We start from the raw sequence: 57671 nt of genomic DNA, 5'->3' as shown, positions 1-57671 counted from the left end.
TTGCGAAGCAAAAACTGCTTTCGCGATGCAAATAGAAAAAGGCCAAGTGTTTACTTGGCCTTTTTGTTTGTCTTGAACCCGCGTTATCAAACGATAAGTGCGCTATTTCTGCCGCTTAATCATCCACGCCAATCATCACGCTGCTGGCTTTAATGAGTGCGTAAGCCGAATCACCTACCTTCAAGTTTAAACGCTCACAGGATGCTTTAGTGACGACAGAGGTTAACACTACGCCCGGTGCCAGTTCGATAGTGACTTCGTTGTTTACAGAGCCAATTTCGATAGCGGTAATAGTGCCACTCAGGGTATTACGTGCACTGATTTTCATTCTTTGTCCTTAGTTTGTGTTGAATGGTCATGCTAGTTTAGCCTATCGTACGGCATTTGAGGCAAATAAAAACGCCACCCGAGGGTGGCGCTTTATCGTGATTATTCAATCTATTCGATTACAGCTCGATCACATCGAACTCAACGTATGGATTCACATCTGCATCGTAGTCGATACCTTCGATGCCAAAGCCGAACAGTTTGATAAACTCGGCTTTATATTCTTGATAATCGGTCAGCTCTGACAGATTTTCAGTGGTCACTTGTGGCCACAGATCACGGCAATGCTGCTGGATATCTTCGCGCAGTTCCCAATCGTCTAAACGCAGACGGTTGTCGCTGTCGGTTTCTGGTTTTGCACCATCGGCACGGAACAGACGCTCACTGAACATGCGATAGATTTGCTCCATACAGCCTTCGTGCAGACCTTCTTGGCGCATCTTCTTAAATACCATTGCAATATACAGTGGCATCACAGGGATGGCAGAGCTGGCTTGAGTCACAACGCTCTTCAGCACGGCAACGTTAGCGCTACCACCTTTGGCCGCGAGTTTATCATTTAGGGCTTTAGCCGCGCGGTCTAAGTCCATTTTGGCTTGACCTAATGCGCCGTGCCAGTAGATTGGCCAGGTTAACTCAGTACCGATATAGCTGTAGGCTACGGTTTTGCAGTTATCGCTTAATACACCTGCCTCGGCAAGTGCGTTAATCCACAGTTCCCAATCTTGACCACCCATCACAGTGACAGTATCGACAATTTCTTGCTCAGTCGCAGGCTCAACGGTGGCTTCGATAATGCAGTCTTTGTTGGTATCAACGGCAGTCGCTGTATACACTTCACCGATTGGTTTGAGTGCAGAACGCACTAGCTCACCTGAGTCAGGCAGTTTGCGTACGGGTGATGCTAATGAATAGACCACCATGTCCACTTGACCTAAATCTTGCTTGATAAGCTCGATAACTTTTTGCTTAGCTTCATGGCTGAAAGCATCGCAGTTGATGCTCTTAGAGTACAAACCTTCAGCTTTGGCAAACTTGTCGAAAGCGGCAGAGTTGTACCAGCCTGCAGTACCAGGTTTGGCTTCAGTACCCGGCTTTTCGAAGAACACACCAATGGTTGCAGCATCGCTACCGAAGGCGGCGGCAATGCGTGAAGACAGGCCATAGCCACTTGATGAACCAACAACAAGCACTTTCTTTGGACCGTTGGCGATTTTGCCTTTGGCTTTGGTTAAAGCAATTTGCTCTTGAACGTTAGCTTCACAACCAACGGGATGAGTTGTGGTACAAATGAATCCACGAATTTTGGGTTTGATAATCATGTTTAAGCTTCTTCTATCAAAATGACCAATAGGATAAATACTTCGGCGGCTAAATGGCATCTATTTTTAGCCAATTCGCCTGAATATTTAAGTGGTTGGAGCAGTTTAACGCTTATGAACAAACAGGCTCTGCTCCTGAATCAGCCTTTGGGTATATTCGTGCTGAGGCGAATTAAATATCTGTTCTGTTGGGGCTTTCTCAACCATCACGCCTTTGTGTAACACCATAATTTTATCGCTGACATGGCGAATAATATTCAGGTTATGGGACACGAAGATATAGGACAATCCTAAGTCCTTCTGCAGTTTAAGCAGCAGGTTAAGGATCTGTGAGCGTACCGAGAGATCCAAGGCGGTTAAGGCTTCATCGGCAATGATGATTTTTGGATTGAGCATCAGTGCCCGAGCCACCGCAACCCGTTGTTTTTGACCCTCGGAAATCATATGGGGATAAAAATCCGCATGCTCGGGTAATAAACCGACCTTCCTTAAGGTATCAATCACTTGGCCATTACGCTCCTTGGCGGATAGCTCAGTGTTAAAGCGCAGCGGTTCATCCAGTAATTGGCCAATGGTGAGCCTTGGGTTGAGTGAGGTATTGGGATCTTGGAAAATCATCCGAATAAGGCGACAGCGCTGCTTAATATTGCGGCTGTCGAGGGCCTCGCCCTCAAAGTAAATTTCACCGCCACTGCGGGGTTCTGCGCCTACCAAAATACGCGCTAAAGTACTCTTACCTGAACCCGCTTCACCCACGATAGCTAAGGTTTCGCCGCGGTTTAATTCAAATGAAACCGGTGCTAAGGCATCGTTATATTGGCGAGTAAAGCCTTTATAGCCGGTATCGTACCTCTTAAAGAGATCGTTAACTTTAAGCAGTGGGGTCGTCATTTGTCGTTTCACCGTGGTAAGGGAAATGGCAGGCAAAGTAGCGGTCGCGTAAATGACTCAAACTTGGCTGATTAACGCATTTCTTTTGTGCCTCAGGGCATCTTGGCCCTAGGCGACAACCAATGGGCAGATGCTGCAGGGCGGGGGCCGAGCCTGGTAGGGTCGGCATAATGGCCTTGTGCGCCTCTATCCCCGAGTAATCCGGCATATTATCCAAGAGTGCCTTAGTGTAAGGATGATAGGGCTGATTGATCAGTTCTTCCGTTGGGCCTGATTCCATCACTTGACCGCAATAGAGCACGGATAGGTGATCGCACCATTGTGCTAGCGTTTCAAGCTCGTGGCTGATGATTAAAATCGACACGTTTTGTAGCTGGTTAAGCTGTGAGAGTAGGCGGAAAATCTGTGCCTGAGTGCTCAGCTCCATCGAGTTTGTCGGTTCGTCGGCGATCAATAATCGCGGTTGGTTGGCAATTGCCATCGCGATCATCACTTTTTGGCATTCGCCTTCCGAAAGCTCCCAAGCATAGCTGGACATGACTTTTTGTGGATTCTTAATCCCGACCTTATGCAGCCATTTTTGCGCTGTCTGTTTGGCATGTTTGTGCTTTTGCCAAAAGTAAGCCTTAGGATTCTTAGGCATAGCCTGCATCAGTTGACTACCCACGGTTTGCGAAGGGTCAAGGCTGCCAGACGGGTCTTGGAAGATCATCGCCATATCTGAACCCATCAGATTACGGCGCTCCTTCGAGGTCATGGCCATCAGATTATTACCATCCCACATCATGCGGTCGGCGGTAATGGTCCAATTGGGGCCTGGGATCCCAAGAATGGCTCTGGCGAGCAGACTACGGCCCGAGCCTGATTCTCCTACGAGACCGTGGATTTCCCCCGCGTTCAGGGTCAAACTCACTTTCTCAAGGGCGCGGACTCTGCCGTGGGGCGTGTCGAGCTCAATGGTCAGGTTTCTAACGTCGAGTAATGGCATAGGTTAGTTTCTGATGGGCGCAAGCGCCGATCTCAAGCCATCGCCCACCAAGTTAATGGCGAGCACACTAAAAAGAATCGCCAGCCCTGGAATGGTTACAGTCCAAGGTGCGGTCAACAAATTATCCATACCTTGGGCGACCATTGCACCCCATTCAGGACTAGGAGCTTGGGCGCCAAGGCTTAAAAAGCCAAGGGCGGCAATATCTAAAATCGCGGCAGAAATGGCTAACGTGGTTTGAATAATCACTACTTCCCAGACGTTTGGCATGATCACATACCAAAAAATCTGCAGCGAATTAGCACCGTCTAAACGGGCGGCAGTCACATATTCTTTTTGTAGCTCTTCATGTACCGATTGATGAATGGAGCGAACGAACTGTGGCGTTAAGGCAATGCCCACAGCCCAGAAGACGTTTTCAAGCCCTGGCCCCATCACGGCAACCACTAAAATCGCCATTAATAGTGAAGGGATAGACAGCAATGCATCGAGCAAGTGCCCCAAAATACTGGACTTTAAGCCGCGCATCATGCCGGAGAGCGAGCCTATGATGAACCCCATAAACAATGCGGTGCCGACAATCATCAGCGCCATGCCGAAGGTTAAATGTGCTCCATGCAGCAAACGGCTAAAGATATCACGACCCAGATCGTCTGTGCCCAAAAAGTGCGCCACAGTGCCGGAAGGGTCCCAAGAGGGCGGTAACAGTAATGCCCGTGGATCCTGCGCCTCAGGGGAGAAGGGGGCAATCATAGGTCCAAACAGGGTGAGCAGCAGCAGAAAAGCAATGGTCCACAGACCTGCTAAGGCAAAGGGGTTTGCCGAAAAATTCTGCCAGACCCGCATCATCGGCGAGGCGATTTGATCTTCCTGATAAATTTTAATTGGAGGCATAAAGATCTTTTCTGCTCAAGGGATTGAAGACGGTATGCAGCACTTCAATCAAAATACTTAAAAAGATGATCAACAAGGCTACGGCTAAAATCCCGCCCTGGATAACCGTATAATCCCGCTGATAAATACCCGACACCAACCAAGAACCCACACCCGGCCAAGAGAAAATCATTTCAACAACAATCGCATAGCTCGCAAATGCTCCGAGCATTAACCCCAAGTGCTTTAATACTGGGATCAGTGCGTTGGGTAAGGCGTGGCGCAAAATAATGGTATTGGTGTGCATGCCTCTGGCTTCGGCGGCGCGGATAAAGGTTTGGTTCATCACATTCATCATTGCCGAGCGAGTGCTGCGTACGACCACGGTAAAAGGTAGCACTGCGAGTGTGGTGGCGGGCAGGACGATATGCAATAAGGCATCTTTAAAGGCCGATATGCGATATTCCGAATCGGACAGTAAAATGTCGACCAACATAAATCCCGTAACGGGTTTTATCTCATATAAAAGATTGAGTTGCCCTGAAATTGGCAGCCAGCCTAGGTCGACACCAAACCAGAGTGACAAATACAAACCTAACCAGAATACAGGAACAGAATAGCCCGTTAGGGTAATCGCCATAATGGTATTTTGGGTGAGTTTATGCTGACTCTGGGAGGCCAACACGCCAAGCGGCACACCTAAACCAATGGCTATCACGGCCGCCATGACGGCGAGTTCGAAGGAGGCGGGTAGCACAGAGCTTAATTCTTCGGCCACGCTCTGGTGCGAGGTGACGGATACGCCCAAATTGCCGCTCAGTCTTTGCTGTAAATAGGCAATAAACTGCATGGCTTTGTTGCTATCTAACTTATAGTCCTGCTCAATTTGCACCTGTTGGCTCTCTGATGGCGCATGGATCCCTGTGAGGGCGAAGGTGCGTTCAACCGGAAACAACCCAGTTGCATAAAACAGCACGCCGACCATCACTAGCGAAGTGGCAAGAAACAGATTGAGGCGCCGTAACAGGTATCTGAACATCAATGTGTCTCCTGCTCAGCTTGGCTGGTTCGGGCAAATGAGATGCCGCCAAAGGGGGTTAACTGCATATCATGGATATTGTTGCGAGTGAGTGCGACTCGCTTGGCGTGGGCCAGACTCAACATTGGCACTTGCTCGGCTAAGAAGGCTTCGGCCTCTTGGTAAATTTCCTTGCGCTCGGCCTGCGTCGAGACTTCCCTCGCTCTGTCTAGAATGGCATCAAACTCTTTATTGCACCAGCGAGAGCGGTTGTTGTTTGATTGCATCGCCGAGCAACTCAGCAACGGCGTAAAGAAGTTATCGGGGTCACTGTTATCGGCGTTCCAGCCGATGAGGACTGAGTCATATTCATCCCGGCTCAATCTTTGGCTAAAGACGCTCCAGTCGTAACTGATGATATTGACCTTTACACCGATATTGGCCAAGTCAGATTGAATTAACTCGGCGGTTTTCAACGCATTAGGGTTGTACGCGCGGGCGACGGGCATGGCCCAAATATCGATGCTGAGATGTTTTATTCCCGCTTCTTTCAACAAATCGCGCGCTTTTTGCGGATTGTAATCTAACAGTTTTTTATTGCTGTCGTAGGCCCAAGACGCTGGCGGCAACACACCTATGGCTTCTATGGCGGTGTTTTGATATACGGCCCGTAAGATATTTTGCTTATCAACGGCATAGGCGAGGGCGCGGCGCACGCGTACATCATCTAAAGGGGGCTTTTGTGTGTTAAAGGCCCAAAAGGCTACGTTAAGACCGGGTTGAGACTCAATGCTCAGCTGTTCATGTTGCTTGATAACGGGCAACTCACCCGCTTTGGGCAGGGCCGATACGCTGCAATCACCGGCGATAAGTTTGGCCAGTCTGACAGTGCTTTTTGGGGTGATGTCGTACACCAGCATATCGACTTTGGCGGGCTCGCCCCAAAAGTCGGGATTGCGTCGATAGCGAATATATTCGTTTTTGGCGTAATGCACTAAGGTAAAAGGCCCTGTGCCGATGGCGAAATGATCGAGATTTTCTGGGTGCCCCAGTGCCAGTTGCTGATCGGCATATTCGCTCGAGAGGATGACGGCAAAGTCGGTGGCGAGATTTGATAAAAACGACGCATCTTTGCGCGCTAGCCGAAAGATCACCTCGTGGTCATTGATTTTTTCGACACTTTTAACTTGTTCTGAAAAGCCAATACTTTGGAAAAAGGGATAACCGGTACGTGATACGCCATGGTAAGGGTGATGTTTGTCGATAATCCGATTGAAGGAAAACAGCACATCGTCGGCGTTAAAATCGCGACTCGGGGTAAAACGGGAGGAATGTTGAAACTTAACATTTTCCCTGAGGGTAAAACGGTAACTTAAGCCATCGTCACTCTCGGCCCAACTGGTGGCCAGCGCGGGTACGAGCTGACCTGAGAGCGCGTCATAGTCCACTAAGCGGCTATAAATTTGGTGTGAGGTCGCGTCGATAGTGGTGCCTGAGGTCACTAACTGCGGATTAAAAGACTCGGGATTCCCTTCGGAACAATAGACCAAACCAGAAGGGAGTCGTTGGGGGCCACATGCAACCAACAACCCACTCATGCAGAAAACTGCAGTTGATAGGCACAGGCGTCTTATTAGCACACTCATTTATAAATCATTATTTTATCGACTATGAACGGCTATTTTAGCAGTGCATCTTGCCCGTGGGCAATCTGCTTATGCTTTATCGAGCAAATTGTACTTTTTCAGAATGCCGCGCAGCTGGTGATAGCTTAAACCAAGGATTTCAGCCGTCTTCTTTTGATTGTACTGACTGGCCGATAAGGCTTGTTGGATGAGTTCCATCTCATAACGCTCGGTTTGCTCTTTAAAGTCCAAGGGAAAACTAAATGGGTTGCTGATGGACTCTGCAATGACGTCCGTGTCGGTATCGGTTTTGGCCGATGTGACCACTGGCGCGCTCTGCGGCGCTTCAGGTGCCGTGATTTGACGCTCGCGGGTACGCACTCGCGTGGTTGGGCGATAGGGGGATGCAAAAGGGTCGAGAATAATCTGTTCAATAGGGCGGTTTTCGCCGCTGCTGCGATACACACTGCGCTCGACCACGTTTTTAAGTTCACGGATATTCCCCGGCCAGTCATGACTCATCAGCTGATCGACCGCGCTGGCACTGAAGCCACTGAAGAGTTCCAGTTTAAGTTGCCTCGCCATGCCCACGGCAAAGTATTCGGCTAAGGTCATGATATCTTCGGGGCGACAACGCAGCGGCGGCAAAGTGATCACATCGAACGCCAGACGGTCGAGCAAGTCGGCCCTAAATTCGCCGGCGTCGGCCAGTGAGGGTAAATCTTCGTTCGCGGCGCAAATCAGGCGCACATCCGCTTGAATAGTTTTACTGCCGCCGACCCGTTCAAACTCACCATATTCGATGACCCGCAGCAGTTTTTCTTGGATTAATCCCGAGGTGTTGGCTAGCTCATCGAGGAATAGGGTGCCGCCGTCGGCGCGCTCAAAACGGCCTTCGTGTTTACCTTTGGCGCCAGTAAAGGCGCCTGACTCATGGCCGAATAATTCACTCTCGAGCAAATTTTCACTCAAAGATGAACAATTTAGCTTAATAAAACTTTGATCCCAGCGTTTAGACAGATAATGTAAGCGTTCAGCAATCAGCTCTTTCCCCGTACCCCGTTCCCCAATAATGAGCACAGGTTTAGAGAGCGGCGCAATCTGCGACACATGCTCTAATACTTCGAGTAGGGCGTTCGATTGGCCGATGAGGTTGTCTTGCTGAAATTTATTATCCACGATATTTTTTAGTCTTTCGCGCTAAATTTTGGTGAAAATGATAATAAGTGGCTTGAGCCATAAAATAAAGAAAAAGTTAAAAATATGTTTATCTTTATGAATTTAAACATAAAATAAAAGTTGGCACACTTAGTGTATTACCCTAAGCGAGACCAACATCAATTTGAGGATAGCATTATGGGAATTTTCTCTCGTTTCGCCGATATCATTAACTCCAATATCAGCGCATTACTCGATAAAGCAGAAGACCCTGAAAAAATGGTTCGTCTGATTATCCAAGAGATGGAAGATACACTGGTAGAAGTTCGTTCAACATCAGCAAAAGTGTTAGCTGAAAAGAAAGAATTAATCCGTCGTATCAGCCGTGTTGAAGAACAAGTTCAAGATTGGCAAGACAAAGCAGAACTGGCACTGTCGAAGGAACGCGAAGATTTAGCCAAGGCCGCTTTAGTTGAAAAACAAAAAGCCGCGGGTTTAGTGGATACCTTAAACCAAGAGTTGGCAGTGATCGACGAGCACATTGTACGCTTAAAGGATGAAGTTAGCCTGCTGCAAGAAAAGTTGCTGGATGCTAAGGCGCGCCAAAAGACCATTATTTTGCGTAAACAAACCGCCTCATCACGTTTAGAAGTGAAGAAGCAGTTAGACTCAAGCAAAATCGACAACGCTATGCTGAAATTTGAGCAATATGAGCGCCGTGTCGAAGGGTTAGAAGCGCAGGTTGAATCCTACGATCTGGGTAATAAAAAGACATTAGCCGATGAGTTTGCCGCACTGGAAGCTGAAGATTCAGTGAATGCCGAGCTGGAAGCATTAAAGGCCAAAGTAAAAGGCAAAGCTGCGACTAAGTCAAAAGAATAACAATTCAGAGGTGAGTTATGGATATGGACATACTAATGGCACCAATTATCATCTTTATGATAGTGGTGGCGCCAATATGGTTAGTTCTTCATTATCGCAGTAAGCGACAAGTGAGCCAGGGACTCACTGAGGAAGAGTTTTCACAGCTCAATGATTTGATTGCTAAAGCCGATAAGATGGCTGCACGCATCGAAACCTTAGAGGCCATTCTGGATTCAGAATCGCCTGAATGGAGGGGCAAACATGAGAGGAACTAGTGGCCGTACTTTGTATCGCATTCCCCAGTCAGGTAAAGTCGCAGGTGTGTGTGCGGGGATAGCCGAATACTTTGCAATTGAAACATGGTTAGTGCGGGTACTTGCGGTTTCTATCTTCCTATTAGGTGGTTCGGGCGTCGTGTTTATCATCTATGTTGCGTTATGGGTGATACTCGACATCAAACCCCAAAATAGCACTGTTAGGGATGACATCGAGGTGAAGAAGAAACCTTGGCAATCGGGAGAGCCTGCTAAACAAGCGCTGAGCGATGTGAGCAGGCAATTTAGAAGCCTAGAGGTGAGACTGCAAAACCTTGAACGCCATGTAACATCTGATAACTTTGATTTAAAAAGACAAATCAATAGCTTGTAATCCCTCTAAAGGGCGGCCATGTCCGCCCTTGTTGCTTAATCTCCCGTCAATTCCAGTGTATAGTTAACCTCATTCAACATTTAGGGACATCCTTATGGGAATGCTTGACGTTTCGCTCCATAAATTAACTCAGAAGAGCCAATCCCTGCTCCATAGAACGGCTGACAGGCATTTACGACTCGCGGTAACAGGGTTATCGGGGGCGGGCAAAACCGCATTTATTACCGGATTAGTCAACCAACTACTCAATAGTGGCGCGGCTTCTCAGGTATCCCATTCCCGCCATGGGAATGCTTTACCTCTGTGGCAAGTGAGCCGTGAGCAACGTTTGCTCGGGGTGAAGCGAGCAATGCAGCCGGATCTTGAAATTGCCAGCTTCGATTATCAGGGCGCAATGTTAGCGCTTACTTCGACGCCTCCGGCTTGGCCAGCATCGACCCGCACGATTTCGGAGCTGCGCTTCGCCATCAAATACCAGCCGCAGAAGGGGCTGCTAGCCAAGTTTGCCGATACCGCAACGCTGTATTTAGATATTGTCGATTATCCCGGCGAGTGGCTATTAGATTTACCTATGCTGCGTCAAAGCTTTATCGAGTGGTGCAGCGCGCAGCAACAACGTGTCGCTGTGTTAAAAAGCTCGCCTTTGTATGCAGAGTTTCAAACTTCGTTAAGTGCGCTTAATTTAACCGAGGCGGCCGATGAGCTGCAGCTTAAACGCATTGCCGATCAGTATCAGCAACTCTTGCACGATTTAGTGCATGTGCAGGGTTATTATCAGGCACAACCCGGACGCATGTTATTACCAGGGGAATGGGAAGGCGCGCCGCTGCTGGCGTTTTTTCCGCTGTTATCGGTGACAGACAATCAATGGAACGAGCTCAAACAAAGCGATAAACACAGCGCCTTTCATGTCCTAGAAAAACGCTACCAAGAATACGTGGCCAAGGTCGTTAAACCTTTCTATAAGCAGCATTTTGCGGGGTTTGATCGCCAGTTAGTGCTGGTAGATTGCTTCAGTGCCTTAAACCGTGGCAAAACCCAGTTTGAGGATATGGGCGCCGCGTTAAATGCCATTATGGAGAGTTTCCAATACGGCCAGTCCAGTTACTTACGCCGATTGTTTGCGCCGCGGATAGACAGATTATTATTTGCCGCCAGTAAGGTTGACCATGTGACCCGGGACCAACAAAGTCATGTGTTATCCCTGCTCACCGATATGCTCAAACACAGCCAACACTTTGCCAGTTTCGATGGTTGTAAAGTCGAGACTATGGCCATTAGTGCCATTAAGGCGACGCGTCATGGCATGGTGACCACTCCGGAAGGGGATGTGGAAGTTGTGCAGGGGATTGGATTGAACGGCCAAGCCCTGACGCTTTTTCCCGGCGAAGTGCCCACTCGCTTACCCGAGCCCAACTTTTGGCGCGATCAAGGGTTTCATTTTATGGGATTTGCTCCGCCGAATAACAGCAATGTGGACCCATCTTCGGTGCATTTTGACCATATCCGTCTCGATCACCTTCTGCAGTATCTCGTGGGGGATAAATTGGAATGAGTTTAGATTCGTTACCACCTTCAAGTGAGTCAGAGACAAACGGGCTCGATAAACCAATGTCTGAAAATACACTTGGAAGCCAACCGCTCAAAAAACAACAAGTATTTGATTCTGATAAGGTCAAACTTCAGTCTGCCACTGATGAGCTTAAGAGTGCCCAAGCTTTTGCACCACAGACACCCTTAAAAGCGGTGGATGAGGTTGTCGATGATGCCTTGGCTGCCCATCCACAAGTATTGGATGTGTCATCCATTCGGCCAAAACTGCATCAATCTCGCCGTTGGTCTTGGCTGGCGCGCTTTTCCGTCTTTGGGTTATTGCTACTGGTTTTAGTGCAAACGGGATTAGGTTTGCGGGACGCTTGGTTGGCAAGCCCTTGGTTATTTAGCTTTTATGGCGCAGTACTCGGTTTAGTCGGCAGTTGGGCTATGGTCACAGCCTTGGGCGAATACCGTAAATTAAAACGCCTCAAGCAGGTTGCCGATACGCAAGAGTCGGGCGCAAGGCTTGCCCTCAGTATGCAAATGGGGGAGGCCGATGGTTTTATCAATAATATAGTGCGCCATTATCCCGATAGTCAGGGGCTACAGCGGCTGCGTCAGTCGCTCAAAGATGAACACAACGACGCTGAAAAAGTGCTGTTATTTGAGGACTTAGTGCTTACTGAGCGGGATGAACTGGCGAAAAAAATCGTCCGTCGATACGCGGCCGAGTCAGCCGTGTTGCTTGCCGCGAGTCCGCTGGCGGCATTGGATATGGCCATTATTCTTTGGCGTAACCAACGCATGCTGCGGGATGTCGCCGCCTGTTATGGGATAGAGTTAGGCTATTGGAGCAGGATTAAACTCATTCGTAGCATCATTATTAACATCATCTATGCCGGTACCAGCGAGTTAGTGACCGATTTGGGCACCCAACTGCTGTCGGTTGAGATGACGGGGAAATTATCTGCACGGCTTGCTCAAGGCTTAGGTGGTGGGCTGCTCACGGCGCGCTTAGGATATCAAGCCATGGCGTTGTGTCGACCAATTCAGTTTAGGGAGGAGCAGCGCCCCAAATTATCGAAAGTTCATCAAGAGTTGTTGATTGAGCTTAAACAGTTTGCCGGTAAGTTATTGACTAAAGACGGGCGCGATGCGCTTAAGAGCCAATTAGAGGCTGCTGAGCTTAAAACAGGCTCAACACCCAAAGAGAAATAACCTAGCCGAGTGCGCAACACCGCGACTGCACTTTAGGCTAAATGCTAATGCGCTAATGACCCTGTCATTAGCGCATTTTTTATCGCAGATTTTCTGCCCCAAACCTCTGAATGTAACAACTTAGTTACAGCGCCTCTGATGCTATTTTCATCATGGCACTGGTTTCACCCGCTCGGCGGGGTATGTTAGTGCTTATTCGATAGGGCTAATGTTTCATTAACTTAACAATAGGACTTATCAAGACCCTAAGCATGGCCTCATTAAAACGAACAATGAAACAACAAGCGAATGAGGCTCTGCGACAACAAGGAGTGAGCAATGCAAGATGAATCAAGCAAGCAGTGGAAAGCCGCAACCCAAGCCATTCATGCCGGACATGAGCGCGAAGCCTTTGGTACTTTGGTGACGCCACTTTATCAAACGGCGACCTTTGTCTTTGAGTCGGCGCAGCAAGGTGGTGAGCGATTCGCTGGCAACGAACCCGGTTACATTTATACTCGCCTAGGTAACCCGACAGTTGCCGAGCTGGAACGTAAAATGGCAATTTTGGAAGGGGCAGAAGCTGCGGCGGCAACGGCTTCTGGCATGGGGGCCGTATCGGCGGCGTTGCTGGCCAACTTGCAGATGGGCGATCATTTAGTGGCTTCCAATGCGGTATATGGTTGCACCTTTGCACTTATGACCAGCCAATTTGCCCGTTTTGGCATCGATGTCTCCTTAGTCGATTTTACCGAATTAGCGGCAATTGAGCGGGCAATCAAACCAAATACTCGAGTGATTTTTTGCGAAACTCCGGTTAATCCTCATCTACAGGTATTTGATCTAAAAGGAATCGCTGATATTGCGAAACGGCATCAACTTGTCAGCATTGTCGATAATACTTTTATGACGCCGCTACTGCAGCAACCCTTAGCATTTGGCATCGATTTAGTGGTACACAGTGCGACTAAGTATTTGAATGGGCACGGCGATGTAATTGCTGGCGTCGTGTGTGGCAGTGAAGAGCAGCTGCACAGAGTGAAATATGAAATCCTAAAAGATATCGGCGCCGTGATGTCTCCCCACGATGCTTGGCTGATTTTGCGAGGGCTGAAAACCTTAGATGTGCGTTTGCAGCGCCATTGTGACAGTGCCCAGCGTGTCGCCGAGTTTTTGGAGCAACATCCCGCAGTGACTCGGGTCTATTATCCCGGGCTTAAATCCCATTCAGGGCATCGATTTATCGGTGGACAGATGGCACGGGCTGGCGGTGTAATAGCCTTTGAATTAGCAGCAGATCTTGAGCAAGCAATGGCTTTTGTGGGTAACCTTAAGCTGTTTTCAATCGCCGTGAGTCTGGGTGATGCGGAATCCCTTATCCAGCATCCGGCTTCCATGACCCATTCGCCCTACACGCCAGAGGCGCGCCAAGCTGCGGGAATAAGCGATAATTTACTGCGGATCTCAATTGGTTTAGAGGACTGTGACGATATCATCGAGGATTTAAACCAAGCCTTGGCGATGCTGGCTTAATGGTTTTGCGGTACTCGCGAAAGGATGCCTTAACGGCGTCCTTTTGCTTTCTTTGCAAGGATAATCCATTAAGCAAATGGGCTATTTTAGTCATAGATAATATTTCTACTTAAAGAGTTTGGAAATTCATAAAAGCTTCGTCTATGTTTGATTGAGGCCACGGAAGTAGGACGAAAGGCCGAATTTCAAGCAAAGAGGAAGCATTATGAAAGTAACACATCGTTTACCTGCGATGGTGAGTGCCATTGCATTATCAGCCCTGTTAGCTTTACCTGCGGTGGCAGCCGATCCTGTTAAAGAAGCCAGCAAAGTACAAACCCAAACTAAAGCCGATGCTAAAAATATGGCAGCGGATGCCAAGCAACATTTACCTAATTCAGCACAAGTGAACATCAATACCGCTTCATCTGAGCAGTTACAACTGCTTAAGGGGATTGGTGCAGCTAAGGCGCAGGCCATCATAGACTATCGAACGCAAAATGGTAAATTTAAGGCCATTGATGAGTTGGCCAATGTCTCTGGCATTGGCGCTAAGCTGATTGAGCAAAATCGTCACATGATAGAGCTCTAGGGGGAAGGGGCGCTTAGTTTGTTGCTGGTTAAGTCTTTATATGAAAAGCCTGCATTAGCAGGCTTTTATCATTTTATAGGGCTAGTTTGCCTATAGATTGTCCAGTTAAACTGGATATTTACCAAACGGACGGATTAGCACTTGATCCAATAGGAGCCATAGGGGATAATCCGCGTCGTTCAGTGCTCATCCCTTTGGTGATACACTCGAAGTTATGGTGACCCTAGGGTCCCCCCGCAATGATAACTTGTGAACTCGGCCAGGCCCGGAAGGGAGCAACCGCAGCAAGCGACTCGTGTGCCGGGGTGTCGGCTCTAGGGGAACCTCCCAATCTCCCCATCCTATTCCAATATTCTTTATCTTTAACTCAGCAACTAGCCAACTTAGCATTTAGCAACACTACTGAATTTACTCGTAAAAGCTTGTTGCAAATCGATGTAGCTATGCCAATTTCGTATGACTTAGCTGTCGGCTTCTTCCTGCTGCATTCTTTTTTGTAGATTCTGTTTAAGAAAAGCGCGTGATTTCTCTAATGCGGCTTGGATTTCTCGTTTAAGCTCTTGCAACTCGTTGTAATCTTCGAAGAAATAGGTGTCAACTAGGTGACGAATATAGCGCACGGGCAGTTGATTGAGTGTCACACAGCAAAGATCGGCTAAATAATCCTCCGGTAATTCATCCATCAGGCCTTCATCGGATAACATTTCCATTAAGAGAACTTCGTAATAGTTACGGATTTCGAGTTGCATCGCTGTGCTCCATGATGATTTTTATTGAGTTTGCTACCACAAATGGTTGGCTGCAATAAAAAGTTGGCTATGTCTTTGGCTTAATTGTAGTTCGTCTCGGCTGTAGCCGCCGCCAATTACCGCCGCAACAGGAATATTTGATGCTTTTGCCATAGATAACACGGTTAAATCACGTTGATACAATCCCTGCTTGCTGATTTTTAGGTGCCCTAAGTCATCATCTTGATGAATATCGACGCCAGCGTCATACAGGATTAAATCCGGTTGATGGAGTCGAATCAGCAACTCAAGAGTCTGTTCGACGGTTTCCTGATAAGCGCTGTCATCTGAACCTTTCGTCAGTTCAATATCATAGTGTGACTGCTGTTTACGACTGGGAAAATTCTCTTTGCAGTGGATGGAGCAACTGATAATGCCCTGATGCCTGTGGCTGAGGGTGGCTGTGCCATCACCTTGATGCACGTCACAGTCAAAAATTAGCACCTTATGTAACTGCTGCTCGGTCATTAGTTTACGGGCGGCGATAATCAAGTCGTTGAAAATACAGTAGCCGCTGCCAAAGTCATAGTGTGCATGGTGATAACCGCCCGTTAAGTGAAGGGCAATACCCGTTTGCAAGGCTAAATGTGCGGTCAAACTCGTCCCCGATACCGAGTGCAAAGTGCGCTCGACTAAGGCTTCACTCCATGGAAAGCCGATGCGTCTTAAGGCCGTACTGGCTAAGCTGCCTTGGATAAATTGTTCGACATAATCTTGCTGATGCACCTGCATTACATCTTCTGCCGTCATCGGCGAGGGAGTATGGAATTGAGCCGGTACAGCCAGTTGATTATCGAGCAGATATTGATAAAGGCGTGCGTATTTGGTCGTGGGAAAGCGGTGGTGGGAGGGTAACGCCAGCTTGGAGTAGCTGGCGTGATAAACCAATGGGATCATCTTGATTAGAGTTGTGAAATAGCCCAGCTCATAAACTCTTTACGTGTTTTCTCATCGGCTTGTAACCACCAGTATTGCAACATCTGTTGTGGATTCGCGCCAGCCGCTTTAGAAGTATCAACCGGAGCGGTTAATGAGGTGGCGTTCACAGCTGCCTGGGCAGAAGTGGGGGCTGGTGTGGCAACAACCGCCGCTGTGCCTGCTGCGCCCGTTGCAGCGGCGGCAGTACCTGGCACATCTACCGCTTGGTTACCGCTAAAGAGACGGGAGACAAAGCTCTCTTCTTCAATGTCGGTGTTTGTCACTTTGTAATTCACCTGACCTTTGTCAGAGCGGGTTAATACGACCTGAGGATTTTGAGCGAAGGTTTTAGGCTTTTTAATGACCTTGCCCTCAGCGGCTTGCAAATAATATTGATGATCGCCGTCCACTTCTAAGGTCACGATAAAAGGGGAAGACTTAACGAAGGTCTGGCTGTCACTGAAATCGTCTTCAACCATCTCATGGTAACGGATCGCGATTTTGTGAGTGCCGGGCGCCAACTCTAAGCTGCTTTTATGGTTGAATACGCTGGACTCGACTTTTTTGCCATCGAGGGCAAGGTATTCGAAGGACATAGGGATATTCAGATCTGCGGCAAAGGCTGAGGCAGAGCCGAGTAGCACTAGCAGGCTGCTGATTGGCAAAAGTGATTTCATTGTTGCTCCTTAACGATTATGACTCTGATGCGGACGTTCGAATGCTTGAATGCGATCTTCGATATAACTGATGGCTTGCCTGCATTTACCCAAACGACGATGCATCAAAAGGATGTCATTTTGCAAACGGATTTTGTCAGCACTATGACAGTTTTCAAGTTTTGATTCCATTTCTGCAATTTTTTGTTCAAATTTCTTAGCCCAATTCAGATGCTTATTCAATTCGGCATAGATTTCGTGGCTATTTTGTAACACATTGCTGGCAATCCAAGCAAACCCACTGGCTTGGTGCGATTGGGTCTGTTGTTGGGCAAAACGCGCACGTTTACTGGCACGTTGTTGATTTTTAGACTTTATATCGATTGAGGTCGTCAGTAGCGCCCGTTTAACCGCGGTAAAACGGTCTTGAATACGTTCACAGCTTAAGGCGATGGTTTGCGGCGCGAGTTTTAGAGCGATTTGCTTTTCTAACTGACCGATACTATTACGAATTTGTTCAATGCAAGGCATGAGTTGGGCGCCATTTTGAATAAACAGCGACTGATTAAAGCGCTCAATATCCTGCAGAAGTTTACGCTGGCTCGGCGCAAGATGACTGTCGTGTTGCAGTACCTCTTGCTCAAGTGTTGTGAGCTGATTTTTCAACGTGCTGATTAGCTGCGAAGTGTTCAAAACCATGCGCTCCACGCCAGATTAGCGGCAATTGACAGGACAATTAATATAAACAAAGGCCGAATAAAAGGCATACCAAATTTTATCGCGCAGCGGGCGCCGATAAAGGAGCCGAGCATCATAGATAACCCCATCCACAGACCGATTTGCCAATGGACTTGCCCTAGAAAGCCAAAGATTGCCAGCGCCGTTAAGTTACTGGTAAAAGTCATGGCTCTGGCAAGCGCGCAGCTATGCAACAGTGGTAGTTTGTATAAAGCGCCTGAACTCACAGTCCAAAAGGCACCAATGCCAGGGCCGGCAAAACCATCATAACCACCCAGCAATAGCCCTTGCAGACTTTGTTTGAGTTTAGATTGAGCTTTTGTTGGTGCCTGACAATCGGTATCCGAGATGGCATTTGGGCTCAGCAAGCTGTATATCGCGATGCCAATAATGAGCAGTGGTAAGGCTTTTTCAAGCCACAGGGCATTTAACAAGTACACCAACACACTGCCGAGCACCGCGCCAATAAAGGTGGCGATAAACGCCATATACCAAAAACTGGGTTTGAGCAGATGTTGGCGATAATAGGTCCAAGCCGCCATGGAGGAGCCAAAACTGGCGGCAAATTTATTGGTACCTAAGGCAGTGTGGGGCGGGATCCCGAGGGTGAGCAGGGCAGGAATGGAGAGCAGGCCTCCACCACCGACTACGGCATCGATAAAACCTGCAATTAAGCCAATGACAGCCAACAGGGCCCAGTTACTGGGCTCGAGTAACAACTCCAAATCTTAATCCTACTCAATGACTCGTCTAAAGGGGGGTAGTGCGTCTAGCAAGGATTTGCCGTAACGTTTGGTCACTAATCGTCTATCAAGGATAGTGACTCGGCCATAATCCTGCTCTTTACGCAGTAATCTACCACAACTTTGGATAAGCTTTCGCGATGCATCTGGAATGGTGAGTTGCAGAAACGGATTTCCGCCCTTTATTTTCACATACTCGGCATGGGCTTGCTCAACGGGCGATGTCGGCACCGCAAAGGGCAGCTTAGTGACGATGAGGTTGGTGAGGTAATCTCCGGGTAAGTCTAGACCTTCAGAAAAACTGCCCGTGCCGAACAAAATACTCGGCTCACCTTTGTCACACTTGGCTTTGTGGGTCTCAAGCAATTGCTGGCGCGGGGCATTTCCTTGAATAAGGATTTCCTGCGTGAGTTTGCCCTCAAGCAATTCAGCGACTTTCTCCATTTGCCAGTAAGATGCAAACAACACTAAGGTGGCCATTTCGCCGTCAATCAGCTCCAAAATGTGCTCGGCAAGCTCAGCGGTATAGGCATCGTCCGTCGGCTCGGTTTTCATCTTAGGTAAGTAGAGCGTGGCGTTATTCGGATAATCGAAAGGGGATTGCAGGGCGAGATAACGACTGCCGTCCTTTACCGATAATCCCACTTGATGGGCGAAATGGTCGAAGTTATTCAGCGCGCGCAGGGTTGCGCTGCACAGCACGACGCCAGCCGCCTTTTGCCACAGCATAGATTCGAGCATAAAACCGACTTCAATCGGCGAGGCGCTAAACAAGTAATCGACCTGTTTGCCTGTGAGCAATTCAATCCAGCGGGCGAGGGGCGCGCCTTTAGTCGAATCTTCCTTTGCCATCATTTTCCAGAGCTTTTGCAGGTTTTCGAGTCGCTGCAACATAAAGCCCATTTCGGCCTGTAGCGCTTCCGCTTGGTGCTTAGGAATGTCGCCATCTTTGATCGTCTCAGCCAGCAATAATTGCATCTTGTTAAATTGCTTGAGGGCGAGATTGGAGGTGGCCGCGAGATTCTCGGCGGGGATTTTCAGTGCATCGGGCAATTTGCCGTGTTCGAACCGATAGCGGCTCTCAGGATTAGCAAACTGCTTGGTCTGGGTATCACAGAAATGGGCGACTTGATTGAGCTGAGCGATTAAGTCTCCGATATGATCCTGCATCGCCTGCGCAGGGGCGATGATATTGTTGCTCTTTATTTGATTTTGTAACTTGGCGCTGGTCTTACCGACTTTTTCTAGCCAGTCGGCGGCGCCTCTAAGCGTTGCCTGCGCGCTAGAAAAGTCCCGGGCGACGATAGGTAAGTGGTGAGCTTCGTCAATGACATAAAATACGTCTTCGGGATCGGGCAAAATCACCCCGCCCCCCAGCTCCAAGTCGGCGAACAGCAAACTGTGGTTGGCGATCAGTACATCCCAGGTGTCCACATCCTCGCGGGCTTTGTGAAACGGGCAATTACGATGACTGGCGAGTTGCCGATGACAACTGTGTTTATCGCAGGCGATTTGTTGCCAGAGATGGTCCGGTATCGGTGTCGATAACGTATCGATTTCACCGTTCCAACGGCCTTCATTAAAGTCGCTGAGCAGCTCCTGCAACATTGCAACTTGGCTGTTATCAGGCTTTGTTTGCCACATGGCCATTTGGGTACTGTTATCATCGCCGATCAGCATGGCAAGTTTGGACAAACAGACATAACGCTGGCGCCCTTTTACCAGACCAAAGCGAAAGTTTAGCCCTGATTGTTCGAGAAAAAACGGTAAGTCTTTGTGCAGCAACTGCTCCTGAAGCGCCACGGTTGCGGTAGCGATACAGACCTTTTTCTTACTCGCAAGTGCAAGCGGAATCGTGCCCAAAATATAAGACAATGATTTACCAATCCCCGTACCCGCTTCGACCACTATGATGCGTCTATCTTTGTCATAGTCGCCAGCAAGAGTCTTAGAGATTTCTGCCACCATAAAATTTTGCTCGCGGCGTGGCCTAAAATTAGGCAAAGCGGCGGCAATATCTTTATAGATAGCGCGGATCTGGTTTTTTACGTTGTCAGGTAACATGCGGCACTACTTTATCGAATTAATGCTGTACATAATAACAGTGATTGCATAGCCTAAGAAACTTTTCTGCCATTTTATGGCAATTTTATTCTGTGTCCCGAGAATCAATAAGCAGCGAGAGCCTTAGAGTGAAACCGCAGTTGAATCCCCCCGAGAGTCTGCCGCCTGAAACGGCTGCGCCAGTGAGTGTACAGGGACGCGTCCTCACGCGCCATGCTATTACGCGCGGTGCAACGCTTGTGCTGCAGTATTATCTCGCCACCGTTTCAGGCCCTGTGCTGGTGGAGTTACCTGGCTCTGAGTACATTTGTTTTTGTCATCAAAGCGATATGGCGGCATTGCAGTTACAAACGCCGGGGCAGGCACTGCGCTTTGTACCGCTTGCACTTAAAAGCTTTAAAAGACAATCCGTCGCGGCGATTTATGCCCAGTCGAGCAGTGTGTTTCGTCATTTACAGCGGATAGCGACGGATGCTGGTATTCCCTTATTTGAGGCGGATATCCGTCCCGAGCAGCGTTTTTTAATCGAACGTTTTGTAGCGCTCGATGTGGCATTTTTAGGGCATTTTGTCAGTAACGCTGGCATAGATGAACAATTGCCCATTTTTAGCGCTGTACGGGCCAAAGCCGTTGCGCCGCAGCCGGAAATAAAATTGCGTTCAATTTCCCTCGATTTTGAATGCAGTTTTGACGGATTACTCTATTCCGTGGCCCTTTATGGGCGCGATGCGCAATCTCAGCCCTATGAAAAAGTTATCATGGTGGGTGAGCCGCAGCCTGATGCTGCAATCTACATCGAATGGGTGAGCGATGAGGCGGCGCTTATCCATCGTCTCATCGCTTGGTTTACTGAGTTTGATCCCGATGTGATCATTGGTTGGTCTGTGGTGACCTTTGATTTGGCCTTGCTATATCGGCGTGCGTTGTTGCACCGGATCCCGTTGCGTATTGGTCGCGGTGGTGCGCTCCTCGAGTGGAAGGTGGAGAATAAATTTCGGCCAGAAACCTTAAGTTTGCCTGGGCGAGTGGTGCTCGATGGTATCGATTGGCTAAAGGCGGCCTTTTACCAATTCGAGCGCTTCTCATTGGAGTTTGTTGCCCAAGCGCTACTCGGTGAAGGCAAAGCGATTCATGATGTAGAAAATCGAGCACAAGAGATTGATGCACTATATGCCGAAAATAAACAAGGGCTTGCACATTATAATCTGACCGATAGTCGCTTAGTGTGGGATATCTTTGAGCATACTCAATTGTGGGATTTTGCCCTCGCTCGCGCCGAATTAACGGGGTTAGAACTGGGGCGCGTAGGCGCCTCGGTCGCCGCATTCAACCATTTGTACCTACCGCATTTACATAGGGCAGGCTTCGTCGCGCCCGCAGAGCCTGCTAGCCAAGGGATAGAAAGCCCTGGTGGTTATGTAATGGATTCTGTCCCGGGTTTTTATCAACATATTTTAGTGTTTGACTTTAAAAGCCTTTATCCATCGATTATCCGGACTTTTTTAATTGATCCTAAGGGCTTGATTGAAGGCTTGGATGACGAGGAGGGATCGGCATTAGATGAGCCTGAAACCGTTGCCGGTTTTTTGGGCGCGCGGTTTAATCGGCATCAACCGATCCTGCCAAAACTCATCCAAAATCTCTCTGAACAACGCGAAAAAGCCAAGCGTGAGGCGAATGCGCCTTTATCGCAAGCGATTAAAATCATTATGAATTCGCTTTATGGGGTTTTGGGTTCCCAAGGCTGCGTGTTCCATGATGCGAAACTGGCAAGCTCCATCACCATGCGCGGTCATCAAATCATGAAGCAAACCCGTGCTTGGATTGAGGACATGGGCTACCAAGTCATTTATGGAGATACCGACTCCACCTTCGTCTATTTAGGCTCAGAGCCCGATCTCAGTGATATTAATGCCTTAGGTAAGCAGATTGCTGCGCGAATGAATCAGCAATGGCAAAGTAAAATTGCGCAGGAGTTTCAGCTAGAAAGTTTTCTCGAACTACAGTTTGAACGCCACTACGAGCAGTTTTTTATGCCGACCCTGCGGGGCTCGGAGGAGGGGAGTAAGAAGCGTTATGTCGGTGCTTGGCGCAATCGAAATGGAGTGCTGGAAATCACTTTTAAGGGGATGGAGCAGGTTCGCAGTGATTGGAGCCCTTTGGCGCGTAAGGTACAAGCTGAACTCTATGAGCGCATGTTTAACCAAAGGGATATTAGTGGTTATTTAACGGATGTGATTGCTGAGCTGCTGGCTGGTAAACGCGATGATGAGCTGGTATTTAGCAAACGCATGCGCCGTAATTTAGATGAATACACGGCCAAGTCTTCTCCCCATGTGAAAGTCGCGCGCCAACTTTGTGAATTAACAGGAAAGACATCCTTTGGCAAGCGAGGGGCACAGATTGATTATGTGATTACTGTAAACGGTCCTGAACCGGTTTCGCATAGATCGTCTACAATTGATTATCAATACTACATAGATAAGCAAATTGGCCCTATTGCAGAGCCTGTCTTTTCAATAATGAAATTAAATTACACGAACATTGCCTCTAAACAGTTGCTGTTAATTTAGTGTTGCCGTTGTGTGTTTTGTGTTTTATTTGCGGGTCTTTGTAGTGTTTTAACCTGTTTTATAGAGGTTAAACACGTTGTTTTTGTGATGTTTCTCTACATAATCTTTAGGTTTCGCTTGGAGAGTGGAATGAAAATTTGCTACTCTCACCGGGAAATTGTAAGGAAATATAACAACGGAATGACGTTGATAAAACATAAACGAAAAGGTTAAGCACCAAATGAACAAAACGTTAGTAGCAACTGCGCTAGCAGCACTCTTTCTCGCGCCAGCAGTATCAGCAATCGAAATCTACAAAGACGATAAAAATGCGGTAGAAATCGGTGGCTTTATTGATGTGCGCGTAATCAATACCCAAGGTGAAACTGAAGTTGTTAATGGTGCTTCTCGAATTAATTTTGGTTTCAGCCGTGAGTTAACCAATGGTTGGAACGCATTTGCCAAGTTGGAATGGGGCGTGAATCCTGTTGGCAGCAGCGACATTGTCTATAACAACCGTTTCGAATCGGTGCAGGACGAGTTCTTCTACAACCGTCTAGGCTACGCAGGCATCAGCCACGATGAATACGGCACTATCACTATTGGTAAGCAATGGGGTGCTTGGTATGACGTGGTTTACAACACCAACTACGGTTTTGTATGGGATGGTAACGCGGCAGGTGTTTACACTTTTAACAAAGACGACGGTGCAGTAAACGGCGTTGGTCGCGGTGACAAAGTTGTTCAATACCGTAACAGCATTGGTGATGTAAGTTTTGCGGTTCAGGCGCAATTAAAAAATAGCAGTTTCTATACCTGTGATATCGAAAACATCACAGAGAGTGCCTGTGAAGCGGAATGGAACGCTGGTAAGAAAGAAGCGCAACAAGTCACTTATGATTACACCTATGGCGGCTCTGTAACTTACAAAGCGACAGATAAGCTAAGCTTGATGGCGGGTATTAACCGCGGTGAATTTGATATTGCCTATGGCAATGGCGACCAAAAAACCGCTGTTGATCTGATCTACGGCGTGGGCGCAACTTGGGGCGACTTCGATAAAGATGGCTTATATGTTGCGGCCAACGTTCACAAAGAAGAAAACCATGATACCGACAACATTGGTCGCTTGATCAAAGATGCCTATGGTGTTGAAACTTTAGTTTCTTACAAGTTTGATAACGGTTTACGTCCATTTGTGTCTTACAACATTCTGGATGCAGGTAAAGACTATGTTATTCAACCTAACTTTAACGCCGATCCTAACGATGTGTTCAAGCGTCAGTTTGTAGTTGTAGGTTTACACTTTGTTTGGGATCCAAACACGGTTCTGTATGTTGAAGCACGTAAAGACTACAGCGACTTTACCAGCTCAGATCAAGCGCAAGAAGCCAGAATGTCATTGTCAGAAGACGACGGCATCGCCATCGGTATCCGCTATACGCTTTAAGCCTCAGTTGTTTATCTAGAAACTAGATAACTAAAAGTTAACAAAAAACGCCAGTCAGCAATGACTGGCGTTTTTGTTTATGCCGCCGTTATTCAGGCCTCCCGCTGTGGCATGTCTTCATTTTTTTTTATTTGTTTATTTTATGTTGATTAAAGGTTTTATATGTGATTTTATTGTCCCCGCTGAGTTCTTCGTATATTCCGAAGAACTCCTGTTTAAAACTGCTTATTTAATAAGCGGATTATAATAAGACATAATATGTCCAGGGAGATAGACAATGCATAAGAATAACTTACTAGCTAAATCTGTGCGCCTAGCATTGATTGGCGGTGTTACCGCTGCAACTTTTATGAGCGTTTCAGCTGTTGCTGCTGACGACACCGCTGCTAAAAAAGAAGAAGTTGAGCGTATTGAAGTAACTGGTTCACGCATTAAGCGTACAGATATGGAAGGTTCTGTACCCGTTACAGTTATCGATCGTGACGCTATTGATATGTCAGGTCAAACTTCAGTTACTGACTTATTACGTAACACCACATTCAACTCAACAGGTTCATTCCGCCCACAGTCTGGTAGCAGCGCACAGGGTACGGCATCTCTTGACTTACGTGGTCTGGGCTCTAGCCGTACTCTAGTGTTAGTTGATGGTCGTCGTCTGACTATGTCGCCATCAACAGGTTCAAGCCAAGACTTAAACGCTATCCCATTAGGTGCAGTTGAGCGTGTTGAAGTTCTGACTGATGGTGCTTCTGCAATTTATGGTTCAGATGCGATTGGTGGCGTAGTAAACATCATCACTCGTAAAGATTTCAACGGTGTGCAAATGAGCTACACCGAAGGTTCACCAAGCATTCCAAAAGATGGCGGTGATAGAAGTGCGGGTAGTGTACTGTTTGGTTCAACTAGCGATAAAACATCTTTATTAGGAGGTGTATCATGGAACAAACGCGATATCGTATTTGCTCGCGATTATCCATGGACAACTCCGGGTGGCTCTTCATATGGTAACAACTACCGTTTAGCAAGTGGTAGTGGCTACCTTGCTATCCCTGGTGGATGTTCAGAAGAAAACTTCCGCATGAACGGTGCTGCTTGCGTATATAACTTCAACGCAACTAACGCAAACGAAGCCTCGACTGATAACCAATCCATCTTCTTGAAAGGTGAACACCAAATCAATGATGATTGGAAGGTTTTCTCTAATGCCAGCGCGGCACAAACTGAATCGTTTGGTCGTTATGCTCCAGTGCCAGATACCAACGCTTTCCAAGGTTATTACATTGCGGCTGATAGTTATAACAACCCGACTAATCCAGATGCATGGTTCTATGATACTGCCAATAACCCGAACGCTGTAGCCTATGATCCAGCTGTTGGTGCCGCGCAAGGAGTGAACATTTACCATCGTTTCGCAGCGCTAGGTAACCGTGATACGACCGTTAAAAACCTAAACACTGACTTCTTAGTTGGTACTAGCGGTATTATTGCTGATGCTGTTGAAGTTGAAGCGGGTTTCCGCCGTGTTCGTAACTCTACTAATGAAATTGGTAATGGTTTCTTAGCGGCGGGTACTGCTTGGGCTTATGTCAATGACTTCAACCCAGGTTACTGTGATGATGGTTCATTCGATGCCACTAACTGTCGTTATGGTTATGACGTTCAAAACCCAAGTTCTAACCCTGATGATGTTTTAAAAGGTTCTGCTGCTACTACTACACGTAACAGTACATTCAATATCGATGAGTTCTATATGAACGCTTCTTTCGATATCGTTGATTTACCAGCAGGTACTATCCAAGCATTCGTTGGTGCTGAATACCGTAAAGAAACCTATAGCGATGCCTATGACTCTCAGTCTGAAGCTGGCTTAATTGGTGGCTCTTCTGGTAACTCTGCAGGTGGTGACCGTGATGTCAAAGCGGCATATTTTGAAACTTTAGTGCCAATTTTAGATAATTTGGAAATGACTGTAGCTGGTCGTTACGACAAATATTCTGACTACGGTTCAGATTTTTCGCCAAAAGTTTCTGTTAAGTATGAACCAATTGATGCACTTGTACTACGAGCTTCTTATGGTAAAGGTTTCCGTGCACCAACCTTAGATATTTTAACTCAGAAAACGGCTTTCTCTGCTGACTCAGTTGATGATGCAGCAACTTGTGCAGCTTTAGGCTATGCAGAATGTCCAGATTCAGGCGTGCAGATTAACGCTTACCGTTTAGCAAACCCTGCTTTAGCATCTGAAAGCTCAACTCAAATGGCTGCGGGTATTGCTTATCAACCAACTGACTGGTTGAACTTTGCTATCGATTACTACAACATTGAAATTGAAGAACGTATAGCTTTCTTCAGTGCTCAGGACTTGATCGATCGTGAAGAAGCGGGTGACCCAATCCCTGCAGGTTTAGGTGTTGTTCGTTATGCTGGTGGCGATATCGACTATATTAACACTGGTTACGGTAACGAAGGTACGCTGAAAACTTCTGGTTTAGATTTTAACTTAAGAACTAACTTCGATTTCGGTGAAGCAGGTTCATTAGCTCAAAATTTACAAATCAGCCACATGCTAGATTATACAATTGACGATGGTCGTGACTTAGTACAAGATCCTGGTATGCCACAACAACGTGTCACGTTATCAAACGTTTATACATTCAGTGACTTCGACTTTGCTTGGAACATCAACTTAATTGGTGACCAATACTCTGACGTTTATACAGATGATGTCACTGGTAATCTAGTTCGTGATGGGCATATTGGTTCTTGGGTAACTCATGATATTCAAGTTACTTACACTAGCCCGTGGAATACTAAACTGAGTGTTGGCGCAGAAAACGCGTTCGAGAAAGAGCCTCAGTTAATTGGTTACGGTGGTCGTGAGTACAACTACAACCTCTACAATGGTTGGGGACGTGTGATGTACTTCCGCATTAGCCAATCATTCTAAATGACTTAGTGTAAATCTGTATCAAAGGGCAGGGGAAACCCTGCCTTTCTATTTTTATTTTATGCGATAATTTATGAAGCAATGGACTAACTACTGGCAAAACTCCCGATCATTAAATAGTTTTTCTGAAGGACAAAGTGCTCTCGGATATCACGGTGAAATGCTGTATTTTTGGCAAAATCAATTATCTGCGTTATCTAATGGGGCTAAGGTTTTGGATATAGGTACTGGTAATGGTGCTTTAGCCATACTCTGTTATCAATACGCGCAAACATTAGGATTTGTATGGGAACTTCTAGGTATCGATGCCGCAGATATTAATCCAAAGGTAAACATTTATTCTGATGAGAGCATCAATAAGGCATTGCAAAATATTTCATTTAGGGGAAATACCTTTATTGAGCGAAGTGAATTAGAGTCTGGGGACTTCGATTTTATATGTAGCCAATACGCAATTGAATATTCGGATCTGACTCAATCTTTACCTGAGATATGTAGGTTGTTGGCACCCAATGGGAGATTTTGTGCGTTGATGCACGCAACTGAGTCTGAAATCGTGGCCGATTCTAGACTCGGATTGTCCTTTCTAAATATCTTATTAGATAAGAGTCCATTTCTAAAAGAGGTTGGGGCGGTATTGGTTTATGCAGAAAAATTCATCAAAGAAGGTAAGAGCTTAGCTGATGATGTTGAGTTCAAGCGATTAAATGAGGTTTTACTGTTTCAAGTGAAGTGGTTGAAGTCAAAGGCCCTGGATATGGGATGTGACAGTTGGTTTAATTCAATTTTATCTAAAATTGCCCCACTTTTATATCAGCTAAAGACTGAGAATGTTGCAATCTTCGATGAATATTGCAAACAGTTATTTTTCTATCGAATGCGTATTCGTGATCAATTGGATTCAGTCATCGATGAAAAAAGAAAGCAATTACTCTTAGAAAGCTTGGAAAGGCTACACGTTCAATACTGCTTTTCGGAACTATTCGTTGAAGGGAAACACGTTGGCATAACTTTAGTAATCCACAAATGATGGTTAACGCTGCTCGGTATTTCAGTGAAATTCACTTAGATGTTGCTTTTGAATTTTATACTAGGGTTTCTGACGGTTCTAGTATTCTAAATCCCTTATTAAGGGAGCGCCAGATAGTGTTTTGTTTAAAAAAACACCTTTCGTAAAAAAATTCATAACTAAGACTTCTTTACACTAGTTTTTACGTGTCCCGAATGTTGACACAGGTCAACATTTTGTGAAATGATGCCAGCGGGTCTATGCCTGTAAAGGCATAGGAAAGGGAAGAAAAAACTAAGAATCACAAGAGAAAGATGGACTTACAGTAAGCATTTACTAAAGTAAGTCTTGCTTAAAGTGATGTTGCTGTTAAGTTAACTTTTTTATTCACTTCAAATTGGTTGGGAACTATGTCCAAGGTAAGCAATAGAACAAAAATCGCTACTGCACTTGTTGGCGTGCTGGCATTAGCGAGCAGCAACTTAGTAGTTGCAGATCCTCTTACCGACGTGCAAAAAGCGGATAGTATGATCCATGCTGATGCTGCTGCGTCGCAAAAGAATGTTGATAAGTATTTCGATCAAGCACAAGACATGCTTTTTGAGTATGGTTCTGTTGCTGATGAGCGTGAATCACTGAAGTCCTATAACGATTACGTTGCCAGCTTAGTCGCTGACCAACAAAAAACGATGGACGCGATTCAAACTGACATTAACGGCGTAGATAAACTGCGTCAGGGCGTTGTGCCTTTAATGTTTAAAATGGTTGAGTCTTTAGAACAGTTCGTTCAATTAGATCTGCCATTTAACTCTGAAGTTCGCGCTAACCGCGTTAAAGAGTTAAAAACACTGTTAAACACTGCTGAAGTAACTTTAGCTGAAAAATACCGTTTGATTCTGGATGCGTACAGCATCGAGCGTGAATACGGTAGTGCTGTTGCAGTTAACCAAGGTAAATTGACCTTAGATGGTAAAGAAGTATTAGTAGACTTCTTTAACTTAGGTCGCGTAGCTCTTTATGCTCAGAGCTTAGATCAAAAGACTGGCTGGATGTACAACCCAGAATCTAAGGGTTGGGATAAGTTAGATGACAGCTATTTGCGTGAACTGACCAAAGGTATCCGCATTGCCCGTAAACAAGGCGCTCTAGATCTATTCGCGTTACCAATTCCTGCTGCGGAGACTGCACAATAATGAAGAAGTTAATTACTACAGCTGTATTAGCTGCAAGTTTTTCTTTAACTGCTGGTATGGCTAGCGCTGCTGATGCGCCTAAGACCATCGATCAATTATTGCAGCAAGTTAAAGTTGATCGCGCTGCTGAAGGCAAAGTTAACAGCAAACGTGAACAAGAGTTCCAAGCTGAGCGTGGCGATAAAGCAGCTCTGTTAAAGCGTGAAAAAGATGCTTTAGCGGCTGAGAAGCAACGCGGTAAAGACCTAAACCAAGCTTTCTTAGACAACGAGCGTAAAATTGCTCAGTTAGAGGAAGACCTGAAAACTGCTCAAGGTGACTTGGGTGAGATGTTCGGTGTGGTTAAAGGTGAAGCGGGCGATTTCGCTGGTAAATTAGCGAGTTCAAACGTTAGTGCTCAATACCCAAATCGCGATAAGTTCATCGCTGATTTAGGTGCGCGTAAGCAATTACCAAAAATCGAAGAGTTAGAGCAATTCTGGCAAGAACAATTATTCGAAATGGCACAATCTGGTAAGGTTGTTAAATTCGAAGGTTCTGTAACCGGTATCGACGGTAGCGTTAAAAACACCACGATTCACCGTATTGGTACTTACAACTTAACTGCTGATGGCAAGTATGTTGTTTACAACCCAGAATTAGGTTTAATTCAAGAGTTATCACAACAGCCTGAAGGTTACCAAGTTAGTGCAGTAGGTAAGTGGGAACAAACCACTTCTGGTACTGCGCCATTCTACATCGACCCAGCTCGTGGCGTGCTGTTAAACATCTTCACAAACAAAGCAAGCTTTGAAGATCGTTTAGAAGCGGGTGGTACAATCGGTTACATCATTATCGCTCTGTTAGCATTAGGTCTGTTGATCTCTATCGAACGTTTAGTGACTATGACTATCATCGGCGCTCGTGTGAACAGCCAACGTAAGAACATTGATAAGCCAGGTAACAACGCCTTAGGTCGTATCCTGAAAGTGTATCAAGAGAACAAAGACGTTGACGTTGAAACATTAGAGCTGAAACTTGACGAAGCGATTCTGAAAGAAACGCCTGCGTTAGAGTCTCGCATTTCAATCATCAAAGTTCTGGCCGCTATCGCACCTATGATGGGTCTGTTAGGTACAGTAACCGGTATGATTGCAACCTTCCAAAGTATCCAATTGTTCGGTACTGGCGATCCAAAACTGATGGCTGGCGGTATTTCTATGGCGCTTATCACTACAGTTCAAGGTCTGGTTGCGGCTCTGCCTCTGATGTTAATGCACGCAGTTGTTGTTGCTCGTAGCAAGTCAATCGTGCAAGTTCTTGAAGAGCAAAGTGCTGGTATCATCGCAGCGCACGCTGAGAAGAGGGCTGACTAATGATGATTCACCTGATGGACATATGGGATTCCGTCAGGGGCTTCATGGCCTCCGGAGGCGACGTCCTCTGGTTAGTAGCGTTTGTGCTGTTCTTAATGTGGGTATTGATGCTTGAGCGTTACTGGTATCTTAATTGGATATCACCAAAGCAACATAAAGCAATCATAGCTGCATGGGATGCTAGAGAGGAAACTACCTCTTGGTATGCACACCGTATCCGTGAAGCTTGGCTGTCCCAAGCGAAGCAAGATTTGAATGCACGTATGCTGGTCATTAAAACCTTAGTAGCGATTTGTCCTATGATAGGTTTGTTAGGTACTGTTACCGGTATGATTTCAGTGTTCGATGTGATGGCAGTTCAGGGGACGAGTAATGCTCGTTTAATGGCGGCTGGTATTTCAATGGCAACAATGCCCACTATGGCGGGGATGGTTGCAGCATTATCGGGAGTATTCTTCAGTACTCGCCTTGATGCCAAAATGAAAATCAGCTTAGAAAAGCTAAAAGACAGCATGCCGCACCACTAGAGAGAGATTGAACATGGCACGTAAAAAGCATTCCAGTGTAGACGAGGAAGCGCAAATTGATATGACACCGATGCTCGACATCGTGTTCATCATGCTGATCTTCTTCATTGTAACAACGTCATTCGTGAAACCATCTGGTTTGGACTATAACAAACCAAAAGCTTCACAAGCGACTTCTAAGCCTTCGGCTAACATCTTTATCGGCGTCAGCAAAACTGGCGTGATCATGATGGAAAACCGTCAGGTTGATATCGAGCGTGTAACTGCAAACGTTGAGCGTATGCTAGCTGAAGCGCCTGAAGCAGCAGTGCTGATCCAGGCCGACAAAGATACGCAACACGGCTTAGTTGTTAAAGTTCTAGACCAAGTCAAAGCGGCTGGTATAGATAAGATTTCGGTATCTGCGGGGAACGATTAATATGCTAAGAGCACTAGTATCAATCATTATTGGTGCTGCTGTGACTTTTGGTCTGTTCGCTTTTATGGCGTTCTTGGTCGGTGGTGGGGCGCAACGCGCTGAAACATCGGCCGAGACCCCTGTAATTGAAATCACCATGGATAGACAGGATGCAAAAGCACAGAATAAGCCAAGGGTAGTGCCTAAGCCGCCACCACCACCAGAGCAACCACAAAAGCCTGATACTACGCCACCAGACACTTCATCAAATATTGATACGTCTATGTCGTTCAATATGGGTGGTGTTGAAGCGGGTGGTCACAGTGCCGGTGGTTTCAAATTGGGTAACATGATGACACGTGACGGTGATGCAACACCTATCGTCCGTATCGAACCACAATATCCAATTGCAGCGGCGCGTGACGGTAAAGAAGGTTGGGTGCAGTTACGCTTTACGATTAACGAATTAGGTGGTGTAGATGACGTTGAAGTTATCCAAGCCGAACCTAAACGTTTATTCGACAAAGAAGCAATTCGTGCACTGAAGAAGTGGAAGTACAAGCCAAAGATTGTTGACGGCAAGCCACTAAAACAACCAGGCATGACAGTACAACTAGACTTCACTTTAGATAAAGGAGGCAAATAACAATGCGTAATGCTAATAAAATCGCAGTTGCGTTATTACTGTCTCTTTGTGGTGGTGCCTTATCTGTTTCTTCAGCTGTTGCGGCTGAGAAATGTGAAATCGATAAGCGCCAATCTAAAGCGGTAGGTGAAAGTGCTGCGAAGAAGGTTCAGAAATCATTTGAAGCTTACACCAATGGCCAGCTTGATGAAGCGATTGCCGTTTTGTTGGAAGCCAACCCAAAGAACGATTTCGATAAAGCGTATGTTGCGCGTATGCTTGGTAACTTCTATGCCGAAAAAGGCAAGATGGATACTGCGATCAAGTACCTAAAACAAGCCGTTGAGGCGGATATTTTAGGTGGAACAGATCACGCGGCGACACTGCGCCTCTACGCCGACTTATTGCTACAAGAGAAGAAGTTTAAGGAAGCGATTCCTTACTATTACAAGTGGATGGACTTCACTTGTAAGGCTGATTCTCAAATGTATCGTCGTATCGGTATTGCTTACACAGAACTGAAACAGTGGGACAAAGTGATTGAAGTGGCTGATAAAGGCCTTTCACTCGCCGAAGCTCCTGATAAAGGTCTGTATCAGATGAAACTGACGTCTTACTTCAACCAGAAGAAGTATAAAAAAGCCGTTGGTGTGTTAGAAGTCATGGTGCCGTTATTCCCGGATGATGGCAGATTATGGGTTCAGTTAGCACAGTTTTATCTGATGGTAGAAGACTATGATAAGTCGCTAGCGACTTATGATTTGGCTTACCGTAATGGTTTCTTGGATACTGGAGCTAACATCACTCGTTTAGCTCAGCTGATGGCACAGAAAGGTGCGCCATATCAAGCAGCTAAAGTATTCCAAAAGAACATGAAGTCGGGCCTCATCACTGAAGATGCTAAATCTTACGAGATTTTGGCTGGTTTCTACCAAAACGCGAAAGAGTTCAAAGAAGCTGCTGAGTTTTATGGAAAAGCGGCTGCTATCAATAACGATGGCAAGCTGTACCTGAAACAAGGCCGTTTACTGAGCTTGAATGAGAAATACTCTGAAGCGATTCCAGTGCTTGAGAAAGCCATCTCTTTAGGTATCGAACATCCTGGTGAAGCAAACTTCGAATTGGCATTAGCCCATTTAAGTTTGAAACAGTACAAGTCAGCTTATAACCGCGCTGTATTAGCCGCGAAGGATAAGAAGACCGAGAAGAGTGCAAACAGCTATATCGCTTATATCAAAGAAAAAGCGCGTATGCACAACGTCGAACTGTAATTCACTGTATTCGCAATGCAGATCTAAAAAGCCCCGTAAGGGGCTTTTTCTTTATTGCAGCTTGATAAGCACTTGGGATTGTTGCTGATTCCGTTCAAGCTCGAGTGACAGCTTTGAGACATTATTAAATAAGGATTCGATACGCTTTTCTTGGGTCGGTAAGCACAGGCAAGCGGCAAGTTTATAATCAATTTTCAGTTTGTGATTTTTACCAAATTCTTGATTAAACTCTTGAATATGTTGTTCGATACGCTTTAACACCACCTCAGTACCTTCCTCATCAATATTGAAAAGTCCTAACGCAAAATGGTTGTGATCTAACCTTGCAATCAAATCTGTCGCCCGTAGCAGTGCTTCTTGTACCTGTTTAGTAAAGAATTCGAGTAAATGGGGTTGTTTGACGGTTTCATGAATGTGAGGGCACAGATACAATAACGCCAAACTTTGCTGCTCACGTATGTGCCTGTGCCACTCTCGGTTGAATACTTCCATGAAATAGGTTTGGTTATAGACCCCTGTTTCAGGATCCCTAAAACCTGAGTTACGAAATGAGTAGATCATAGATGAATCCCGTAAGCAGACTTTGAACTAAGTATAGGAAGAGTTTGGCTATCACGGACCCAAAAGGAGAAATATAAAAGATGAAATTAAGTTTATTGGCGGGAACGATAGCGTTAGTGTTTGCTTTGCAAGGTTGCTCAAAGCCGGAAACAACGGCAGCGGTACAAGAAGGCTCAACCCAAGCCGCTGCGGCGCAAACTGAAACTCAAACCGCTGAGTCTAAATACGTCGCCTTAGTCGATGCCTATTTTAAAGATTACTTAAAGTTAGAGCCGATTTACGCCACTTTTGTCGGTGTTAATGACTACAACGCGCAGTTCGGCGGCGACTTAACTGAGGAATATCTTAAGGCGCGTCATGATCTGAATACCCGTTATTTAGCGCAAGTGAGGGCGATTGACCTTGAGCAATTGCCTGCCGATTTACAACTCAGTTACGCGCTGTTTGTTTATGACCGCGAAATGGCCCTAGTGGACGAAACCTTCCCATCACGCTTTATGCCGATCAGCCAGTTCTACAGTACTGTGATCACTATGGTGCAATTGGGCAGTGGTGAGAGTGCGCAGCCTTTTAATACAGTGCAGGATTATCGCAACTGGGAGCAGCGTGTTAACGGCTTTATTGATTGGATCCAATTGGCCGAGAATCGTATGAATGAAGGTATTGCCAGTAAGGTGGTGTTACCTCGCGTGTTAGTTGAGCGGATTATTCCACAGCTTGATGCCATGCTTACTACGGATGCCAGCCAAAGCATTTTCTATTCACCGATTAATCACTTCCCAGAAGGGTTTTCGGATCAAGATAAAGCGGAGCTAACAGCAAGTTATCAAGCGATGATTAATGAGCGTTTAGTGCCTGCATTAACGGGACTGCGTGATTACTTCAAGCAGACTTACTTACCTAAGTCCCGCGCGACGGACGGTTGGTCTGGTCTACCAAACGGTAAAGCTTGGTATCAGCATTTAGCCAATTCTCATACCACCACAACCATGCCAGTGGATGAAATTCACCAAATTGGTCTCAATGAGGTCGCACGCATTCTTTCTGAGATGGACAAAGTCCGTGAGCAAGTAGGTTTTAAAGGTGACTTAAAAGCCTTTTTTGCTTCTTTATCGTCTGAGCCACAATACTTCTATAGCGATCGCCAAGGCTTAATCGATGGTTATATGGTGTTGAAAGATAAGATTAACCAAGTATTGCCACAGTATTTTAATGTTATGCCAAAGGCCGACTATGTGGTTAAACCGGTTGAAAGCTTTAGAGAGCAATCTGCTGCTGGCGCGTCCTATGAATCACCAGCTGTGGATGGGAGCCGTCCAGGGGTGTTTTATATCAACACCTATAACCTAAAAGCACAGCCGAAATGGGGTATGACGACCTTGTCATTACATGAGGCCGCGCCTGGCCACCATTTCCAAATCGCCATTAAGCAAGAGCTAACAGGCGTTCCTGAGTTCCAACGTTTCAGTGGCTATACCGCCTTCGAAGAGGGCTGGGCGTTGTATGCTGAATACTTAGGCATCGAAATGGGGCTCTTTAGCGACCCTTATCAATACTTTGGTAAGCTTTCAGACGAAATGCTGCGTGCGATGCGTTTGGTGGTAGATACGGGATTACATGCCAAAGGCTGGAGCCGCGAACAAGCGATTCAATATATGAAGGATAATTCGCCCATGGCGGAGTCGGATATTATTGCCGAGGTTGAGCGCTACATGGCGATTCCGGGTCAAGCGCTCTCCTACAAAGTAGGTCAGCTAAAAATCCTCGCTCTTCGTGAACGCGCTGAAAAAGCCCTGGGTGATAAGTTTGACCTAAAAGCCTTCCATGATCAGATCCTCACCTCTGGCTCACTACCTATGGCGGTGATGGAGCAGAAGATCGATCGTTGGATTGCGGCGACTAAGGCTTAACTTAGAGTCGATTATGCTGCGCCGTTACCGATAACAAAATCAATGACGGCGCGGTTTAAGACTTTTTAATTAAACAGAATGTTTTTATACTCAACATTCACATCCCGTTTTCAGTCATAAAAACGGGAACCATATGATATTTGGGGCAAATGTCTCAGGATTATTCAGGGAGTTTTATCATGGTTCAGGCTACAGCAAGACATTTGTTAGTGAGCAGCGAAGAGCAGTGCCAAGCACTTAAACAACAGATCCTCGATGGTGCCGATTTTGCGCAAATCGCCCGCGCCCATTCCTCATGCCCATCGGGTGCCCAAGGTGGCGAATTAGGTTCATTCGGCCCAGGCATGATGGTGCGTGAGTTTGATGAAGTAGTATTTAGTGCACCATTAAACGTGGTTCAAGGTCCAGTTAAAACCCAGTTTGGTTACCACTTACTCGAAGTCACCAGCCGCGGTTAATCTTCTTCTTGCCGAGACAATGGCAGCGTTTGGCTGCCATTTTTTTTAGTTCGTCCATCCATTGGGGAGCCGCTATGCTTGAACTCTATACCGACAGATTAAGACTTCGCAGTTTACAAGAGCAGGATTGGCCACATTTCTTGGCATTACACCAAGATCCTGACATCAATCGCTACGTGCGTATTCCTGAAGCTCCCGAAGTGATCCGGCAAAAGTTTGAGCAGCGCTCAGTCACCTGGGACTATGCCTCTGGCGATTGGCTTACGCTGACGATCGAAACGCTGGATACCGGTGAGTTTATCGGTTTAACTGGCCTTCATTGTCAAAGTGTGGAGGAGCAACGTGCCGAGGTCGGATATTTACTGGCGCACGCAGGGCAAGGTAAAGGCTATGCCACTGAGAGTTTACAGGCGGTTGTCGATTGGGCCTGTTTAAGTTTGTCAGTCCATAAATTGGTTGGGTACTGCGCTAAAGATAATATCGGCTCAGCCCGGGTAATGGAGAAATGTGGCTTTCAACTCGAGGGCGTATTTCGGCAGCATTTTAAGATAGGCGATGAGTGGCTAGATGAATCCGCCTATGGGCTGCTCACCGATGAAAGGCAAAGATAAGTTAAATTATCTGCATCCCATGGGACATGCTGCTATAATGCCGCAGGTTTATTTTTTGAGGCGTGTTTAAGTGGCGCAAATTAATCAGTTAGCTTTATATCCTGGCGAAGATTTTATTGAATTGTACAAAGTATTAAAGGTACAAGGCATGTCGAATGCTGGCGGCGAAGCCAAGCATGTTATTGATGAAGGTTTAGTTACCGTCAATGGCGAAGTGGAAACGCGCAAACGTAAAAAAGTCGTTGCGGGTGACATCGTCAGCTTTAATGGTGAATCGGTTCAAATCATTGCGGCTGAATAAGCCAGATACTGTGGAGTAGGATATGCAATTTCCAGACGACGATAATGGCAAAATGCTGGCTGCGATGGCCGAAGCCGGAATTGACCTCACTAAAGCCCTCGATGTTGATTTCTTTTTAGTTTTCGATGATCAGCGCGATGCTGAAACTGCACTCGAAGAGTTAGCTAACTCCGATTTAGAAGGCGAAGTTGAGCTGAACCTTAACGATGAGCTCGGTAAGTGGGAAATCATCGTATGCATCAACATGGTGCCAGACTACGATGACTTGGTTGAGCAAGAGACCATTCTCAATGATTTTTCGGCCGAGTTTGGCGGCATGACCGATGGATGGGGCGTGATGCAACATCAAGAAGGTGATGATGAGTTTATGGATGACGACCATGTTCATGATGAACATTGCCATCACTAAGCCTATCGCCGGATAAGCGTTAAAAAACCACCGCTCAGGTTAACACCTATCACTTAAGGTGTTTAGAGCGAACAGGGTAGCGAGTTTTATTGATACGAACGGTCCTTGCTTTGGGCCGTTTTCTTTTTTGGGGCAGTATGTAGCGTTTAACTCTCTCCCGCATGGCCCTTAGCTTTCTCGGGATGGAGCCGGGGGAGGCTATCGCACACCACATCAGCTCATCCTGAATATCTCTCAATGCCATCATAAAACTTATACGCAATGGCGATACCTGCGCCTCTCTCGCAATACGACTGATTTCCAGGCGAACCAAATTGTAAGCTATCAATATTCCCCAGATTTCTTGTATTACCCCCTCCACAGACTGACTTCGTAGCAGCACTTCATCTTCGAGCATATTGTGCTTTATCTCTCCGTAGCTGTTCTCTATTTCCCATCGTTCAAAATACACATCCAGTAATGACTGCGTACCATATTCCAGACTCGTTAAGGAGGTGAGAACACCTATGACGTGATTAGGTTGTTCTGGCTTAGGGTACAGGACAAGGCGGGCTTGCCATTTCTCCGGCAAGCTTGGGTCTTGTTTCCGAGCATGGGCTGACACTTTCATTTCCACTAAAAGGTCTCGCCCTTCCTTATCCAGTTGCTCAACCACTTCATATTGCGTGTTGGATTTTATCGGCGTCATCCAGTGACTCGTCGTATGTTGCCGTTGCCAATTAATCATCAACTCGGCACTGAGGTAACAGCGGTCAAAAATCGTCAGGGAGTGAGCGGGGGCTGAAGCGGCCAGCTGTTTGGCATAAGAGACCTCTCCTGTCGAGCTGGGCCCAAAGACAACATCATGTAATAAACGACTTCGCAGCGATGTGAGGGCACATAATCGAACAATCGGGTATTCAGTATGGTGGTTTTCATTGTACTTGATGTATTGGAAGTGCTCTGCAAGACAGGCGGTATCATGGGTGCGGAACTGAGTGCCGTCGACAGAAAGTAAACTCAGTCCAAACCATTTGTCATCGCTATCTTCCTGCTGGGTCCAATGGGCTGCTGTCAGTTTAAAAAGCGCTTCCAAAGGTTGGGCGGTGAGGCGCTTTCTCGCTTGAGGAATAGCACTTGGTGCAACAGAATCCCCTAAGTGGTTGGAAAGCTTGAGGTCTAGTTTATCTAAAACTTCCGTGATGGGTTTATCCCGATACAAGCCAATACCGACAATTAGCCAAACGACAAGTTCGGCGGGTAACTTACGCCGTCTCATGCTGGCTTTATTGGTAGAATCAAGGGCTTGCTCTATCCATTCGAGCGGGAGTTCTTTTTGGAAGAGAGCCAGTGATTCTGGTGCAGCAAACGTATCGACATCAATCAGCCAGTGAGCCAACATAAAAAATACCCTCAGCAATTAGTGTACTGAGGGTATTGTTAACCATCCGTAGGATCGTTCAACTGATCAATGCCTTAACTGATCGGTGTTAACCGCTCAGGTGGTTTTTTGCTATCTAGGCTTTGACGCTATCTGACGATTGCCGATATGGGGCAAATAACTCGAGCATCCAATCGATAAAGGCTTGTACTTTTAGCGGTAGGCTAGGGGATTTGGGCGTGAGCAAGTAATAAGCGTATGGGCTGGTAAAAGGCGCTTGAAACGGGATCACTAAGCTGCCATTGGCCAATTGATCTTCGATAAAAAAACGTGGGATCAGTGCTGCGCCCATGCCACTGGCTGCGGCTTGACTCAACATATAAAAATGCTCGACGCCAAAGGTTTGTGCCTGCGTGAGTACCAGTCCCACTTTATCCGCCCAATATTCCCAAAGCTCTGGCCGTGTGGTGTGTTTCAGTAGGGTGACCTGATTGATGTCTTCGATGCTTTTGAGCTTAGGCGCGAGTGACGGCGCGCACACTAAGCACAAGTCTTCATCCATCAGTTTGATGTAGTTAACCCCTCTGGGGAGTTGAGTGCTGCTGCGAATGGCGATGTCGTAACGGCCTTGGCTGAAATCGACGGCGAAGTCACCAATCGAAAGATCCACATACAAATGCGGATGCCGAGATTTAAATTGCTCCATCCGGGGGATTAACCAGTTGATGGTTAAACTGGGTAACACATTGATAGCTAAAGTTTGTGGCCGCGAGCCTTGACTACGTAAATCGGCGGTGGCACTGGACAAGGTTTGCAGAGCCGCTTGCACATGGGGCAAGTAGCGCTTGGCTTCGTCCGTGAGTGCGACTTTTTTATGCAGGCGCACGAAGAGGGCAAAACCTAAGAATTCTTCTAATACACGGATTTGTTTACTGATGGCGCCATGGGTGACATGCAGTTCTTTGCTGGCAAGAGTCATGCTTTGCAAGCGGGCGGCAGACTCGAAAGCCCGTAATGCATTGAGGGGCGGCAAGGAAGTAAACATAGGCGTATCCGAATCGAATAAATGATAAGGGTATTTAGTGTGAGCTTTGCTCACGCTAGCGCGACAATAACTCCTTTGCGTTTATAAGGCAAACGCAGTCTAATGCGAAGCCTTAGCTCCTATTACTCAATAATAACAATCATGGAATTTGAACTGACTCTACAAATTGCGGCATTACTCTTTGGCGTGGCTATGGTGGCGGGGTTTATCGACTCTATCGCCGGCGGCGGGGGCTTGCTGACTATCCCTGCGTTAATGTGGGCGGGTTTACCGCCGGCGGTAGCGCTCGGGACTAACAAATTACAGGCCTGCGGTGGCAGCTTTTTTGCGAGTTTGTACTTTGTGCGTAAGGGATTAGTTGATTTGAAGGCCGTTAAACTGTCCCTTATCTGTGCCTTTGCGGGCGCCGCCTTAGGCACTATTCTGGTGCAGTTGGTCGATGCCAAAGTACTGGAGTTAGTCTTACCTTTTTTAATCCTCGCGATTGGTTGTTATTTCTTGTTTTCGAAAAAGATATCGGAAGATGACCGCCACCAAGTATTAACGCCTACCGCTTTTGCCTTTACCGCCGCGCTCGGTGTGGGTTTGTACGATGGCTTTTTTGGCCCAGGCACAGGGAGTTTCTTCGCGCTGGCCTTTGTGACCTTGGCCGGTTTTGGTTTGGCAAAAGCGACGGCACACGCCAAGGTGTTAAACTTCTCGACCAATATTGCTTCGCTTATCTTCTTTACCTTAGGTGGCAAAGTGATTTGGGTGCTCGGTTTAGTGATGCTTGCTGGTCAGGCTATCGGCGCCACCTTAGGTTCGCGCTTAGTCGTGACCAAGGGCACTAAGATCATTAAGCCTTTAGTGGTGACTATGTCCTTAGCCATGAGTGTGAAGCTACTAGCCAGCCAATATCATCTGTTTTGATATAGCCTCTCTCATATTTAACTCTCCCTGATAAGGCCGATTGCACAATTTGTGCGGCATAGTCCATGAGCACAATTTTCGGCCTTATTGCTGTAAATCTCTTCACTCCCTTGGTATTCGCTATACTCCGCAGCAATGTTTAGGATAACCTAGCATTTTTAAAGCGTTTTTAGGGGCTATTGGCGGTGTTATTGCCTCGCGGCGCCTGAGACTTCACACGTTAAATGGTATGCGCCCACGCGATAGAATCGGCTTAGTATCCATTAAGGTTTAGCAACGATGAGATTTATCCATACCTCGGACTGGCACATTGGTCGCCAGTTACATAATCAATCACTCTTAGAAGACCAAGCCTATGTGCTTGATCAAATCGTGACATTGGCTGAGCAGCACACTGTCGATGCGGTGATTATTGCCGGGGATATTTACGATAGGTCGATTCCTCCGGCCAGCGCCGTGGCTTTGCTCGATGAGGTGCTTAATCGCCTCATCACAGAGTTAGGATTACAAGTGCTGATGATTGCCGGTAACCACGACGGGCACGAACGCTTAGGCTTTGCGGCTAAACAAATGGCGGCAAGTGGCTTACACATTATTGGGCCGCTTCAGGCTGATTTAACGCCGATCCGCTTAACCAGCTCAAGTGGCGATGCTTACTTTTATCCGCTGCCTTACGCCGAACCTGCAACCGTGCGCCAAGTATTTGAGGCGGATGTTAAGGGGCTTAGCGTATCCAGCCATGAAGAGGCGATGGCGCTACTGCTAGAACAAGTCCGCTGCCACGATAGCCAAGGGTTACCTAAAGTCGTTGTTAGTCATTGCTTTTTAGATGGTGGCAGTGAGTCAGAGTCCGAGCGGCCATTGAGTATTGGTGGCGCCGATAAAATTTCCCCACGGCTTTTTAGTGAGTTTGACTATGTCGCCCTTGGCCACTTACACGGACCGCAATATAAAGGCAGTGAACATGTACGTTATTCTGGCTCGATTTTGAAATACTCCTTTAGCGAACAGCATCAACATAAGTCTGTCACTTTAGTGGATGTCACAGCGCACACTCCGGCGCAGATCCAACTCTTGCCCTTAAGCGCGCTGCGCGATGTGCGGATTATCGAAGGAGAATTAGCGCATTTATTAGATCTTGGGAAGACCGATGCCAAGCGTGAGGATTATCTGATGGTTAGACTCCTCGATAAACACGCCATTTTAGATGCCATGGGCAAATTGCGCAGTGTTTATCCCAATGTGCTGCATCTAGAACGTACTGGATTAATGGCGGGCGAACAGGCCGTCGCACTCAATCGTGACCATATCAAAAAAGGCGAAATGGCCATGTTCCGTGATTTTTTCAGCCAAGTCTCTGGCGAGGAATTGAGTGATGCGCAGCAAGCGGTCATGGATGAGATTTTAACTAAGCTTCACAGGGATGAAGGTGATAGCGATGGATCTACTCGCGTTGCAGCAAAAGGGGAGCAATCCGCATGAAGCCACTCTCGCTGTCGATGTCGGCCTTTGGCCCTTTCGCCTCGACTCAAACTATTGATTTTACCGAACTGGGGAATAACCCCTTATTCCTGATCAACGGGCCAACTGGTGCGGGCAAAACCACGCTGCTCGACGGAATTTGTTTTGCGCTTTACGGCAAAACCACGGGTAACGAACGCGAAGGCAGCCAGATGCGCTGCGATATGGCTGATGATAGCGTACTGACTGAGGTAACTTTTCATTTTCAATTAGGTAGTACGGGTTATCGTATTCGCCGTGTCCCCGAGCAGGAAAGATTAAAGAAAAGCGGCGATGGCTCAACGGTACAAAAGAGTGAGGCACAGCTGTATAAGATTGCCCCGGATGGCAGTGAAACCCTTATCGTCGCCAGTAAAGTGTCAGACGCCACGGCGGAAATCGAGGCATTAACCGGCCTAGATGTGGAGCAGTTCCGCCAAGTGATGGTGCTTCCGCAGGGGAAGTTTCGCGAATTGCTGATGGCCGACTCTAAGGCCCGTGAGCAGATTTTTAGCCAATTATTCCAAACCCATATCTATAAGGGCATCGAAGATACCCTAAAAGCCAAGGCGGCGGATATTCGTGCCTTAGTGAAAGAGCAGCGCGCCCGCCGTGACGGTATTTTGCAAACGGCAGCACTCACATCCGATGATGAGCTTGCTGCTGAGTTTAGTCGCATTGAACCCGAATTCGCGGCGGCGACGGCAGCAAAAGAGCAGTGCGTTGCGGCGCATTTGGCGGCATTAAAACAGCGTGATAGCGCGCAGCAACTCTTTGCGGAATTTACTCGATTAGAGGAATTGCAGGCTGAGGCGCTTCGTCTTAATGAGCAGCAAGCGCATATTGCAACCCAAACGACACGGCTTGAGGTGGCCAAGCAAGCACTGCGGGTAAAACCCTTATTAGATAATGCCTTGTCGCGGGAGCAAGAAGCGAGTGTTGCAGCTGTCCAGCGCGATAGCGCGCAGTCGACACTCGATGCCGCCAAGCTCGCACTCGCTCATGCAGAAACCGCTGCGCAGGAAATTATTTCCCTTGAACATAAGCTGCGCGACCTTGAGCAGCAGCATAGTCATCTCAGTGCGTTAGTGCCGCAGCTGGCAGAGTTTGCTAGCCTGGAACAAGCTTTAACGCAGGCAAAAGAGATACTGCAACACACCAAGCTGCAGGGGCAGGAGAGTAAAACTGCACTTGCCACCTTAGTTGAGCAGCGCAGTCATTGTGAGAATCAATTGCCAGCCTTGCAATCGCAAAGTGAGCAGCAACTTGCCACTGCGCAGGCGCTGCAACAGCACCGTCATATGCTCGAGCAGTTCAAGCAGTGGCAGCAGATCTGTGCCAAAGTCGCGCACACTCAAGGGATTCTTGAGCAGGTCGGCTCACAAGGAAAAGTACTTAATACCCAATATCAAGCAGCTTCAACGGCTTACAAGTCTTTGCAGCTGAAGTGGTTTCAAGGTCAGGCAGCCATTTTAGCTAGAGAGTTAAAACCCCATGAACCATGCCCGGTTTGTGGCAGTTCGGCCCATCCTCATCCCGCGGTGAGTCATGAGGATTTACCAACGGATCTACAATTGCAGGCGGCGCAGGATGCCGAGGCCTTGGCGCTCGATAATCTCAATAAAGCGCGGGCAGAATATCGTGGGCTGCAAAAGCAATTAGAAGCACAGCAACAGCAGGCGAATGAACTGGCAGCAGCCCTTGGCGATAAGGTTGAATTGTCGCTCGAATCCCATCGCCAAGCGCTAGACGAACTGACACAGCAAGCCAAACAGACCGACGCTGCGGCGCAAGGGCTACAGCAGTTACAGCAACAGATCAAAACCTTGCAACAGCAAGAGTCGACATTGACGCAGCAACTAGAACTTGAGCGTGAGCGTTACCGTGAACAAGAAGGCAAAGTCGAGCGCTTATCGGGTCAATTTGCGGAAAAAGCGCTGCGGATCCCAGAAGAATACCGAACACTGGAGGTATTGAATCAAGCGATTGCGAATAACCAGCAGCAACTCGAGCAGATAAAACGTCAGATTGATGCGCTCAGAGCCGCGCAGCAGCAGGCGGCGCAGCAGAGTGTGGCGGCGCAAACGGCATTGTCGGCGGCGATAGAGCGTTGTAATGGTGCGGCAGATCTGCAGGTGCAAGCACAGCAGGCACTATTAGCGGCGCTGGATAATGCAGGCTTTACCGATAGAGATGCATTGCGCGAGGCCTTATTAACGGATGAGCAAATGCAGGCGCTAGCTGAGGGCATAGAGACCTATCATAGGCAGTGCGCCTTAAATCAGTCGCAACTGACTCAGCTTACAACCAAATTAAGCGAGTCGACATCACCCGATCTTGACGCCTTAGAGGCCTTGCTCACTGAGCGACTCGCGCAGCTTAAAACGGCGGAAGAGCTATGGAGCCAACTCAATACTCGGCTCACCCTGCTTAACAATACCCAAACTCAGCTGGCGGTGGTCGATCAAAAGGCCAAATCCCTCGAGGATGAATACGCTGTGATTGGCACCTTGGCCGATGTTGCCAATGGTAATACAGGCAACAAAATTTCCCTGCAACGCTTTGTGCTCAGCGTATTGCTCGACGATGTGTTGCTTGCGGCAACGCAGAGGCTGCATTTAATGAGTAAAGGGCGCTACCGATTATTGCGCAAAGAGGACAGGGCGAAGGGCAATAAGGCCTCAGGGCTAGAGCTTGAAGTCGAGGATGCCTACACCTCTAAAGTGCGTCCCGTGGCGACCTTAAGTGGTGGTGAGAGTTTTATGGCTGCCTTGTCGATGGCCTTGGGTTTATCGGATGTGGTTCAAGCTTACGCAGGCGGCATAAAACTCGATACCTTATTTATCGACGAAGGCTTTGGCAGCCTAGATCAGGACTCCCTCGAACTTGCCATTCGCACGCTGATGGATTTGCAGTCGGCGGGGAGGATGATTGGGGTGATTTCCCATGTATCCGAAATGAAAGAACAGATAGGCACTCGAATTGATATCTTGAAAACCTCCCATGGGAGTGAAATCAAGGTGATTTTGCCTTAGTCTAACTTAAATTGGTTTAACACCTTGTTTTTATTGAAATGATAAACGAGATTTTGCGCTATTTAACATCTATATACAGAACACACAATCGGTTTAAAGTGCTAACTGACGCATGTTTTTAGTAAATAGTGCTATAAAAGTGCAAAATAGCGTTTGTCATAATCGGTTTTTTGGGATAAGTTGACAAAATTCGGGCTTCCCCCTGAGGGACTGGTTCAAAAATATAACGCAATAACGATAACAAAAGGTGAAAGCGTTGCAGACAGGTAAACCCAATTTGGCTAATTTTCCGCAAATTCGTTTGCAGAATTTATCTTCAGCCCACAAGAATATTCTCCTCGTTGGTGGTTTATTAATCGGTGCGGCGATGTTAATGCCGAATGCCAACCATGTGGTTCCTACTGCTCAACGTATTCCCGTCGCGCTCGATCTCGAGACGATTTTGCCACAGGTTTCTGAGCCTGTTGAAACAGCACCAATTGTAGATAATACTCCTCATTTTGAACGTGTCATTGCTTCTGGCGATACCTTAAGTGCTTTATTTTCTAAAGCCGGTGTTGATCAGCAAACCATGTATAAAGTGTTAGAAGCCGACTTAAACATTCTGGCGCTCGATACCTTATTACCTGGCAACCGTATTCAATTTTGGCTGGATAATGAAGGCCAACTGCAGAAGTTAGAGCTGTATTTTAACGCTGCCCGCCAAGTGGTATTTACCCGTTATGAAGATGGCAGCTTTAACGTTGAAGAAATTAACGTTGAAGGTGTGTGGCAAAACCGTATTCTCACCGGCGATATTAAAGGTTCATTCTACGTTTCGGCGCAAAAAATGGGTTTAGCAGCGGCCGATATTCAGCGGATTGAAGATTTACTCAAAGAGAAAGTGAATTTTGCTCGGGATTTACGTGCGGGTGATAAATTTTCTGTTTTGGTAAATGATCAATATGTTGAGGGCGAAGCAACCGGAAGCAGCCAAATATTAGGCGTGAGCATTAAAACGGGCCGCTCTGAAATTAGTGCATTCCAACATACCGATGGCAGTTATTACGATGCGAAAGGCCAAAGCTTAGTGCGTGCCTTCCAACGTATTCCATTGGCTAAACAACCACGCATGAGTTCTCGTTTTAACCCTACGCGTAAACATCCAATTACTGGCCGTATTTCACCCCATAACGGTACCGACTTTTCAGTGCCTATTGGTACTAAAGTTATTGCCCCTGGCGATGGTGTCGTAAGCTTAGTCACCGATCACCAATTCGCGGGTAAATATATTGTGATTGAACACGGTGGTAAGTACCGTACACGTTATTTACACCTTTCTAAGGCATTAGTGCGCAAAGGTCAACGTGTCACTCGTGGCCAAGTGATTGCTTTATCAGGTAATACTGGACGTTCTACCGGTCCACATTTACATTATGAATTCCACGTTAATGGTAAGCCAGTGGATCCAATGAGAGCCGATATCCCGATGGCAAGCCAATTAGCGAACCAAGAATTACGTACCTTCACCAATATCGTGAAGAGCCGCCAAGCGTTAATGAATTTAGGTTAAGCCATTCATTAATCCGAGCGAACCGAATATAAAAACGCCGATGAATCTGATGTCATCGGCGTTTTTATTTGGGCTGCGTTTAGCTATAACGGCTGGAAAACACTTATCCATTAAACCACTGGTTTAGTAGTAAGGATGTTTAACCAAATTAGGGGCAAGCTTTACTGCTTTAATATAAGCGGTGGATAGAGTTAAGTTGGCCGAGTTAATACGCATCTAAGCAAGAACAGGGAAAATGCTGATATCGCTTTATAGATGCGCCGAGTGCCTATATAAGCGAGTTACTTCGCGTTACGCTGCTTTGTCTTTATCTAATTTGATAGGGTTACGGCGGTCAACTCAAATGAATTAACTGGCTTGACGTTTCTGCATTGCCTTTAACGCACATTTACACAGACGACCTTTTAAAGCTGGGCAGCCTCCGCAGGGGGATTTTTTAAAGGGACGAAGTGCAAAACTGCGTTCAGTGGGTAATGGACGGATACGCTTAATAACGGCGGATGATAAAAATTTAGCATCATTCGCGGCACTAAAATAGGCTTTAGCTAATTTAAGTTGTTTCTTGCGGGCGGTCTTATCGAGGGTTTGGATATGCTGTTTTGCCAGATATTCGGACAATAATAGGCTTAAGTGTTTACGCTGCTGTTTTTTATTTTGTGCATGAGTCGTATGTATTACTGGCGTATTTGCCGAATAAAGGTTTTGCAATTCAACAGGGCGATCGGATTTTGCCTGCTGTTTTTGCAGTTTCTTGGCCTGTTTGTTACACCACTTTTCTAGCTTTTTACCAATCTTTTGCTTTTTCATACGACTTTTTTACACGACTGAAGTGCGGTAACGGATAAGACAGATTCATTCTAAATGAAAATTATTATCAGTCAACTGTGCGTGATAAATCGATGAGTAAAATGCGAGCCTAGTCGAATAAGTTTGTTTAGTTTGAGTAGGGCGATTGATTAGCGTCGATACAGGTTAGCAGTAAACGCAGATCGAATTCGAATTGATGGTAATCGGGCTCCATATAAGTACACAACTTATAGAAAGCTTTATTATGATCCTTCTCTTTTAGGTGGGCGAGTTCGTGTACAACCACCATTCTGAGCAAGGGTTCGGGGACGCGCTTTAAACGTGAAGAGATACGGATCTCGTTCTTAGCCTTGATTTTATTCCCTTGTACTCTGGAGACGTAAGAATGTAAGCCAAGTGCATGATGACTCATGCTAATTTTGTCATCGAAGATCACTTTTGACAGGGGAGAGGACTGGCGTAAAAACTGATTTTTTATCCCTTGGGCATAGTCATAGAGAGCTTTGTCGCTACGGATCTCGTGGACCGTGGGATGACGACGCAGCAAAACATCCGCAAGCTTCCCACCTTCGAGTAGGTGTTGAACTTGGCGTTGGATATCCGGACTATAACCGCTTAAATATTTTAAGGTTTGCATTGTTTCTAGCTGTGGGAAAACGAGCTTAGCGCTACAGCCGCGCTAAGCTCACAGGCTTTAAGCTTTACCGAAGATACGGCGATTTTGCTGAGCGTAGGCGGCCTCAAAGGCGGGTTGTTGGACGCGCTTGAGATCTAAGCTGTCAAAATCAACTTGAGGCGGATTACGCTTGTTTTGTTCCTTGATCGCAACAGGCGATAACAAGGTCACCGGCAGATCGCCGAGTTGAATTGCGGCTTCGAGTTTAAAGCTGGTGGCGGAGCCTGCCAGTTTGCCTTTTTGCTCGCGCTCGATAACGACGATTTCATCGACCTTATAATCTTCCATTAACTTATGGAAAGCGAAGTGAAATTCACGGATAGTTTCCGCTGAGGCTGATTGAGCGACGCTAAAAGACACTTTACGGCAGCTTGGTACGTTGAAGGTTTCACCTTCGTAGCTCAGCAGACTGATAATGGCTTCGCCGCCTTTTAATTCAACACCACAAATTCGCATGTTACACCTTTAAATATCAACATTTCTTACATATGGCAGGAGCATATTCCCACCCGTAATGTCGAGAGTCTGCACTATGGACTCTCGCGAGTAAATCATTAACGCTCGTCGTCATGATCCTGCAGCAAAGGCGCCGCAGGTTTTTTACGCATAGGCGCATCACCCACGTCAACCCCAGTGATAAAGCGTTTGTCACGTGAGGCGGCCGTTTTAACCGTTTTTGACTTGGTTTTCGCTTTGGCCTTGGTACCTGCCTTAGCGACCGCTTTAGTTGCGGTGGTCTTTGGCTTGTCTTTTAAACCACTAAATTTAGCTTCGAGGCCCTGAATGGCACTGATCTCAAAGGTCTTTCTAAGGAAGAGTTGTACTTTCTTAAAGTTATCCCAATCTTTAGGACCAACGAGGGAAATTGCATCACCCTTAGCGCCCGCGCGGCCGGTACGACCAATGCGGTGGACATATTCTTCGGCAAATTTGGGCATGTCGAAGTTAATGACGAGGGAGACATTGAGTAAGTCTAAGCCACGGGATGCCACATCTGTGGTCACCAGAATCTGCTGCTGACCGCGGGCAAATTGATCCATGATTTGATTACGGGCCGCCTGCTTCAGCTCGCCGCTTAACGCCGCGGTGGCAAAACCTTGCGCCGAGAGTTTGCTGGCTAAGCGCTCGGTATCGGCGCGGGTGGCGGTAAAAATAATCACTTGCTTGTGGGTTTCGTCACTAAGCAAACGCGTGAGCAGGGCTTCTTTGTGATCTAAATGATCACACAGATAAATCCGTTGGGTAATGTCCTGATGCTCAGTGTGGGCTGCACCAATCGCCACATGTGATGGATTTTTGAGTAATGCCGCGGCAATCTCATTGATTTCACTGTGATCTAAAGTGGCCGAAAACATTAAGGTTTGACGGCGCTTATGATCTGCAGCTGCGTTAATGGCTTTTAATTGTGGCGCAAAACCCAGATCCAGCATACGGTCGGCTTCATCGAGGACAAGCAGTTCTAATCCATTGAGGAAGAGGTTTTTTTGTTCTAAATGATCGGCGATGCGTCCCGGCGTTGCCACGATAAAATGTGGCTCTTTTGCCAGAGCTTTAGCTTGATCGTTAAAGTTTTCACCGCCCAACACGCTAATGGCTTTGTATTGAGTGTTGGCAACCAGCAAACGTAGCTGGCTATACACTTGGTGGGCCAATTCGCGGGTTGGTAATAAAATCAGTACTCTAGGATCGCGCTTGGTTAAGGCGCGGGTGGAGATAACCCTTTGCATCGCTGGCAACAAAAAAGCTAAGGTCTTACCTGAGCCTGTCTTTGATGACGCCATTAAATCTTTACCTGCCAATGCGATAGGCAGTGCTTGTTCCTGGATGGCGGTTGGGGTCGCAATCCCCATATGCTTTAAGCTTTGTAACAGACGCTGGTCCAGAGAAAAATCAGTAAACTGCAAAGGTATATCCCCTAAATCTGAGTGAGGGCAGATTATAGCCTTAAATCACTATGCTCAGCTATCTTGATTGGTCATTATCTTACTGAATCCGCTAAATAGCCGCTGTTATGGCTGGCGATTTAGCAAAGACGTGAGTAGTAACCCCCAACATGTGTATAACGGGCTAGGCAGCTTCTTGGAGGTGTTGCATTCGATGGACCTTGGATTCATTTCCACAGCGGCCTTTTAACGCGCTAAGTGGAATAAATCCATAAATGATTGACAGTACTCAGGGCGGAATTTAGCTTATTCAAATCATTGAGTTGTTAAGGGAAACATATTATGGGCAAGGGAACAAAACCCACCATTGGCATCGCGCTTGGAAGCGGAGCCGCCAAAGGTTGGGCTCACATCGGTGTACTCAATGGCTTGGCCGCCATGGGAGTCAAACCCGATAAAGTGGCCGGATGTTCAATCGGCGCGCTCGTCGGGGCGGCCTATGCCCATAATCATTTGACCGAGCTTGAGGAGTGGGTGCGCAGTTTTTCGAGCTGGGATGTCCTCGGGTTAATGGATATTCGTTGGCGTAAGGGCGGTTTGATCGGCGGCGAGAAAGTCTTCGATGTGCTGCAATCGCGCATCGGTGATATCAATATTGAAGAGCTCGAGCGACCCTTTGCAGCAATCGCGACTGACTTGTATTCTGGGCAAGAAATTTGGTTTCGCCATGGCGATTTACGCCAAGCTGTGCGCGCCTCTTGCTCAATGCCGGGGATATTAGCCCCCGTTCGTCAAGGAGATCGTTGGTTAGTCGATGGCGCTGTGGTGAACCCTGTGCCTGTGTCAGTGAGCCGCGCGATGGGCGTCGATATTGTGATTGCCGTGGATTTGCACGGGTTTCATTCGGGGCGGCTGCAGGTATTGCCCGTCAATATGACCAGCCATAAGGCGCCGAAGGAAGAAGCCGAAATGCCCGCGCGCCAAGAAACCGGCTTTATGGATTTATTTGCTCGGGGGCGGGAGTATGTCAGCAGTTTAACCGACAAGTTTTCCCTCGGCACTAAATCTAACCCTGGCATGATTGCGGTGATGTCTCAATCGATGGGGATTTTAGAGCAGCGTCATAAACGGGCGCGTTTGATGGGAGATCCGCCCGATGTCTTGGTTGTGCCCGAAGTCGCTAATATCGGCACCATGGAATTTCACCGTGCCGATGAGGCGATTGCGGCGGGGGAGGCAGCTGTAGCTAAAGTCGCGCACTTAATTGAAGCTGCGATTTGGAAAGGCTAAGTCGCGAGGAGACTCAGGGCGTGTTGACGTTTCGAGATTAAATTTTGTTCGTTCTGGCAAGCTCGTGCTCGTGAAACGAATAATAATTTAGGCAAGTGACTGTTTGATTGGCTTATTTTTTGCTTTAACCCCATCACACAGTGTTAGATGCCGAATTATTGACGATGAATCCTCTTTTAAATGCCTTAAATCTGAACCGTAGCAGTGTTGCCGATGCCTATGGCCTGAACAGCAAGAAGACGGACACGAGTAAGACAGAATCCTTGACGGATGCCAACTCATCCACCAAGGATACGCCTAAGACTGAGACGAAACCTAGTGATGAGATTGCCTTGTCACCCCGTGCGCTTAGGGCACAAAAAATCCAAGCCATGTCGAAGGATTTTTTTGCCGATGGCCAGTTTAGTGTGTCAGATATTCCGGCCTTAGTGTCTCGGCTGCAAAAGGACGGTATTTTGTCCGATGCACAGGTTGAGCGCCTGTCACAAAACGGCATTAATTTGCCGAGCCAAAAGCCGAGCAAGCAATCACTGCAGGACTTTATCGATGACGAGCTGAAGTCCTTAGCGGAAAAGTCACCAAACAGTCCGATGATCAACACCTTAGTCGATGCTAAGAATGTATTGTCGAATATGGATGATGCGCAATCCCCTGTGCTGGCACAAAAAGCCACCAAGGTATTTGGCCAGTTAACCGATTATCTAAATAGCAACCCAACACTGAGTGACAGCCAAAAGCAGTTATGGCAGGGGCTTAAATCGACCATGCAAGTGGCCTCTTCCATGGGAATGCAGCAATCGGCATCGGGGCAACTGAGTAGTTATCTTGCCTTAGCCAAGCGTTAACCCTGTCTGAGCGCAAACTTTAGCTAAAGGTAAACGCCGAGCTACGGACTGCTTTTATTCCAAGGACTTCTTATTACAAGGACTTTGGCTTTCGGGCCAAGGTCCTTTGTCGTGATTAGCGGGCATTTTTAGCGTCCGCTATCCTGCTTTATGGCCAAGGTCAAGGCTTAAAACTGAGATCATTGGGCTTGGCTACAGTTCTTCTTTGTTCTTTTTATCCATCCGATAAATCATGATCTGGATCATGGAATTTTAGGTGTTAATGCCGCTTAATTGCCTAGATATTGTGTTTATTGATTATCTGAACACTATATGTAGTGTTAATTTTAATCGGAATGGAGAGGAACTGAACAATGCCAGTCGTGATCAAGCGGGATGGTTGCCGCACACCTTTTGATGAAACAAGGATAAGAGATGCAGTGATAGCGGCTGCAAACTCGGTTGGGATAGAGGATGCTGACTATGCCGCGACGGTTGCCGCCTGTGTGAGGGAGCGAGTGGCGAATCTGGCAGAAGTCGAGATCCACCATTTACAGGACGCAGTTGAAAATCTCTTGATGGAAGGTCCTTACAAATCCTTGGCGCGGGTTTATATCGAGTATCGCCACGACAGAGATATTTGTCGCGATGCGACCAGTAAACTCAATCTCGAAATCCGTGGTTTAGTCGAGCAGAGCAATGCGGCGCTGTTAAATGAAAACGCCAATAAAGACTCTAAAGTGATCCCAACCCAGCGGGATCTGCTCGCGGGTATTGTTGCGAAACATTACGCCAAGAGCCATATTCTGCCTAAGGATGTAGTGGCCGCCCATGAACTTGGCGAGATCCATTATCACGACCTCGATTATTCGCCGTTTTTCCCGATGTTTAACTGCATGTTGATTGATTTGGCAGGCATGTTGACCCACGGTTTTAAGATGGGCAACGCCGAAATTGAGACCCCAAAATCCATCTCCACCGCTACGGCGGTAACGGCGCAGATTATTGCCCAAGTGGCGAGCCATATTTATGGCGGCACTACGATTAACCGTATCGATGAAGTGCTCGCGCCTTTTGTGGCGAAGAGCTATGACAAGCACTACCAAGTGGCGCTCAACTGGCAGATTAAAGATGCCAAGGCCTATGCGACGGCGCTCACCGAAAAAGAATGCCATGATGCTTTTCAATCCCTTGAATATGAAGTGAATACCTTACATACCGCCAATGGGCAAACGCCCTTTGTGACCTTTGGTTTTGGTCTTGGTACCTCGTGGGAGTCGCGTTTAATTCAGCAATCCATGTTGAAAGTACGTATGACGGGCCTAGGTAAAAATCGTAAGACTGCCGTGTTCCCTAAACTGGTGTTTGCGATTCGTGATGGCATTAACCACAAGGCCGGTGACTGCAACTACGATGTCAAACAAATGGCCCTAAAATGCGCCAGCATGCGCATGTATCCGGATATTTTGAACTACGAGCAAGTGGAAAAGGTCACGGGATCATTTAAAACCCCAATGGGCTGTCGCAGCTTTTTAGGCTCCTACAAAGAAAATGGCGAACTGGTCCATGAAGGGCGCAATAACCTTGGGGTAGTCAGCTTAAACTTGCCCCGAGTGGCCCTCGAGGCTAATGGCGATGAGGCTGAATTCTATCGCATTTTAGATGAGCGTTTACTGCTCGCCCGCCGCGCATTAGACACCCGCATCGAACGCTTAAATGGCGTTAAAGCCAGAGTTGCGCCGATTCTGTATATGGAAGGCGCCTGTGGTGTGCGCCTGCGCGCCGATGATGATATCGCCCAAATCTTTAAAAATGGTCGGGCATCGATTTCATTAGGCTATATCGGTTTACATGAAACCATCAATGCGCTCTATGGCACTGAAACCCATGTGTTTGATGATGCCAAGCTGCGTGAAAAAGCGGTGGCGATTGTCGCACACCTTAAAGCGGCTACCGATGCATGGAAGGCCGAAACCGGTTATGGCTTTAGTCTTTATAGCACCCCGAGTGAGAGCCTCTGCAGCCGTTTCTGCAAACTCGATGCGCGCCAATTCGGCGTGGTTGCGGGCGTAACCGATAAGGGCTATTACACCAATAGCTTCCACTTGGATGTGGAAAAGCGGGTGAATCCCTACGATAAAATTGATTTTGAGCAGCCATATCCTGCTATTGCCAATGGTGGCTTTATTTGCTACGGCGAATACCCCAATATGCAGCACAATATCGAAGCGCTCGAAAATGTGTGGGATTACAGCTATAGCCGCGTGCCTTACTACGGCACTAACACGCCGATTGATGAATGCTACGACTGCGGTTTTACCGGTGAGTTTAGTTGTACCAGTAAAGGCTTTACTTGTCCTAAATGTGGCAACCATGAGCCAAGCAGGGTATCTGTGACGCGTCGGGTATGCGGTTACTTAGGTAGCCCCGATGCCAGACCATTCAACCATGGCAAGCAAGAAGAAGTGAAACGCAGGATCAAACACTTGTAACACTTTTGCCTTGTTTGTTTTGTTACACTGGCACAGTCGCACTGGTGGCGACTGTGCTTTGATCTTTAGCCCCTAACCATATTGGGCTTTAGCGCGGACGCAGCAATGAACTATCACCAATATTATCCCGTTGACGTGGTGAACGGCCCCGGTACTCGGGTCACCCTATTTGTGTCAGGTTGTGAGCACCAATGCCGAGGTTGCTATAATCAAAGTACTTGGGATGTGCGCTCAGGCCATTTGTTTGATAAGGCAATGGAAGATACGCTTATTGCCGATCTACAGGATGAGCGCATTGTGCGCCGCGGCTTGTCACTCTCTGGGGGCGATCCACTCTTACCCGCCAACCTTGAGGGGATACTCGCGTTAGTGAAGCGGGTGAAAACCGAATGTCCAGGTAAAGATATTTGGCTGTGGACGGGTTATACCTGGGATGCGCTAACGGATAAGCAGCGGGCGGTACTGGAATATGTGGACGTGCTGGTGGATGGTAAATTCGAGCAGAGCCTTGCCGATCCGAGTTTGCCATACCGTGGCAGCAGCAATCAGGTGATCCGTTTCTTATAAAAGCGGTAACGAGGATCGCTAACTTGCTGTTATAATCCCACACCTTGACACAGTGACCCAGACATTCAGGCCCTAAATGGTGCAAATATCGACTGGGATTCACTTAAGTAATTTAAGGTAAAATGATGAATTTAAAGCAAGAACTGCAGCAGCTTAACGATAAGTTAGATAAGTTTCGTCGTAAACTGGCGGCAGCAGAGCAACGTGGCGATGCCGTTATTGTGGCGCAATTTAAACGCGAGATTGCGGCGGTCACTAAGCAAATCAATAGTGTAAAAACGCAGCAGTCGCGCCTTTTACAAAAGCAAGGTACAGATATTCAACACTTGCCATTCCATCGCGCCCTCACCAAAGCTGAGCAAGCCGACATGGGTCAACTGAAAAAGTCAGTCAAAGGCCTAGTGGTTGTGCATCCTATGACGGCATTAGGACGCGAAATGGGCTTAACCGAAGTCACAGGTTTTGCTCCAGCAAAGTTTTAAGTTTTATTGGCAAGTTATTCATTGAGTTGCAAAATAAGGCACATGCCTATTTTGCAGCGCCTTGAATGGTGGTTCGACAGATTGAGCTATACCCGTGATAGCGCCGCAGGTTTCGATTTATAGTTGATTAAATTACTAAAGTATTTCGTGATTATGGAAAACGCTTTAGAATAGGCGCTCAGTAGGCGAAGAGCCCAATCATCGTTTTGTTTATGGATGTTCCTTCCGTCTCATGGAATGAGAGTAGTCGTTAAGGTTAAGTCATGTCGATAAAATATGTCGCGACGTCAAAATTACCCACTCCTTGGGGCGTTTTTGCCATGCACGGTTTTGAAGATACCGAAACCGGTAAAGAGCATGTTGCCCTCACGTTTGGCACCCTAAGTAGCGATGCCCCCGTATTAGGCCGTATTCACTCTGAGTGTCTTACGGGCGATGCCTTGTTTAGCTTACGCTGTGACTGTGGCTTCCAGCTACAAACTGCGATGCAAAACATTGCCGAAACCGGCAGTGGATTTATCTTATATTTGCGCCAAGAAGGCCGCGGTATTGGTCTACTGAATAAGATCCGTGCCTATGAATTGCAGGATAAAGGTGCCAATACGGTTGAGGCGAATGAGCAATTAGGTTTCCCGGCGGACATGCGTAAATACGATATGATCCAACCTATGCTTGAACAAATTGGCGTGAAGCATGTACGCTTAATGACCAATAACCCTCGCAAAGTCAAAGCGATGAAAGAAATCGGCATCGAAGTGGTTGAACGTGTTCCCCTGCAAGTCGGTAAAAACCGCTACAATGAAGCTTACTTAAAGACTAAATCCACCGAACTTGGGCATATGATGTCTGAGTATCATTTTACGGATGAAGAGTAATCTTTAACCAAAGCGATAACCGATTAGGCTTAGCAAATCAGGATCTGTTTGCATAAATTGAAGACCATTTTTAGCCGGTTACTCGTTAAATGCTTTTCCTGTTCGGCGCTATCAATGGGGTGCGTCTTCCCACTGTTGGCGTCGACCGCTCCCATTGCAAGCCACACCCAACCGCAGGCTGCGCAGCTATCTCCGTCGTTTGCTCAAATGAGCCCCGAATCGCCGATTGATGGCCAAAATAATCCCAACTCTGTTTATGCCTTTGGCAGTTATCTTGGCACGGGTGTGTATCGGGCCGCCGATCAAAATGCCACTGTGGTGAGCATTCCCTTAAGCT

At 47.1% G+C, this 57671-nt stretch carries 54 protein-coding genes and 1 other RNA gene (1 of these 55 running past the window's edge); 34 read left to right on the top strand and 21 right to left on the bottom strand.

Annotation, left to right across the window (positions count from 1 at the left end):
• Positions 1–115: 115 nt before the first annotated feature.
• The 8 genes from N5E87_RS13545 to pspF all read right to left on the bottom strand — a co-directional run bounded on the left by N5E87_RS13545 (position 116) and on the right by pspF (position 8223).
• The gene (locus N5E87_RS13545; protein ID WP_037417205.1) at positions 116–328 is read right to left on the bottom strand and encodes a molybdopterin-binding protein; all 213 of its coding nucleotides are present in this window, start codon (positions 326–328) and stop codon (positions 116–118) included.
• Between the two features lie 118 nt (positions 329–446).
• Positions 447–1649 carry an enoyl-ACP reductase FabV gene (gene fabV / locus N5E87_RS13540; protein ID WP_086902564.1) on the bottom strand — a complete coding sequence of 401 codons (1203 nt, stop codon included), beginning with the start codon at positions 1647–1649 and terminating at the stop codon, positions 447–449.
• Between the two features lie 105 nt (positions 1650–1754).
• Complete coding sequence (locus tag N5E87_RS13535; protein WP_011623242.1) at positions 1755–2540, bottom strand: ATP-binding cassette domain-containing protein; 786 nt, start codon at positions 2538–2540, stop codon at positions 1755–1757.
• A complete protein-coding gene (locus tag N5E87_RS13530; RefSeq protein WP_011623241.1) occupies positions 2521–3528 on the bottom strand; it encodes an oligopeptide/dipeptide ABC transporter ATP-binding protein in 1008 nt (335 codons plus the stop codon). The genes N5E87_RS13535 and N5E87_RS13530 overlap by 20 nt, the downstream gene beginning before the upstream one ends.
• A gap of 3 nt (positions 3529–3531) precedes the next feature.
• On the bottom strand, positions 3532–4422 hold the full coding sequence (locus tag N5E87_RS13525) for an ABC transporter permease subunit (RefSeq protein ID WP_011623240.1): 891 nt from the start codon (positions 4420–4422) through the stop codon (positions 3532–3534).
• Positions 4409–5440, bottom strand: coding sequence for an ABC transporter permease (locus N5E87_RS13520; RefSeq protein ID WP_086902565.1), 1032 nt, complete (start codon positions 5438–5440; stop codon positions 4409–4411). The genes N5E87_RS13525 and N5E87_RS13520 overlap by 14 nt, the downstream gene beginning before the upstream one ends.
• Positions 5440–7065, bottom strand: a complete 1626-nt coding sequence (gene sapA, locus N5E87_RS13515) for an ABC transporter substrate-binding protein SapA (RefSeq protein ID WP_086902566.1) — start codon at positions 7063–7065, stop codon at positions 5440–5442. Before sapA ends, N5E87_RS13520 begins: the two co-directional genes overlap by 1 nt.
• A gap of 69 nt (positions 7066–7134) precedes the next feature.
• A complete protein-coding gene (gene pspF / locus N5E87_RS13510) occupies positions 7135–8223 on the bottom strand; it encodes a phage shock protein operon transcriptional activator (protein ID WP_086902567.1) in 1089 nt (362 codons plus the stop codon).
• 177 nt (positions 8224–8400) lie between these two features.
• Here pspF and pspA point away from each other — a divergent pair, with 177 nt between their 5' ends.
• From pspA to ffs, 8 genes are all read left to right on the top strand, one after another.
• Positions 8401–9084 (top strand): phage shock protein PspA, encoded by a 684-nt coding sequence (gene pspA, locus N5E87_RS13505; RefSeq protein WP_086902568.1) that lies wholly within the window; start codon positions 8401–8403, stop codon positions 9082–9084.
• Positions 9085–9101: 17 nt separating this feature from the next.
• Positions 9102–9341 (top strand): envelope stress response membrane protein PspB, encoded by a 240-nt coding sequence (pspB, locus tag N5E87_RS13500; protein ID WP_011071929.1) that lies wholly within the window; start codon positions 9102–9104, stop codon positions 9339–9341.
• Positions 9328–9714 carry an envelope stress response membrane protein PspC gene (pspC, locus tag N5E87_RS13495; RefSeq protein WP_011623234.1) on the top strand — a complete coding sequence of 129 codons (387 nt, stop codon included), beginning with the start codon at positions 9328–9330 and terminating at the stop codon, positions 9712–9714. The genes pspB and pspC overlap by 14 nt, the downstream gene beginning before the upstream one ends.
• A gap of 94 nt (positions 9715–9808) precedes the next feature.
• Positions 9809–11269, top strand: a complete 1461-nt coding sequence (locus N5E87_RS13490; RefSeq protein WP_086902569.1) for a YcjX family protein — start codon at positions 9809–9811, stop codon at positions 11267–11269.
• Positions 11266–12468: a TIGR01620 family protein gene (locus N5E87_RS13485; protein WP_086902570.1), complete on the top strand. Its 1203-nt coding sequence runs from the start codon at positions 11266–11268 to the stop codon at positions 12466–12468. The genes N5E87_RS13490 and N5E87_RS13485 overlap by 4 nt, the downstream gene beginning before the upstream one ends.
• A gap of 318 nt (positions 12469–12786) precedes the next feature.
• Positions 12787–13980 carry a methionine gamma-lyase gene (megL, locus tag N5E87_RS13480; protein WP_086902571.1) on the top strand — a complete coding sequence of 398 codons (1194 nt, stop codon included), beginning with the start codon at positions 12787–12789 and terminating at the stop codon, positions 13978–13980.
• A 205-nt stretch (positions 13981–14185) separates the two neighbouring features.
• Complete coding sequence (locus N5E87_RS13475; protein ID WP_086902572.1) at positions 14186–14551, top strand: ComEA family DNA-binding protein; 366 nt, start codon at positions 14186–14188, stop codon at positions 14549–14551.
• A 223-nt stretch (positions 14552–14774) separates the two neighbouring features.
• An RNA gene (gene ffs, locus N5E87_RS13470) (signal recognition particle sRNA small type) lies at positions 14775–14872 on the top strand.
• Between the two features lie 140 nt (positions 14873–15012).
• On the opposite strand, the gene N5E87_RS13465 is transcribed toward ffs, so the two are convergent.
• Genes N5E87_RS13465 through dinG form a run of 6 tightly spaced genes read right to left on the bottom strand, consistent with a single transcriptional unit; the run spans position 15013 to position 20458 of the window.
• A complete protein-coding gene (locus N5E87_RS13465) occupies positions 15013–15300 on the bottom strand; it encodes a late competence development ComFB family protein (RefSeq protein WP_011623229.1) in 288 nt (95 codons plus the stop codon).
• 33 nt (positions 15301–15333) lie between these two features.
• Positions 15334–16236: a histone deacetylase gene (locus N5E87_RS13460; protein WP_086902573.1), complete on the bottom strand. Its 903-nt coding sequence runs from the start codon at positions 16234–16236 to the stop codon at positions 15334–15336.
• Between the two features lie 5 nt (positions 16237–16241).
• On the bottom strand, positions 16242–16934 hold the full coding sequence (locus N5E87_RS13455; RefSeq protein ID WP_086902574.1) for a DUF2057 domain-containing protein: 693 nt from the start codon (positions 16932–16934) through the stop codon (positions 16242–16244).
• 9 nt (positions 16935–16943) lie between these two features.
• Positions 16944–17612, bottom strand: coding sequence for a primosomal replication protein (locus N5E87_RS13450; RefSeq protein WP_176370290.1), 669 nt, complete (start codon positions 17610–17612; stop codon positions 16944–16946).
• On the bottom strand, positions 17603–18376 hold the full coding sequence (locus tag N5E87_RS13445) for a TSUP family transporter (protein WP_086902575.1): 774 nt from the start codon (positions 18374–18376) through the stop codon (positions 17603–17605). Before N5E87_RS13445 ends, N5E87_RS13450 begins: the two co-directional genes overlap by 10 nt.
• Positions 18377–18385: 9 nt before the next feature.
• Positions 18386–20458, bottom strand: coding sequence for an ATP-dependent DNA helicase DinG (gene dinG / locus N5E87_RS13440; RefSeq protein WP_086902576.1), 2073 nt, complete (start codon positions 20456–20458; stop codon positions 18386–18388).
• Between the two features lie 140 nt (positions 20459–20598).
• On the opposite strand from dinG, the gene N5E87_RS13435 reads away from it, so the two are divergent.
• The 10 genes from N5E87_RS13435 (at position 20599) to N5E87_RS13390 (ending at position 33784) form a co-directional block, all read left to right on the top strand.
• Positions 20599–23031: a DNA polymerase II gene (locus tag N5E87_RS13435; protein ID WP_086902630.1), complete on the top strand. Its 2433-nt coding sequence runs from the start codon at positions 20599–20601 to the stop codon at positions 23029–23031.
• A gap of 220 nt (positions 23032–23251) precedes the next feature.
• Positions 23252–24460, top strand: a complete 1209-nt coding sequence (locus N5E87_RS13430; protein WP_086902577.1) for a porin — start codon at positions 23252–23254, stop codon at positions 24458–24460.
• A 277-nt stretch (positions 24461–24737) separates the two neighbouring features.
• The gene (locus N5E87_RS13425) at positions 24738–27407 is read left to right on the top strand and encodes a TonB-dependent receptor (RefSeq protein WP_086902578.1); all 2670 of its coding nucleotides are present in this window, start codon (positions 24738–24740) and stop codon (positions 27405–27407) included.
• Between the two features lie 73 nt (positions 27408–27480).
• Positions 27481–28437 (top strand): class I SAM-dependent methyltransferase, encoded by a 957-nt coding sequence (locus N5E87_RS13420; protein WP_086902579.1) that lies wholly within the window; start codon positions 27481–27483, stop codon positions 28435–28437.
• Between the two features lie 389 nt (positions 28438–28826).
• Positions 28827–29609, top strand: a complete 783-nt coding sequence (locus tag N5E87_RS13415) for a DUF3450 domain-containing protein (RefSeq protein ID WP_011717519.1) — start codon at positions 28827–28829, stop codon at positions 29607–29609.
• Entirely contained in the window at positions 29609–30964 is a 1356-nt protein-coding gene (locus N5E87_RS13410) for a MotA/TolQ/ExbB proton channel family protein (protein WP_011717518.1), read from the top strand. The genes N5E87_RS13415 and N5E87_RS13410 overlap by 1 nt, the downstream gene beginning before the upstream one ends.
• A complete protein-coding gene (locus N5E87_RS13405; protein WP_011626575.1) occupies positions 30964–31491 on the top strand; it encodes a MotA/TolQ/ExbB proton channel family protein in 528 nt (175 codons plus the stop codon). Before N5E87_RS13410 ends, N5E87_RS13405 begins: the two co-directional genes overlap by 1 nt.
• 13 nt (positions 31492–31504) lie before the next feature.
• On the top strand, positions 31505–31909 hold the full coding sequence (locus N5E87_RS13400) for a biopolymer transporter ExbD (protein ID WP_011623215.1): 405 nt from the start codon (positions 31505–31507) through the stop codon (positions 31907–31909).
• A gap of 1 nt (position 31910) precedes the next feature.
• Positions 31911–32534 (top strand): TonB family protein, encoded by a 624-nt coding sequence (locus N5E87_RS13395; RefSeq protein ID WP_011717517.1) that lies wholly within the window; start codon positions 31911–31913, stop codon positions 32532–32534.
• A 2-nt stretch (positions 32535–32536) separates the two neighbouring features.
• Positions 32537–33784, top strand: coding sequence for a tetratricopeptide repeat protein (locus N5E87_RS13390; RefSeq protein WP_086902580.1), 1248 nt, complete (start codon positions 32537–32539; stop codon positions 33782–33784).
• Between the two features lie 51 nt (positions 33785–33835).
• Here N5E87_RS13390 and N5E87_RS13385 read toward each other — a convergent pair whose 3' ends face one another.
• A complete protein-coding gene (locus N5E87_RS13385) occupies positions 33836–34345 on the bottom strand; it encodes a diguanylate cyclase (protein ID WP_086902581.1) in 510 nt (169 codons plus the stop codon).
• An 80-nt stretch (positions 34346–34425) separates the two neighbouring features.
• Here N5E87_RS13385 and N5E87_RS13380 point away from each other — a divergent pair, with 80 nt between their 5' ends.
• The 5 genes from N5E87_RS13380 (at position 34426) to N5E87_RS13360 (ending at position 38034) form a co-directional block, all read left to right on the top strand.
• Positions 34426–36255 carry a DUF885 domain-containing protein gene (locus tag N5E87_RS13380; RefSeq protein WP_086902582.1) on the top strand — a complete coding sequence of 610 codons (1830 nt, stop codon included), beginning with the start codon at positions 34426–34428 and terminating at the stop codon, positions 36253–36255.
• A gap of 179 nt (positions 36256–36434) precedes the next feature.
• On the top strand, positions 36435–36713 hold the full coding sequence (locus tag N5E87_RS13375; RefSeq protein WP_011623210.1) for a peptidylprolyl isomerase: 279 nt from the start codon (positions 36435–36437) through the stop codon (positions 36711–36713).
• A 74-nt stretch (positions 36714–36787) separates the two neighbouring features.
• A complete protein-coding gene (locus N5E87_RS13370; protein ID WP_086902583.1) occupies positions 36788–37324 on the top strand; it encodes a GNAT family N-acetyltransferase in 537 nt (178 codons plus the stop codon).
• 70 nt (positions 37325–37394) lie between these two features.
• Positions 37395–37625, top strand: coding sequence for an RNA-binding S4 domain-containing protein (locus N5E87_RS13365; RefSeq protein WP_011623208.1), 231 nt, complete (start codon positions 37395–37397; stop codon positions 37623–37625).
• A 22-nt stretch (positions 37626–37647) separates the two neighbouring features.
• Positions 37648–38034, top strand: a complete 387-nt coding sequence (locus N5E87_RS13360; RefSeq protein WP_086902584.1) for a ribonuclease E inhibitor RraB — start codon at positions 37648–37650, stop codon at positions 38032–38034.
• Between the two features lie 49 nt (positions 38035–38083).
• Here N5E87_RS13360 and N5E87_RS13355 read toward each other — a convergent pair whose 3' ends face one another.
• A complete protein-coding gene (locus N5E87_RS13355) occupies positions 38084–39415 on the bottom strand; it encodes an IS4 family transposase (RefSeq protein ID WP_043015601.1) in 1332 nt (443 codons plus the stop codon).
• A gap of 115 nt (positions 39416–39530) precedes the next feature.
• Positions 39531–40439, bottom strand: a complete 909-nt coding sequence (locus N5E87_RS13350; protein WP_086902631.1) for a LysR substrate-binding domain-containing protein — start codon at positions 40437–40439, stop codon at positions 39531–39533.
• Positions 40440–40580: 141 nt separating this feature from the next.
• On the opposite strand from N5E87_RS13350, the gene N5E87_RS13345 reads away from it, so the two are divergent.
• The 4 genes from N5E87_RS13345 to N5E87_RS13330 all read left to right on the top strand — a co-directional run bounded on the left by N5E87_RS13345 (position 40581) and on the right by N5E87_RS13330 (position 47438).
• Positions 40581–41351: a TSUP family transporter gene (locus N5E87_RS13345; protein WP_023267800.1), complete on the top strand. Its 771-nt coding sequence runs from the start codon at positions 40581–40583 to the stop codon at positions 41349–41351.
• 279 nt (positions 41352–41630) lie between these two features.
• Positions 41631–42833 carry an exonuclease SbcCD subunit D gene (locus N5E87_RS13340; protein ID WP_086902585.1) on the top strand — a complete coding sequence of 401 codons (1203 nt, stop codon included), beginning with the start codon at positions 41631–41633 and terminating at the stop codon, positions 42831–42833.
• The gene (locus tag N5E87_RS13335; protein ID WP_086902586.1) at positions 42830–45886 is read left to right on the top strand and encodes an SMC family ATPase; all 3057 of its coding nucleotides are present in this window, start codon (positions 42830–42832) and stop codon (positions 45884–45886) included. Before N5E87_RS13340 ends, N5E87_RS13335 begins: the two co-directional genes overlap by 4 nt.
• A 256-nt stretch (positions 45887–46142) precedes the next feature.
• Entirely contained in the window at positions 46143–47438 is a 1296-nt protein-coding gene (locus N5E87_RS13330; RefSeq protein ID WP_086902587.1) for a peptidoglycan DD-metalloendopeptidase family protein, read from the top strand.
• Between the two features lie 348 nt (positions 47439–47786).
• On the opposite strand, the gene N5E87_RS13325 is transcribed toward N5E87_RS13330, so the two are convergent.
• From N5E87_RS13325 to N5E87_RS13310, 4 genes are all read right to left on the bottom strand, one after another.
• A complete protein-coding gene (locus tag N5E87_RS13325) occupies positions 47787–48245 on the bottom strand; it encodes a hypothetical protein (RefSeq protein ID WP_086902588.1) in 459 nt (152 codons plus the stop codon).
• Positions 48246–48372: 127 nt separating this feature from the next.
• Positions 48373–48882 carry a YgjP-like metallopeptidase domain-containing protein gene (locus N5E87_RS13320; RefSeq protein ID WP_086902589.1) on the bottom strand — a complete coding sequence of 170 codons (510 nt, stop codon included), beginning with the start codon at positions 48880–48882 and terminating at the stop codon, positions 48373–48375.
• Positions 48883–48939: 57 nt separating this feature from the next.
• Complete coding sequence (locus N5E87_RS13315; protein WP_011623199.1) at positions 48940–49377, bottom strand: DUF3010 family protein; 438 nt, start codon at positions 49375–49377, stop codon at positions 48940–48942.
• 98 nt (positions 49378–49475) lie between these two features.
• On the bottom strand, positions 49476–50825 hold the full coding sequence (locus N5E87_RS13310; protein ID WP_086902590.1) for a DEAD/DEAH box helicase: 1350 nt from the start codon (positions 50823–50825) through the stop codon (positions 49476–49478).
• A gap of 321 nt (positions 50826–51146) precedes the next feature.
• Here N5E87_RS13310 and rssA point away from each other — a divergent pair, with 321 nt between their 5' ends.
• The 7 genes from rssA to N5E87_RS13275 all read left to right on the top strand — a co-directional run.
• On the top strand, positions 51147–52094 hold the full coding sequence (gene rssA, locus N5E87_RS13305) for a patatin-like phospholipase RssA (protein WP_086902591.1): 948 nt from the start codon (positions 51147–51149) through the stop codon (positions 52092–52094).
• Positions 52095–52258: 164 nt separating this feature from the next.
• Positions 52259–52939: a hypothetical protein gene (locus N5E87_RS13300; protein ID WP_086902632.1), complete on the top strand. Its 681-nt coding sequence runs from the start codon at positions 52259–52261 to the stop codon at positions 52937–52939.
• Between the two features lie 353 nt (positions 52940–53292).
• Positions 53293–55410, top strand: a complete 2118-nt coding sequence (gene nrdD, locus N5E87_RS13295; RefSeq protein WP_086902592.1) for an anaerobic ribonucleoside-triphosphate reductase — start codon at positions 53293–53295, stop codon at positions 55408–55410.
• 105 nt (positions 55411–55515) lie between these two features.
• Positions 55516–55977, top strand: coding sequence for an anaerobic ribonucleoside-triphosphate reductase-activating protein (gene nrdG, locus N5E87_RS13290; protein ID WP_086902593.1), 462 nt, complete (start codon positions 55516–55518; stop codon positions 55975–55977).
• Between the two features lie 125 nt (positions 55978–56102).
• The gene (locus N5E87_RS13285; RefSeq protein ID WP_011717500.1) at positions 56103–56459 is read left to right on the top strand and encodes a YibL family ribosome-associated protein; all 357 of its coding nucleotides are present in this window, start codon (positions 56103–56105) and stop codon (positions 56457–56459) included.
• A gap of 263 nt (positions 56460–56722) precedes the next feature.
• Positions 56723–57334 carry a GTP cyclohydrolase II gene (gene ribA / locus N5E87_RS13280; RefSeq protein WP_023267813.1) on the top strand — a complete coding sequence of 204 codons (612 nt, stop codon included), beginning with the start codon at positions 56723–56725 and terminating at the stop codon, positions 57332–57334.
• A gap of 114 nt (positions 57335–57448) precedes the next feature.
• Positions 57449–57671, top strand: partial view of a hypothetical protein gene (locus tag N5E87_RS13275; protein WP_249555771.1) — the start only. 647 nt of this gene lie beyond the right edge of the window; 223 of the gene's 870 nt are visible here — the first part of the coding sequence; the start codon lies at positions 57449–57451; the stop codon falls past the right edge of the window.

Origin of the sequence: Shewanella sp. GD03713 (assembly GCF_029843705.1) — a bacterium.
Lineage (GTDB): Bacteria > Pseudomonadota > Gammaproteobacteria > Enterobacterales > Shewanellaceae > Shewanella.
This window is presented reverse-complemented; position numbering and strand designations above follow the sequence as displayed.

Bases quoted from the DNA above. Each gene is read 5' to 3' on its own strand.
- N5E87_RS13345 (WP_023267800.1), top strand. From the start codon at position 40,581: ATGGAATTTGAACTGACTCTACAAATTGCGGCATTACTCTTTGGCGTG.
- N5E87_RS13490 (WP_086902569.1), top strand. From the start codon at position 9,809: ATGGGAATGCTTGACGTTTCGCTCCATAAATTAACTCAGAAGAGCCAA.
- megL (WP_086902571.1), top strand. From the start codon at position 12,787: ATGCAAGATGAATCAAGCAAGCAGTGGAAAGCCGCAACCCAAGCCATT.
- N5E87_RS13465 (WP_011623229.1), bottom strand. From the start codon at position 15,300: ATGCAACTCGAAATCCGTAACTATTACGAAGTTCTCTTAATGGAAATG.
- N5E87_RS13285 (WP_011717500.1), top strand. From the start codon at position 56,103: ATGAATTTAAAGCAAGAACTGCAGCAGCTTAACGATAAGTTAGATAAG.
- N5E87_RS13370 (WP_086902583.1), top strand. From the start codon at position 36,788: ATGCTTGAACTCTATACCGACAGATTAAGACTTCGCAGTTTACAAGAG.
- N5E87_RS13410 (WP_011717518.1), top strand. From the start codon at position 29,609: ATGAAGAAGTTAATTACTACAGCTGTATTAGCTGCAAGTTTTTCTTTA.
- N5E87_RS13300 (WP_086902632.1), top strand. From the start codon at position 52,259: ATGAATCCTCTTTTAAATGCCTTAAATCTGAACCGTAGCAGTGTTGCC.
- N5E87_RS13315 (WP_011623199.1), bottom strand. From the start codon at position 49,377: ATGCGAATTTGTGGTGTTGAATTAAAAGGCGGCGAAGCCATTATCAGT.
- fabV (WP_086902564.1), bottom strand. From the start codon at position 1,649: ATGATTATCAAACCCAAAATTCGTGGATTCATTTGTACCACAACTCAT.
- pspB (WP_011071929.1), top strand. From the start codon at position 9,102: ATGGATATGGACATACTAATGGCACCAATTATCATCTTTATGATAGTG.
- N5E87_RS13485 (WP_086902570.1), top strand. From the start codon at position 11,266: ATGAGTTTAGATTCGTTACCACCTTCAAGTGAGTCAGAGACAAACGGG.
- N5E87_RS13320 (WP_086902589.1), bottom strand. From the start codon at position 48,882: ATGCAAACCTTAAAATATTTAAGCGGTTATAGTCCGGATATCCAACGC.
- dinG (WP_086902576.1), bottom strand. From the start codon at position 20,458: ATGTTACCTGACAACGTAAAAAACCAGATCCGCGCTATCTATAAAGAT.
- N5E87_RS13430 (WP_086902577.1), top strand. From the start codon at position 23,252: ATGAACAAAACGTTAGTAGCAACTGCGCTAGCAGCACTCTTTCTCGCG.
- N5E87_RS13450 (WP_176370290.1), bottom strand. From the start codon at position 17,612: ATGGTTTTGAACACTTCGCAGCTAATCAGCACGTTGAAAAATCAGCTC.
- N5E87_RS13405 (WP_011626575.1), top strand. From the start codon at position 30,964: ATGATGATTCACCTGATGGACATATGGGATTCCGTCAGGGGCTTCATG.
- N5E87_RS13385 (WP_086902581.1), bottom strand. From the start codon at position 34,345: ATGATCTACTCATTTCGTAACTCAGGTTTTAGGGATCCTGAAACAGGG.
- rssA (WP_086902591.1), top strand. From the start codon at position 51,147: ATGGGCAAGGGAACAAAACCCACCATTGGCATCGCGCTTGGAAGCGGA.
- sapA (WP_086902566.1), bottom strand. From the start codon at position 7,065: ATGAGTGTGCTAATAAGACGCCTGTGCCTATCAACTGCAGTTTTCTGC.
- N5E87_RS13475 (WP_086902572.1), top strand. From the start codon at position 14,186: ATGAAAGTAACACATCGTTTACCTGCGATGGTGAGTGCCATTGCATTA.
- pspC (WP_011623234.1), top strand. From the start codon at position 9,328: ATGAGAGGAACTAGTGGCCGTACTTTGTATCGCATTCCCCAGTCAGGT.
- N5E87_RS13525 (WP_011623240.1), bottom strand. From the start codon at position 4,422: ATGCCTCCAATTAAAATTTATCAGGAAGATCAAATCGCCTCGCCGATG.
- N5E87_RS13390 (WP_086902580.1), top strand. From the start codon at position 32,537: ATGCGTAATGCTAATAAAATCGCAGTTGCGTTATTACTGTCTCTTTGT.
- N5E87_RS13325 (WP_086902588.1), bottom strand. From the start codon at position 48,245: ATGAAAAAGCAAAAGATTGGTAAAAAGCTAGAAAAGTGGTGTAACAAA.
- ribA (WP_023267813.1), top strand. From the start codon at position 56,723: ATGTCGATAAAATATGTCGCGACGTCAAAATTACCCACTCCTTGGGGC.
- pspA (WP_086902568.1), top strand. From the start codon at position 8,401: ATGGGAATTTTCTCTCGTTTCGCCGATATCATTAACTCCAATATCAGC.
- N5E87_RS13395 (WP_011717517.1), top strand. From the start codon at position 31,911: ATGCTAAGAGCACTAGTATCAATCATTATTGGTGCTGCTGTGACTTTT.
- N5E87_RS13340 (WP_086902585.1), top strand. From the start codon at position 41,631: ATGAGATTTATCCATACCTCGGACTGGCACATTGGTCGCCAGTTACAT.
- N5E87_RS13460 (WP_086902573.1), bottom strand. From the start codon at position 16,236: ATGATCCCATTGGTTTATCACGCCAGCTACTCCAAGCTGGCGTTACCC.
- N5E87_RS13335 (WP_086902586.1), top strand. From the start codon at position 42,830: ATGAAGCCACTCTCGCTGTCGATGTCGGCCTTTGGCCCTTTCGCCTCG.
- nrdD (WP_086902592.1), top strand. From the start codon at position 53,293: ATGCCAGTCGTGATCAAGCGGGATGGTTGCCGCACACCTTTTGATGAA.
- N5E87_RS13425 (WP_086902578.1), top strand. From the start codon at position 24,738: ATGCATAAGAATAACTTACTAGCTAAATCTGTGCGCCTAGCATTGATT.
- nrdG (WP_086902593.1), top strand. From the start codon at position 55,516: ATGAACTATCACCAATATTATCCCGTTGACGTGGTGAACGGCCCCGGT.
- N5E87_RS13355 (WP_043015601.1), bottom strand. From the start codon at position 39,415: ATGTTGGCTCACTGGCTGATTGATGTCGATACGTTTGCTGCACCAGAA.
- N5E87_RS13455 (WP_086902574.1), bottom strand. From the start codon at position 16,934: ATGAAATCACTTTTGCCAATCAGCAGCCTGCTAGTGCTACTCGGCTCT.
- N5E87_RS13375 (WP_011623210.1), top strand. From the start codon at position 36,435: ATGGTTCAGGCTACAGCAAGACATTTGTTAGTGAGCAGCGAAGAGCAG.
- N5E87_RS13520 (WP_086902565.1), bottom strand. From the start codon at position 5,440: ATGTTCAGATACCTGTTACGGCGCCTCAATCTGTTTCTTGCCACTTCG.
- N5E87_RS13545 (WP_037417205.1), bottom strand. From the start codon at position 328: ATGAAAATCAGTGCACGTAATACCCTGAGTGGCACTATTACCGCTATC.
- N5E87_RS13530 (WP_011623241.1), bottom strand. From the start codon at position 3,528: ATGCCATTACTCGACGTTAGAAACCTGACCATTGAGCTCGACACGCCC.
- N5E87_RS13400 (WP_011623215.1), top strand. From the start codon at position 31,505: ATGGCACGTAAAAAGCATTCCAGTGTAGACGAGGAAGCGCAAATTGAT.
- N5E87_RS13380 (WP_086902582.1), top strand. From the start codon at position 34,426: ATGAAATTAAGTTTATTGGCGGGAACGATAGCGTTAGTGTTTGCTTTG.
- N5E87_RS13415 (WP_011717519.1), top strand. From the start codon at position 28,827: ATGTCCAAGGTAAGCAATAGAACAAAAATCGCTACTGCACTTGTTGGC.
- N5E87_RS13535 (WP_011623242.1), bottom strand. From the start codon at position 2,540: ATGACGACCCCACTGCTTAAAGTTAACGATCTCTTTAAGAGGTACGAT.
- N5E87_RS13360 (WP_086902584.1), top strand. From the start codon at position 37,648: ATGCAATTTCCAGACGACGATAATGGCAAAATGCTGGCTGCGATGGCC.
- N5E87_RS13350 (WP_086902631.1), bottom strand. From the start codon at position 40,439: ATGTTTACTTCCTTGCCGCCCCTCAATGCATTACGGGCTTTCGAGTCT.
- N5E87_RS13420 (WP_086902579.1), top strand. From the start codon at position 27,481: ATGAAGCAATGGACTAACTACTGGCAAAACTCCCGATCATTAAATAGT.